The organism is Mesorhizobium sp. RSR380A, assembly GCF_054719385.1.
In genome coordinates, this window is the sequence record NZ_JBTTIB010000001.1 from 2,660,595 (window position 1) to 2,715,859 (window position 55,265).

Below are 55,265 nucleotides of genomic sequence, written 5' to 3' on the forward strand. Positions count from 1 at the left end.
AACGGCGCCGAAATGTTTTTCGGCGCCGTTCAGCCTGATGATGTCCAAATGGGCGGCGCCGATTTGTTTTTCGGCGCCGCCCAGTCTGATGATGTCCGTATTGGCCTCAGGCATGCTCAACGATATCCGGTCGGTCATGCCGCTGGCAATGAATGCAATGCATCACTTGATATTGGCTTTGATCGCCGCGATTGCGTCTTCCTGGCTGTATTCGTGGGTGGCGACGCCGCCCTCCTTGATTTTCGGCAGCTCGGTCTCGAAATTGTCTTGGGTAAAGGCGAGATACGGCACCAAAAGGTCATGCGGAATGTCCGTGCGGCCGTCGAGCACCTGCTGCGCCACCCAGAAGGCCAGCGACGACACGCCGGGCGCGATCGAGGCCGACCAGGTCTGGTAGCCATCCTTGTCCTTCTGCTCCTTCCACCATTTCAGCTCGTCCTGGCGGTTGCCCATGATGATGGTCGGACGCGGCTTGCCTGCGGCGGCAAAGGCTTGTGCCGCGCCATAACCGTCACCGCCCTGGTCGACGATGCCGACGATGTCGGGCAACGAAGGCAGGATCGTCGCGACCGCCTTCTGCGCCGTCGTCTGGTCCCAGTCGCCGGTCACCGAACCGACGATCTTGAACTCGGGATGGGCGGCGACGCCTTCGAGGATGCCGGCATGGATGGCATCGTCGATCGAGGTGCCGGCAAGGCCGCGGATTTCCAGCAAATTGCCGCCCTTGGGCTGGAACTTGGCCATCTGCTCGACTTCCTGCTTGCCCATGTCCTTGAAGTCGACGACGACGCGGTAGGCGCAAGGTTCGGTGACCGTCCCGTCGAAGGAGACGACGACGATGCCGGCATCGCAGGCCTGCTTGATGGCGCCGTTCAGCGCATCCGGCGATGCGGCATTGATGACGATGGCGTCATAACCCTGCAGGATCAGGTTCTGCACCTGGGCAGCCTGGGTCGGCACTTCCTTGTCGGCGGTGGTGAAGATGTCGGCGGCGCCGACGATCTTATCCTCCACCGCCTTCTTGGTGACGATGCCGTAGCTGTCGAGCATCGCCTGGCGCCACGAATTGCCGGCGTAATTGTTGGAGAAGGCGATCTTCTTGCCGCTGGTGTCGGCAAGCGCCGTGCCCGAGGCGAGCATCGCCGCCAGAGCGCTCAGGACGAGCAGTGTCTTCATGTCATAATCCTCCCATAGATTGTCGGCCCCGCCGACTGTTGCAGATGGTTTTGGCGTTGTCTGCCTGTTTTTTATCTATTGTCAGACAAATTCAGATACGCCCGCTTGTCAACTGCGATCGATCACGCTTGGACGATCAACTTCAGGTGCGGCGGTTGAAAAGCCTTCGCGTGCTGGTCTAGGGAAGGGTCCAGGAGACCATGCATGGCAGCGATGCCGCCGACCCTTCCCCCCAGTGCACCCAAAAGAATGGGCGCCCCCGGAATTCCGGCGCGCTGGACGTCAAGCGCCAAGAGCGGCGTAGGTGCCGCGCTTTCGCCGGCGAGCCGCGTCTGGTTCACGCTCAGCCATGGCATCGTCAATGAAGTCTACTATCCTGGTCTCGACAGCGCCTGCACGCGCGACATGGGACTGCTGGTCACCGGCCCCGGCGGCTGGTTCTCCGAGGAGAAGCGCGACGCCACGCATGCCATCGAGACATTCGAGGATGGCGTGCCCGCCTACCGGCTGGTCAACGCGACGGCGCGTTACCGGATCGAAAAGCGCATCCTGGCGGATGCGGCGCGCCCGGCCCTGCTGCAGGAAATCAGCTTCACGGCACTCGAGGGCGTGGCCACGGACTACCGCGTCTACGCCCTGCTGGCGCCGCATCTGGTCAATGCCGGTATGGGCAACACCGCCTGGATCGGCGAGCACAAGGGCAAGCCGATGCTGTTTGCGTCCGGGCGCGGCACCTGCCTGGCGCTTGCCTCCTCGCTGCCCTGGGGTGATTGCTCGGCCGGCTATGTCGGCTTTTCCGACGGCTGGCAGCAACTCAGCCGCGCCGGCCGGCTCGATCCGGCCTGCCAAAGGGCGGAGGACGGCAATGTCGCGCTGACCGGCGAGATCGGCTTTTCCTTGGCTAACAGCAAAGCCTTGCTTGCGCTTGGGTTTGGGGCAACGCCGGATGAAGCGGCGGAAAACGCCGCCGCCAGCCTGAAACGCGGTTTTGAGCCGGCGGCAAAGGCCTATGTCGCGAAATGGCGGAAATGGCAGGCAGGCCTGACGCCGCTCGACCACCATGATGCATCCGGCCTCAACACCTACCGCGTCAGCACAGCGGTGCTGGCGACGCACCTGTCGCTGGCGAGGCCCGGCGCGGCCGTTGCCAGCCTGTCGATCCCGTGGGGAGCGAGCAAGGGCGACGACGACCTTGGCGGCTATCATCTGGTCTGGCCGCGCGACCTCGTCGAAACCGCGGGCGGCTTCCTCGCCGCCGGCGATCCGGCGCAGGCGCTTGAGATCCTCGCCTATCTTCGTTCCATCCAGCAGCCGGACGGCCACTGGCCACAAAATGTGTGGCTCGACGGCTCGCTCTATTGGCCGGGCATCCAGATGGACGAATGCGCCTTCCCGCTGCTGCTTGCCGATGCGCTGCACCGCGCCGGCCACCTGCCGCGCGCCAAGCTCGCCGCCTTCATGCCGATGATCGAGAAGGCCGTGTCCTATGTCGTGCGCAATGGTCCCGTCACCGGGCAGGACCGCTGGGAAGAGGATGCCGGCTACAGCCCATTCACGCTCGCCGTCGAAATATCGGCACTGCTTGGCGCCGCCGATCTGTTCGACGTTGACGGCAAACCGGAGGCGGCTAACTATTTGCGCGAGGTCGCAGATTGCTGGAACGACCAGATCGAGCGCTGGACCTATGTCAGCGGCACACCGGAGTGCCACGAGGCTGGCGTCGACGGCTACTACATCCGCATCGCGCCGGCCGACGGTTCAGGCGCCGCATCGCCGAAGGACGGCTTCGTACCGATCAAGAACCGTCCGCCGGGCGATACCGACAAGCCGGCCGAAGCGATTGTCAGCCCGGACGCGCTGGCGCTGGTCCGCTTCGGCCTCAGGGCCGCGGACGATCCGCGCATCGTCGGCACGGTCAAGATCATAGACGCGCAACTGCGCTGCGACCTGCCGCAAGGGCCTCTATGGTACCGCTACACCAGCGACGGTTATGGCGAACACGCCGACGGCGCCCCCTTCGACGGCAACGGCCAGGGCCGGCCCTGGCCGTTGCTGGCCGGCGAACGCGCCCACTACGAGCTGGCCGCCGGTAACAAGGACAAGGCGGCAAGCCTGCTCAGGACATTCGAGGCTTCGGCTGGTGTGGGCGGTCTGCTGCCGGAACAGGTCTGGGACGGCGCCGACATACCGGAGCGCGAATTGTGGCTGGGCAGGCCGTCGGGCAGCGCCATGCCGCTGGTCTGGGCGCATTCGGAACACATCAAGCTGTTGCGCTCGCTCCGCGACGGCGCCGTCTTCGACATGCCGCCGCAAGGCGTCAAGCGCTATGTCAGGGACAAGACCGGCTCGCCGCTGAGGATATGGCGCTTCAACAACAGGCTGCGCACCCTGGAAGCCGGCAAGACGCTGCGGGTTGAACTGCTGCAGCCGGCGCTGATCCGCTGGAGCGGCGACCAGTGGCAGACCAGCCATGAAATCAACACGTCCGTGAATGTCTTTGGCGTCCATATGGCGGATCTGCCGGTGACCGATATTCCGCGAGGTAATACGATCGTCTTCACTTTTTTCTGGCCCGACGGCGACCGTTGGGAGAATGTCGACTTCACCGTCGGCATTGAGAACTAACTCGCCAGCAATTTCTTTCCTCAAGCGACTAGGACAAGACCATGCAGATCGGAATGATGGGACTGGGCAGGATGGGCGCCAACATGGTGCGCCGCCTGATGCGCGACGGCCATGAATGCGTCGTCTACGACATCAACCCGGCAAGCGTTGCCGCCCTGGTTGCCGATGGCGCCATCGGCGCCGCCTCCATGGAGGCGTTCGTCGGCAAGCTTTCCAAGCCGCGCAGCGCCTGGCTGATGCTGCCGGCGGCGATCACCGGCAAGATCGCCGACCAGGTGGCAGCATTGATGGAGCCCGGCGACATCATTATCGACGGCGGCAATTCCTATTATCACGACGCTGTCGACCAGGCGGCCGAGCTTGCGGCCAAGGGCCTGCACTATGTCGATGTCGGCACCAGCGGCGGCGTCTGGGGCTTGGAGCGCGGCTATTGCCTGATGATCGGCGGCCCCGATACGGCGGTCAAACACCTCGATCCGATCTTCGCCACGCTGGCGCCCGGCGCCGATGCCGGCGCCACGCCCGACAAGGCGGGCGGGACCGCACCCTTTGGCTACCTGCATTGCGGACCGAGCGGCGCCGGCCATTTCGTCAAGATGATCCACAACGGCATCGAATATGGCGTCATGGCCGCCTACGCCGAAGGCATGAACATCCTGAAATCGGCCAATGCCGGCAAAAGACAGCGCACGGCGGACGCCGAGACCAGCCCTTTGGAAAACCCGCAATACTATCAGTTCGACATCGACCTGCCGCAAGTGGCCGAGGTCTGGCGCCATGGCAGTGTGATCGGCTCCTGGCTGCTCGACCTCACCGCCGGCGCTCTGAAGAGCGACCCGGCATTGGCCCAGTTCGGCGGCCGCGTCTCCGATTCCGGTGAAGGCCGCTGGACGCTGAAGGCGGCGATCGACACCGGCGTGCCGGCGCCGGTTCTGTCCTCGGCTTTGTTCGACCGCTTCTCCTCGCAGGGCGAATCCGAATTCGCCGACAAGCTGCTGTCGGCCATGCGCTATGCCTTTGGCGGCCATGTCGAAAAGCCGAAGGCCGGCAAGTGAAGGCCGCAGGGGAGACGCGCAAGATGAGCCCGGAACGGTCCGACACGCTGGTGCTCTTCGGAGCAACCGGCGACCTTGCCCACAAGAAGATATTTCCGGCCCTCTACCAGATGGTAGCCAAGGGGACGCTGACCGAGCCGGTGATCGGCGTCGCCTTCGATGCCTGGGACATCAACCAATTGCAGGCGAGGGCACGCGACGGCATCGTCAACGCTCTCGGCAAGATCGACGAAAAGATCTTCGCCAAATTCGCCAGTCTGCTGCGCTATGTCAGCGGCGACTACCGCGACGGCGCGACCTTCGAGAAGCTGAAGACGGCGCTCGGCTCGGCGCAGCGGCCTCTGCACTATATGGCGGTGCCGCCGACCATGTTCGAGACCGTCGTCCAGGGGCTGGAGCAATCCGGTACCGCGCATGGCGCGCGGCTGATGGTGGAAAAGCCGTTCGGCCACGATCTCCAATCGGCGCGCTGGCTGAACCGCGTGCTGCATCTGGTGTTCGAAGAGCAGTCGATCTTCCGCATCGACCACTATCTCGGCAAGGAGGCGATCCAGAACCTGCTCTATTTCCGCTTTGCCAATTCCTTTCTCGAGCCGATCTGGAACCGCAACTTCGTCGAAAGCGTACAGATCACCATGGCCGAGGACTTCGGCGTCGAAGGCCGTGGCAAATTCTATGACGATGTCGGCGCTATCCGCGATGTGATCGAGAACCATCTGCTCAACATCCTTTTGCTGCTCGCCATGGAACCGCCGGTCGGCCGCTCGGCCGACGATCTGATCGACGAGAAGGTGCAGGTGCTGCGCGCCATCCGCACGCTGACCAAGGACGACGTCGTGCGCGGCCAGTTCACCGGCTACCTCGCTGAACCCGGCGTGAAGCCGAACTCGCCGGTCGAAACCTTTGCTGCCGTGCGCTTCATGGTCGACACCTGGCGCTGGCAGGACGTGCCGTTCTTCATCCGCACCGGCAAGAACATGCCGGTGCATGTGACCGAAGTGATCGTGCGGCTGAAGCGGCCGCCGCTCGACGTCTTCGATCCGATCAAGCCCAGCGACGCAAATTACGTGCGCTTCCGCATCGACCCGCAGGTGGCGATCTCGATCGGCGCGCAACGCAAGGCGCCCGGCGACGATATGGTCGGCGAGCAGGTCGAGCTCACCGCGCTCGACGATTCGAAGGGCGACATGCCGCCCTATGAGCGGCTGATCGGCGATGCCATGAACGGCAATGGCCAATTGTTCACCCGCCAGGATGCCAGCGAGCTTGCCTGGCGCATTGTCGGCCCGGTGCTGGGCGACACCACGCCGCCGCATATGTATGAGCCGAAGACCTGGGGGCCTGCCGACGCCATGGCCAGCTTCGGGCCGCCCAACGGCTGGATCAATCCGACTTGAGCAATTCCAGGAAAGTGCGAGCGGTTTTTCCGTCCGGAATTGCGTAAAAACAAAGAGTTGGAGCATTCCCCCGTTTCCCTGAAACGGGGAACGCGCCAAGTGAGCGGAGGAAACGACATGGCCAAGGCAGCCAGGCCCGCGAAGGCCAAGGCGGAACCGATCGTGCTGACGATCGATGTCGGCGGCTCGCACGTAAAAATCCTCACCAGCGCAGGCGGCGAGATGCGCCGGGCCGATTCCGGACCGGATCTGACGCCGCAGCAGATGGTCGCCACGGTGAAGACGCTGGCCGAAGGGCTGCCCTATGACGTGATCTCGATGGGCTATCCCGGCCCGGTCAGGCACAACAGGCCTTCGCTCGATCCCGCCAATCTCGGCAAGGGCTGGGACGGCTACGATTTTGCCGCCGCCTTCGGCAAGCCGGTCAAGGTCGTCAACGACGCGCTGCTGCAGGCGATCGGCAGCTACGATGGCGGGCGCATGCTGTTCCTCGGCCTCGGCACCGGCCTGGGCGCGGCGATGATCCTCAACAATGTCGGCCAGCCGATGGAACTGGCGCATCTGCCGTACCGCAAGGGCGGCAGTTTCGAAGATTATGTCGGCGAGCGCGGCCTGGAGAAATACGGCAAGAAGAAATGGCGCAAATACGTTTTCGACGTCGTCGGGCGGCTGCGTGCGGCGCTGCAGCCGGATTATGTCGTGATCGGCGGCGGCAATGTCGACAGACTGGATGAATTGCCCGCCACATCCAGGCGCGGCGACAATACGCGCGCTTTCGAGGGCGGTTTTCGACTATGGCGCGACAGGGCGCTCATCGTCTGATAGTATTAAAATTCAGTATAGTTGTTCAAAATGACGTGTGGCGCGATACGAAGTCATTGCGTTACGCAGATTTGGCGATTAGATCGGTGGCACCGGATGGAATCATCTGGCGCAACCGCACATATGCGGCAAGACAAATGACTAGAGCGGATTTCCGGCTCCGCTGGGACCACTCTGGGAGTTTCCGCCACCCCCCTAGCGACGGAGAGATAAATTGGCCGACGACAGCAACGACTCTGACAAGGACATCGACCTGCTCGAGCTTACCGCCCATATCGTGTCCGCTTACGTCGAGAAGAACCGCTTGCCCGTTGCCGGCCTGAGCGATCTCATCGCCAGCGTTGCGGCGTCGATCGGCGGGCTCAGCCAGCCGCCGGCCCCAGTGGCGGCGCCGCAGATCCCGGCCGTCAATCCCAAGCGGTCGGTGACGCCGGACTACATCATCTGCCTCGAGGACGGCAAAAAATTCAAATCGCTGAAGCGCCATCTCGGCGTCCATTTCAACCTGACGCCGGAAGCCTATCGTACCAAATGGGGCCTGCCGGCCGACTATCCGATGGTCGCCCCCAACTACGCGGCGTCGCGCTCCGAGCTGGCCAAGTCGATCGGCCTCGGCCGCAAGGCTGCAGTGGCCGCGCCGGCGAAAGCCAAGGGTCGGAAGGCCAAAGTTCCGGCCTGAGTGGGATCAGCGCCTCGGCCCTGAGCCAATCGTTTGGACGACTGGAACAGAAGCCTGCCGGCGAATGAGCCTTGGCAGGCTTCGTGCTTTTGTGGCTTGGATACACCACAGAGATTGCTTTGGGGGAGCAGCGATGAACTACGCCAGAATGGTGATCGAGAAAGAGGCGCCGGAGGAATACGGCTACGATCGCATTCGGTTCAATCTCTCCGAAAGCTCGATCGCCGATCAGAAACTCTCCGACGTCGGCCTGTCGCTGCCGGATCTCACGCTGTTCTACGGCGAGCATCGCGGCGACAAGGAGTTGCGGGCGCTGATCGCGGCGCAAGACAAAGGCATCTCCGCTGACGATGTTCTGGTGACCGCCGGTGCGGCGGGCGCGCTCTTCATCATTTCGACCTCGCTTCTGTCGGAGCGCGACCATCTTGTCGTCGTCCGGCCGAACTACGCCACCAACATCGAGACCCCCAAGGCGATCGGCTGCGCCATCTCCTATGTCGATCTCGATTTCGACGCAGGCTTTGCCATCGATTTCGGCCGCGTCGCCGCCAGCATGCAACCGAACACCAAGCTGATCAGCGTCACCTGCCCGCACAACCCGACCGGCACGATGATGGGCCGGGCCGATCTCGACGCGCTGATTGCGCTGGCCGAAGCGAGCGGCTGCCATCTGCTGGTCGACGAGACCTATCGCGACCTCTCCTATGGACAGCGCCTGCCGGCGGCGGCTTCTCTCAGCCCCAAAGCGATCAGCGTCTCGTCGCTGTCGAAAGCCTTCGGCATTCCCGGCATCCGCATTGGCTGGCTGATCACCAGCGATGCCGAACTGCAGGAGCGCTTCCTCGCCGCCAAGGAGCAGATCGGCATTTGCGGCAGCGTCATCGACGAAGGCATTGCGCGCGGCATGCTGGGGCGCCGCGACGCTTTCTTGGGCGCGCTGCTGCCCGAGATGGCGAAACGCCGCGACATCGTGCAAGACTGGATCGACCGCGAGCCGCTGGTCGACTGGGTGCGGCCACAAGGCGGCGTCGTCGGATTTCCAAGGCTCAATGTCAGTCCAGACTTCGACCTCGACCGTTTCTACGTCAATCTCTTGGAAAACCACGGCACCTATGTCGGTCCCGGCCACTGGTTCGATATGCCCAAGCGCTTCTTCCGCGTCGGTTTCGGCTGGCCGAAAGAGGCGGAATTACAGGGCGGCCTCGACGCCATCACCGCCGCGCTGAGGCAGTAACGTCCGCGTGCAATCGGGCGAGCGGCTGGAAAACCACTTGATCCAGGCCCGATTTTCACGCATACGCGCCCCGAACTTTGATAAGTTTCATTGGCCGGAACAGCGCCCATTTCCGGGAAGTGCCCCGCCGGCCAATGCAAGCAACGGGGCCTGTATCCATGACATCCCATTCCCATACACCGCCTGACCGGCGTTACGCCGCCTTCCGCCATCGCTCCTTCCTGAGCTATTGGGCGGCGCGTTTCCTGACCACCTTCGCCACTATGATCGTGTCCGTCGCCGTCGGCTGGCAGATCTATGATCTGACGCGCGATCCCTTCGATCTCGGCATTGTCGGCATCGTCCAGTTCCTGCCGTCGCTGCTGCTGGTGCTGGTCACCGGCGTTGTCGCCGACCGTTTCGGCCGCCGCCTGATCATGGCGCTGGCGACGGTAGTCGAGGCAGGTTGTGCGCTTGTCCTGTTGTACTTCACGCTGCGCGGTCTCGTCAGCCCGCTGCCGATCTTCATCGTGCTGGCTATGTTCGGCCTGGCGCGCGCTTTTTATGGGCCGGCCTCGTCGTCGCTGTTCGCCAACCTTGTTCCGCCGGAAGATTTCGGCAATGCGATCGCCTGGAACTCGTCCGCCTGGCAAACGGCGACCATTGTCGGCCCGGTCGCCGGCGGCCTGCTCTATGGCGTCTCGGCCGAAGCCGCTTACGCCGTTGCCTCCGTGCTGATGCTGGTGGCCGGTCTGCTGATCTTCACCATTCCGAAACCGGCCCAGCAGAGCGCCACCGACAAGCCGACGATGGAGACGCTGTTTGCCGGCTTCCGATACATCTGGAGCGAGAAGATCGTCCTGGGCGCCATCTCGCTCGACCTCTTCGCCGTGCTTCTGTCCGGTGCCTCGGCGCTGCTGCCGGTCTATGCCCGCGATATTCTGGAACTCGGCCCGTGGGGCCTCGGCCTGCTGCGCTCGGCGCCCGGCATCGGCGCCATCTGTGTCGCGGTCTGGCTTGCCGGGCATCCGCTGCGCGACAGTGCCGGCAAGATCATGCTCGGCTTCGTCGCCGGGTTCGGCGCCTTCACCGTGCTGTTCGGCGTCTCGACCATCACCTGGCTGTCGATCCTGGCCCTTGCCGGCCTCGGCGCCACCGACATGTTCAGCGTCTATATCCGGGAGACGCTGATCCAGCTGTGGACACCCGACGAGGTGCGCGGCCGCGTCAACGCCGTCAACCAGGTCTTCGTCGGCGCCTCCAACGAAGTCGGCGAGTTCCGCGCCGGGACCATGGCGGCGCTGATCGGCACCGTGCCGGCGGTGGTGATCGGCGGCGTCGGTGCGATTGCCGTCGCCGGACTGTGGGCGGTGCTGTTTCCGCAACTGCGAAGGGTGCGGCATCTCAACAGCCGCAACTGATCGAGTAAGCCGCAGGATCCGGCGCTCGGTCCAAATCAGCTTGCGCCGATGACGGCTGAGATGGGCCGGAAGCGGATGGGCCGGTTCTGGGCGAACTAGCCAGATGGCGGGGCAGCCACAGGGTGGACATTTTAGTCCATATGGAAAATGATTATGTTGCCATGCACAATACTGCAGTGCTCTGGTCTCGACGAGAAACCTTAATATAGAAGAGAACCACCCGACCTCCGGGTCCAGCTAGCGGGGACGCAAATGGACACTTCAGGGAATCGGCAATCGCATCGCGACGCAAGCGGGCGACCCAGCCGATCGGTCGGCTGGCTGGCCCGCTCCGCCGTCCCAGTGGCATTCCTGCTCGGTATGGCTTTCAGCAGCAACGCGTTTGCGCAGGACCAGCAGCTGCCGGTGGTGACGGCGGCCAAGCCGGTGGTGCGTGAAATCGTCGAAGACGACGAGTTCGTCGGGCGCTTCGAAGCCGTCGACGAGGTCGCCATCCGTTCGCGCGTCAGCGGCTATCTGGACAAGATCAGCTTCCAGGACGGCGCACTGGTCAACAGGGGCGACCTGCTCTTCACCATCGACCAGCGTCCGTACCAGGCGGCCTACGATGCCGCCAAGTCGCAAGTGGACGTCGCCAAGTCCCTGCTCGAATTCTCCAAGATGCAGCTGGATCGCGCCGATGAGCTCGCCAAGACCGGCAATATCTCGGCCGCGACGGTCGACGACCGCCGGCGGGAATACCTTTCGGCGCAGGCGCAGATGCAGGGCGCGACGGCGGCGCTGACGACGGCCAACCTGAACCTGGAGTTCACCGAGATCAAGGCGCCCTTGTCCGGCCGCATCGACCGCCGGCTGGTGTCGGTCGGCAACCTCGTGCAGCCGGATTCCACCTTGCTGACGACCATCGTCACGCGCGATCCGATCGACTTCTATTTCGACGTCGATGAGCGCCTGTATTTCAGCTACGCCCGCGACGCGAAGGAGCGCGGCGGCAGCATGCAGGAAGGCGCCGGCGGGCTCGAGGTGGTGGTTCGCGTCGCCGACCGCGCGGAGGCGGTATTCAGGGGCAAGCTCGATTTTGCCGAGAACCGGATCGACAACGCGACCGGCACCATGCGGGTGCGTGCAAGGTTTGCCAACGCCGACGGCGTTCTCCAGCCAGGCATGTTCGGGCGCATCAACGTGCCGGGGTCGCTGCCGCATAGCGGCGTCCTGGTGCCCGACGAGGCGGTCGGCGCCGATCAGGATCGCCGCATCGTGTACCTGGTGGATGAGGCTGGGATGGTGTCGGCGAAGCCCGTGCGCACCGGCCCGCTTCTCGACGGCTACCGGGTGATCCGCGCGGGCCTGACCGGCGACGAGACGATCATCGTCAATGGGCTGATGCACGCCAGGCCCGGCACCAAGGTGAAAGTCGAGATGGTGACGTTGCCGCCCAAGGTCGACACCGCCGGGTTGCAGCAATGAGGTTCGCCCATTTCTTCGTCGACCGTCCGATCTTCGCATCGGTCGTTTCGATCGTCCTGCTGATCCTCGGCGGGATTGCTTATACCCAGCTGCCGATCGCGCAATATCCCGAGATCGCGCCGCCGACCATCGTCGTTCGCGCCCAGTACCCGGGCGCCGACGCCGAGACGGTCGCAGCGACGGTGGCAACGCCGATCGAGCAGGAGATCAACGGCGTCGAGGGCATGCTTTACATGTCGTCCTATTCGTCCGGCGACGGGGCGATGGCGCTGACCATCACCTTCAAGCTAGGCACCGATCTCGACCAGGCGCAGGTGCTGGTACAGAACCGCGTGTCGGTCGCCGAGCCGCGCCTGCCCGAAGAAGTCCGCCGCCTCGGCATCACCACCATCAAGAGCTCGCCCGACCTGATGATGGTCGTGCACATGCTGTCGCCCGACAATACCTACGACCAGCTCTACGTCTCGAACTACGCCCGCTCGCGGGTGCGCGACATACTGCTCAGGTTGGACGGCGTCGGCGACCTCATCATCTTCGGCGAACGCGAATATTCGCTGCGCATCTGGCTCGATCCGGAAAAACTGTCCGCCCTGGGGATGACCTCGGGCGATGTGGTGCAGGCGCTGCGCGACCAGAATGTCCAGGTGTCGGGCGGCTCCATCGGCGCGCCGCCGACCAATACCGGCACGGCGTTCCAGTACACGGTCACCACGCAAGGCCGCTTCAACGACGCACGCGACTTCCGATACGTGATCGTCAAATCGGCCGAAGACGGCCGCCTGATCCAGCTGCAGGACGTGGCGCGCATCGAGCTCGGCGCCAAGGATTACGTCACCAACTCCTATCTCAACGGCAAACCGGCGGTGGCGCTCGCCATCTTCCAGCGGCCAGGCACCAATGCACTCGCCGCAGCCGCGGAGATCCAGGACAAGATGAAGGAGCTTTCCCAGGACTTCCCGAAGGGATTGAGCTACGACATCGTCTACAATCCGACCGAGTTCGTCGCCGAGTCGATCCAGGAGGTCTACAAGACGATCCTCGAGGCGATGGTGCTGGTCATCATCGTCATCATCGTCTTCCTGCAATCGTGGCGCATGGCGATCGTGCCGATCGTGGCCATCCCGGTGTCGCTGATCGGCACGCTGGCGGTGCTTTACGCCGCCGGCTTCTCCCTCAACATGCTGACGCTGTTCGGCCTCGTTCTGGCCATCGGCATCGTCGTCGACGATGCGATCGTCGTGGTCGAGAACGTCGAGCGAAATATCGCCAGGGGGTTGGCGCCCAATCCGGCGTCGCATCTGACCATGGACGAAGTCGGAACGGCGGTCATCGCGATCTCGCTGGTGCTGATAGCGGTGTTCGTGCCGACAGCCTTCATTCCCGGCATTTCCGGGCAGTTCTACCTGCAGTTTGCGATCACCATCGCGGTGTCGACGGCGATCTCGGCATTCAATTCGCTGACGCTCTCGCCGGCCTTGGCCGCGCTGCTGTTCAAGCCGCACCACACTGCTGCGGCGCCGCCGCGCTTTTTCCTGGCGCGGTTCGGACGGGCGCTCGCCGACGGCTTCAATGGCGGCTTCGACAAGGTCGCCCATTGGTATTCGAGCATCGTGCGCGTGCTGGTCGGCTCGCGGATAGCGATGGCCGCCACGCTGGCCGTTTTCGCGGCCCTCATCTACGCCACGGTCTATATGGTTCAGACGGTGCCGCGCGGTTTCATTCCGTCGCTCGACCAGGGGTATGCGATCGTCGTCGTCCAGTTGCCGGACGGCGCCTCGCTATCGCGGACCGATGCCGTCATCCAGCAGGCGTCGCAGATCATCCAGAAAACGCCGGGCGTCGACTACGCGGTCGCCTTCGCCGGCTTCTCCGGTGCCACCTTTACCAATGCCAGCAACGCGGGCGTGATCTTCGCCAGGTTCAAGCCGTTTGACGAGCGACTGGAAGCCGGCCAGTCCGCGACCCAGGTCATCGGCAATTTGTTCGGCAGCCTGCAAAGCATCAAGGAAGCCTTCATTATCGCACTGCCGCCGCCGCCGATCCGCGGCGTCGGCAATGCCGGCGGCTTCAAGCTGCAGATCCAGGAGCGCAACAGCGCCGACATGCGGCAGATCCTGGCGCTTGCCTATGAAATTGCCGGCAAGGCCAACAAGACGGCGGGGCTGACCGGCGTGTTCACCACCTTCTCCGCGTCCAGCCCGCAATTCTTCCTGGCGATCGATCGCGACAAGGCGCGCATCCTGAACGTGCCGATCCCCAACATCTTCGAGACGCTGTCGATCAATCTGGGCACCGCCTACGTCAACGACTTCAACGCTTTCGGGCGCGTCTACCAGGTGCGCGCGCAGGCCGACCAGGCGTTCCGCCTCGATCGCGCCGACATCTTGAAACTGAAGGTGCGCTCGGCGACCGGCGCGCTGGTTCCGCTGGGCACGTTGATCGAGATCCGCGACGTCACCGGCCCGGCGCTGGTCCAGCGCTACAACATGTACGTCTCCGTGCCGCTGCAGGGCAACGCCGCGCCCGGTGTTTCCACCGGCGATGCGCTTGCCAAGATGGAAGCGATCACGGCACAGACGTTGCCGGCCGGTACCTCCTACGAATGGACCGAACTCGCCTATCAGGAGCGCAACACCGGCAATGCCGCTGTCTATATCTTCGGACTGTCGGTGCTGTTCGTGTTCCTGGCGCTGGCGGCGCAATATGAAAGCTGGGTGCTGCCGTTCGCCATCGTGCTGGTGGTGCCGCTCGGCGTGCTCGCGGCGTTGCTCGGCGTGTCGTTCCGAGGGCTGGACAACAACATCCTCGTGCAAATCGGCCTCATCGTGCTGATCGGACTTGCCGCCAAGAACGCGATCCTCATCGTCGAATTCGCGCGGCAGGCGCAGGAACGCGGCCTGTCGGCCGCCGAGGCTGCCGTCGAAGCCTGCCGGCTCAGGCTGCGGCCGATCCTGATGACCGCCTTCTCGTTCATCCTCGGCGTCGTGCCGCTGATGATCGCGACAGGCCCGGGCGCGGAAATGCGCCAGTCGCTCGGCACCGCGGTGTTCTCCGGCATGCTCGGCGTCACCTTCGTCGGCCTGTTCCTGACGCCGGTGTTCTACGTCACGCTAAGGTCGCTGTTTTCACGGCGCAAGCCGCATGCCGAGGCCGAGCCTTCGGCACCGGCAGAGGTGCCGTCGGAGACGGCCGCCGAGTAGTGTTACACGGGCAGTTCGTGGCGCTGCCGACTATTTCGTTTTGGTGTTGAATTCACGGTTTGCGGCATAGTCGATAGTGAAGGTGCCCGCAGGAGCGCGAACGCCCTGCTTCACGTTGGATATGGTGACTGTCGAGGTAAGGCCCCTCTCGTCAGTCAGGGTCCATCTGCGTAGATCGAGCGATTCCCTGTCAAACACCATAGTGATATTCGAATTGCCGAAGGCCGACTTGTCGGCCAGCCTGATGATCACCTGGGCGCCATCGTCCTTGATACTTTTGAGGCGATTGCCGGAAAAGTTGACCTGATTGTCGAGGAGCAGCTTGAGCGGCGTCTTCGAGAGAGCATAAAGCCGCGATGTCTTGAGCTTCTTGTTATAGACCACCAAGGATTTTCCATCTGCAAATTACGCTGACCCCTGATTGGCCTGCATAGTTGAACCGGATCTTGCCCGGCCGCTGGAGGAAAAATTTCCCTTTGGTCCTTTCCGCTCTTGGGCCCGACTGGACAAAGTCCCCGGACATGGACTTTACCGATGAGAAGTGATCGGCAATCGTCTTCGCTTCTACAGGTGCGGCCAAGGCCGCGGTCGAAAGTTCGGCGTTTATCGCGACAGCGCTGACAACGGCGAACCAGAAAGCCCGCAGTCTTTTGCTGTTATATGCCATTCAGTTATCCTACCCCGAAAAGACGCGTGATCGAAAGAGATCACGCGTCTTTGAGATCAGTAGCCGTCCGGGCACTGAGCAACGTAAACTCGACCGTTCCGACCGCGATATCTGCACTGGCCGGCTTCGCTGGCGTGCCCGATGACCGCCCCGGCCAGCGCTCCGACCGCCCCGCCAACAACCGCCCCTTTTACCGGGTCGCCGGCCACTGCTGCGCCTACAGCTGCGCCACCCAAACCACCGACGGCAGCGCCTTGTTCGGTGCGGGAGCATGCCGCGAGCGGAATGAGTAGGCTCAAAATGAGCAGCGTCTTCTTCATTGGTTCTCTCCTGGGGCCGTTATTAGCCGAAGCTTAAATGCGCCACGGAGTTTTTCGATCCATCGGAGTGTTTGGGGCGCAATCCAAATCTGCGGGAACGGGCTAAGGTCCCGGATCCATCGTACACGCCTCCCAGAGGTAAGTCGTCTTTGGGCAAGCTCGGCCGTTCAGAGTAGTTGGATTTTGCTCTATCCCTCAGTAGGCTTGCCGAAGATCAGGCTCAAAAATTCGCTCAGCCAGCGCTTGAGGTGCATATCCCAGATCAGCCGGCCGCCGAGATGGTCGCGGCCGGGCTGCGCGCCGGGCAATTCGAAACGGTGCGCGCCGCGCACCACCCAGCGCTGCATCATCAACCGGGTCAGTTCGCCATGGAACTGGATGCCCCAGGCATTGTCGCCATAGCGAAAAGCCTGGTTGGGGTAGGTTTCCGCCGTCGCCAGCAGCGTCGCATCCCTGGGCAGCGAAAAGCCTTCGCGGTGAAACTGGTAGACCATGTCGGGCCAAGGCAGCAGCTTCTTGCCGGCTTCGGTCGGCTTCAGGGGATACCAGCCGATCTCGACCAGCCCCTCGCCATGCCCCTCGACCTTGCCGCCGAGATGATTGGCCAGCATCTGCGCGCCAAGGCAGATGCCGAGGAAGGGCCGGTTCTCCTTTAGCGGAACATTGAGCCAGTTGGTCTCGCGGCGGACGAACTCATCTTCGTCATTGGCGCTCATCGGCCCGCCGAACACCACGGCGCCGGCGTGTCCCTCCAGCGTCTCCGGCAGGCTGTCGCCGAGAGGCGGCCGGCGGATGTCGAGGTCGAAACCTTCCTCGAGCAGCATGTGGCCAACCCGGCCGGGGCTCGAAGTCTCCTGATGCAGCACGATCAGGACTTTTGGTTTCGAGCTCGGTCTGGGCGGCATGGAAAGGCGGAATCCTATTCGTCGCTCGACGTTCCGCTGGCGTCGGGCGCGGCGGCCGCCGCCTTGCGGCGCGCCTCGACGCGATCCTGGCGCTCGACGCCGATCAGTTCGGCAACGCGCCAGACGGTGTTGTCCTCCAGTTCATGCAGTTCGCCGTCGGCATAGACGATTTCCCACATCAGGCCGATGAAAGCCTTGCGCGCCTCGGCGTCGAGATGGCGCTTCAAGACGCTGGTGAAGGCATAGAGGTCGATCGCCTCATTGTCGGCGCGCTCGCCGGCGGCAGCCAGTGCATCGAGCTCGTCGCCGCTGATCGAATAGCTCTGCGCCAGCACCTGCTTGAACCGCTCCCACTCGACATCCTGGCGCACGCCGTCGGCATTCATCACATGATAGAGCAAAGCCGACGCCGCAACGCGCGGATCGTCCGCATTGGCGCGAGCCCCAGCCCCGGAGGGCAGGTCTTTCAGAAAGGCCAGGACGCGTTCGAACATGGTGCTCACTTCACATTATGGGAGCATGATCTTTTCCAAAAACCGGTATCCACTTTTTGGGATCATGCTTCAGGGATCAAAACAGGCGGAAGCGGCGCGGTGACTTCTCCGCTTCGTCATCGGGGTCGACGCCGGGGTCGTCGGGCAGCCGCGCCAGTTCCTCGGCAGGTTCGACGGGTTCGGCGTCGTTTGGTATTGCGGCGAAAGCGGCGGCGGTGACCGGCGTGACCTGGTCATCGCCCACAGCGGGCTTCGGCTCGGTCGGCGCCTCGCTGATCGTCTTGGCAACGGCGGGATGATCGATCACTTCGGCTTCCTTTGCCGGCTTGGCGGGTGCCGCAAGCACCGGCACATCGGCTTCGTCTTCATGGCTGTCGATGAGCTGGCCCAGCCGCTCCATCGGTGCGCGCCAGGCGAAAGCGTCGAGCTTGCCGCTGACCGGCGATACCGGCGCCCAGCGTTCGGAGACGACGCCGTCGGCGACCCAGGCCGGATCGCGCGGCGCCCTGACCGCCTTGGACAGCAATTGCCTGATCTTGCCCTGGTCGCCGGTCTCTGCCTCCTCGATATCGGCCAGCAGCAGGTAAGCGCCTTCCCGGCGATCCATGCGGATCGCGGCTTCCGCCTCGCGGCGGGCGGTGGAAAAATCCTGCGCATCGAGCGCGGCGCGCGCCACCGTCATCGACGATTCGGCATTGTTGCGCTTCAGCTCCTGCAGCTTCTTCGCCCGGTTGAGACGATCGACCACGGCATCTCCCGGCCTTGCATGGGTGTAGAGCTCGGCGATCTCGGGATGCGGCTCCGCCTTCCAGGCTGCCTCAAGGATCTTCGAGCCTTTGCGCACATCGTTCTGTTTGAACAGAAGATTGGCGGCTGCAACCGCGGCCGGCGCGAAATCGGGCGCGAGCTTGTTTGCCTCGAGTGCCGCTGCCTTGGCTGCATTGGGGTCGCTGTCGGTCAGCGCCTGCGCCTTGGCGGTCAACAGCACAGCGCGGCGGCGATTGGCGGCGTCGCGTTCGATCTGCCTGGTCGACTTCTGCGCCTCCACCAGCTTCAGCGCGCCGTCCCAGTCGCCGCGCCCGGTCAGATCCTCCAGCGTCGATTCGGCGGCCCAAGCCAGTTGCGGTGCGACGGAAGCGGCGCGCCCGGCATAGTGACGCGCGGCGTTGCGGTCGCCGAGCCGTTCGGCTTCGAGATAGAGCCCGCGCAGGCCAAGCAGCCGCATTTCGGGGTCGTCGAGCATGGCCTCGAATTTTTCGCGCGCGCCCTCATGGTCGCCTTCGAGCAGCGAGGCTTGCGCTTCGAGCAACTGGATCAGCGGCTCCTGGTCGGAGCGGATCAGCTTGGCGGCTTCCTTGGTCTTCTTGCGGGCTAGCGCGCCGTCGCCGGCGCCGGCTGCGATCATGCCGGTCGACAGCGCCTGGTAGCCGCGGTCGCGGCGGCGCACGCGGAAATAGCGCGAGATCGTGTATGGGCTGTTCCACAGCGACTTGATCAGCCACCAGACGATCATCACCGCTGCGACGACGGCAACGATCGCCACCGCAGCCACCATCAGGCTGACCTGGTATTGGTAACCGTTGAAGGTGACGACCATCTCGCCGGGACGATCGGCCAGCCAGGCAAAGCCAAGACCGAGGGCGAAGACGGCGCCGAGAAAGATGAGAATGCGGATCATCGTGTCGTCCTCATGCCTTCATCGCACCTGCAATCAGCGCGTCGACCTGCGTCTCGACGTCGATGCGCGCCTTCAGTTTGCCGGCAAAGTCGGCGCCGGCGGCCTTGACCGCATCCGGCAGCGTTGCGTATTCGCTGAGCGCCTTGGCGTAGTCGCCCTGATTGACCGCCACTTCGATGCGCGCCACGGTTTCCGGCGCGCCGGCGCCTTCGACGGCGCCGATCGGCCGAACCTTGACCAGCGATTCGGCGCTCGACAAAAGGTTCTGGAAGAAGCCGGCATTTTCATCGACCGGCGTCGCCGCCGCGACCATCGCATTGGCCGCGGCGTCGGCCTCGCCGGCAATCTCGGTGCGGGTCGGGACGCCCTTTTCAGCGTAGGGGCGCAGCGCCGCAATCTGCGGTGCATCGGGCGAGATCGCTGCGAAGGTCTCCAACTCGGCGGCGAACGGCGCGCCGCGGTCAAGCGCCGCCTTCAAGGCCGAAGCGGCGATGGCCATCGCGATCTTTGGCTGCGAGGCCTGCGCATCGACCTTGCCGGCGAGCTGCGTCACCGACTGCTCCAGCGCGGCGATCTTGCCTTCCTGCGTCTTGGCTGCCTCACCGGCCGATTTCACCAGTGCGTCGAGGCCCGCCAGTCTTTCATTGAGCGGCGCGAGATCGACGGGCGCTGCACCACCGGCCTGGCCAAGGGCGGCGACCGCGGTCTCGATCTGCTTGACCTTGTCGCCAAGCGAGGCAAGCCCGGCATTGTCGCCGGCGCCGCCCCTTTCGACCGCCGATTTCAGCGATGCGACATCGGCCTTGACCTGATCCAGCGCCGAAGACAGCCCGTCGACCTTGGCCGTTGCGGCGCCATTGCCGCTGGCTTCCCTGAGGTCGGCGATTTCGCGCTTCAGCGAAGCGATCTCGCCATTGACGCCGTCGAGCGAGACCGTGCCCGCCCCTGAGCCCGGAGCGCCAAGCACGCCGGCAAACTGCAGCCCCCCGGCGGCAGCCAGCGCGATGACACCGCCGATGATGCCGGCGGCAATGCCGTTCGTGCGCTTCGGTTGCGCGGCCATGGGCTGGTTCCCGGCTGTCCTTGGGGTTTCCTTGGGTGCACCCGGCTTGGGCGAGGCATCCTCGAAACTGTAGTCGGAGGTTCTGGCGCGCGGTGGCGCATCCGAAGCGGTGGGGTAAGGCTGCTCCGCCTGGGTGGACGCCTTCGCATCGGCGCTTTCGGGAGCGGCCTGCGCCGCGGCATCGGAGTGCTCCCACGGCTCGAGATCGGCCTGATCGGCATGAACGGGCTCGTCAGGCGTCTCCGGCTGCGCATTGGCCATGGCAGCGGCATCCTCGGCCGCAACCGACCCTGCCGGGGCCCCGGCGTCGTCCGAGTTGGCGACATCCGTCTTGGCGGCATCCGCATCGGCAATGCGCGAGACAGCGCCGGGTTCGAGTTCGATGGTCACCGGCTCGCGGTGGCTTTTCGAATGTCGCATCTTCGGCGTCTTGACCATGCCTGGGCTCCGCAATCCTGCTTCGTCTGGGCGCCCGACGGCGCGTGATGGTTTGAAAAATGGTCTAGCACATCATCATCAGGTGAAAAGGGGCGGCGTGATGACACGGCGCTCAGTCGCCGCGGTGCAACAGCTCAAGCAGCGCCTCCTCCTGCGGTTCCCGCGCAATGCGTATTTTTTTGCCGGCGGCATTGTCAAACGCCGCTGCCACGCGCTCGGAGAGCGCAAAAGCCTGCATGTTTTCAAAGAGATCGCGCAGTTCCGCCCGGCTGGCCAAGGCCTGCAACGCTGCCGCCGCCTTGGCTGAATAGAGCAGCACCGCGTCGACCGCCTGATCGGACAGGCGTGTACGGATTTCAGCATCGGAATAATCGAGCGAAATCGTGTCGTAGGTTTCGACGGTGCGGACCTCGACGCCGGCCTTTCGCAGCCGCGCCTCGAATGCCGGAAACCGCACGCGCCCTGTGAGATAGACGACCGCCTTGCCGGAAAGGCCGGCAGCAATCGCCTCGGCCAGCCGCTCGGCGTCGCCCGCCCCTTCGCTGACCGACAAGAACCCTGTCGAACGTGCCGCTTCAGCCGTCCTGCGTCCGACGGCATGGCAAGGCAAGGCGGCGAGCGCACGAATGAGTTCTTTCGGCGCATGCCGCACCGCATTTGCGCTGGTCACAGCGACGGCCACGGCATTGTCGCTCGCAGCATCGGCGCCAACCCGCGGTGTCACCGTTTCGGTCAGCGGCAGAAGGAGCGGCTCAAATCCCAATTCCTGCAGCCGCCGCATGGTTCGCGACGCCCCAGGTTGCGGCCGCGTCACCAGGACACGCATATCAGACCCAGCCGTCGAAGAAGGTTTCGCCCGCTTTGACCCGCACCATCCTGGCCGCGTCCGTGCCGATGTCAGCGGCATCCAGCGCCAAGCCTTCGGCCTTGACCTCATGCGATTGCGTGCCATCGGGCGAAATGATCAGCCCGGCGAAAACCAGCCTGCCGCCCGATATCGTCGCATAGCCGGCGATCGGCGTGCGGCAGGAGCCATCGAGCGCCGCCAGGAAGGCGCGCTCACAGGCCAGCGCCTGGCCTGTCGGCACATCATGGATGGCCACCAGCATCTTTTCGACCTCGCTGTCGCCGATGCGGGTTTCGATGCCGATTGCGCCTTGTCCCGGCGCCGGCGGAAAAGCATCGAGCGGCATCAGATCGGTGACGACATGGCCGAGCCCGAGCCGCTTCAGCCCGGCATAAGCGAGGATCGTGCCTTCGGCGACGCCTTCCTCCAGCTTGCGCAGCCTGGTCTGCACATTGCCGCGGAACATGACCACGTCTAGGTCCGGCCGCATGCGCCGGATCAGCGCCTGACGCCTGAGCGAAGACGACCCGACCTTGGCGCCTTGCGGCAAATCAACAATGCGCTCCACCGCCTTGCCGATGAAGGCGTCCCGCGCATCCTCGCGCGGCAGGAAGGCGGACAGCTCCAGCCCGACCGGCAGCACTGTCGGCATGTCCTTGGAGGAATGCACGGCGATATCGATCGTGCCGGCCAGCAGCGCCTCTTCGATTTCCTTGGTGAACAGCCCCTTGCCGCCGGCTTCCGACAGCGGCCGGTCCTGGATGCGGTCGCCGCTGGTCGAAATGACGACGACCTCGAAGGCTTCCGCCGGCATGCCATGCGCTTCCATCAGCCGCGCCTGCGTCTCATGCGCCTGGGCGAGCGCCAGCGGGCTGCCGCGTGTTCCTATTTTCAAAGTTTGCATGGCGCGCGGTCCGTGATAACCCCCGGCTGGCTTTGCGTTTCCGGCGCTCTCCCTAGCGAGGCCCGCCTCTACTAACTAGGAAAGTCCGGCGACACAATCTCTGGAGACAGCGACGAATTGATCCGCGTTCTGGGCATTGAGACGAGTTGCGACGAGACCGCCGCCAGCGTGGTGACGCTGGACGGCGATTCCGTGCCGGTGATTGCGTCCAACATCGTGCTCAGCCAGATCGAGGAGCACGCCGCCTTCGGCGGCGTCGTGCCGGAGATCGCCGCGCGTGCCCATGTCGAGGCGCTGGACGGCATTGTCGAGGCCGCTCTTGCGGATTCGGGCGTAGCCCTGGCCGACATCGACGCCATTGCCGCTACTGCCGGCCCCGGCCTGGTCGGCGGGCTGATCGTCGGCCTGATGACGGCCAAGGCGATTGCAGCGGCCGCCGGCAAGCCGCTGATCGCCATCAACCATCTGGAAGGCCACGCACTGACCGCAAGGCTGACCGACGGGCTCGACTTTCCCTATCTGCTGCTGCTGGTTTCCGGCGGCCACACCCAGATCGTCGCCGTGCGCGACGTCGGCGACTACCAACGCTGGGCGACGACCATCGACGACGCGCTCGGCGAAGCTTTCGACAAGACGGCCAAAATGCTCGGCCTGCCCTATCCCGGCGGCCCGAACGTCGAAAAGGCGGCAATGTCCGGCGATGCGACGCGCTTTGCCTTTCCGCGGCCGATGAGGGGCTCGGCGCAGCCCGATTTCTCCTTCTCCGGCCTCAAGACCGCCGTGCGCCAGGCGGCGACCGCCATCCAGCCGCTAAGCGAGCAGGATGTCGCCGACATCTGCGCCTCGTTCCAGGCGGCGGTAGCCGACGCACTTGGCGACCGCGTGGCCCGCGCGCTGGCCCGCTTCCGCGACGAATTCCCGGACAAGGCCGAGCCGGCGCTGGTCGTTGCCGGTGGCGTCGCCGCCAACAGAGCGATCAAGGCGACGCTGCAGAAGCAGTGCGCCGAGGCCGGCTTCGCCTTTGTCGCGCCGCCGCTGAAGCTTTGCACCGACAATGCGGCGATGATCGCCTGGGCCGGCATCGAGCGGTTGCGGGCAGGCCTGTCGCAAGAGAACGGCTTCGATTTCGTGCCGCGTTCGCGCTGGCCGCTGGACAGCATTTCGGCCCCGATGGTCGGCTCCGGCCGGCGCGGAGCAAAAGCATGAGCGCCGGCAACACAAGCGGCAGGGACAGAACCGGCTGGCGCGTCGCCGTGCTCGGCGGCGGCGCCTGGGGCACGGCGCTGGCGCTGGCGATGCTGCGCGCCGGTCACGATGTCCGGCTCTACGCCCGCGACGAAGAGACGGTTTCCGCGATCCGCCGCGGCGAGAACTCGCGTTATCTCCCCGGCATCGCCATTGAAACAGGCATTGCGGCGACGAGCGATATCGGCACGGCCCTGACCGATGCCGATTGCGCGCTGGCCGTGGCGCCGGCGCAGGCGCTGCGCGCCATGCTGACGACGGCAAAGCCCCATATGCCGAAAGGCATCCCGCTGGTTCTCTGCGCCAAAGGCATTGAGCGCGACACCGGCGCGCTGCTGTCGGCGATCGTTGATGAGATTCTGCCCGAAACTCCGGTTTCGGCCCTGTCCGGTCCCAGCTTTGCCGTCGACGTCGCCAGGGGTCTGCCGACCGCTGTCGTGGTTGCTGCACGCGACGACGCCTTGGCGGCCGAGCTTGCCGCGCGCTTTTCGGCGCAGAATCTGCGCTGTTATTCCAGCGACGATTTGATCGGCGTCGAGATCGGCGGCGCTTTGAAGAATGTCTTCGCCATTGCCGCTGGCGCCGTCACCGGCGCCGGGCTCGGCGCCAGCGCGCAGGCCGCCATGGTGACGCGCGGCTTCGTCGAACTGCGCCGCATCGGCGCGTCCTTCGGCGCCAAGCCGGAGACGCTGATGGGGCTTTCCGGCCTCGGCGACCTTTTGCTCACCTGCTCTTCCGCCCAGTCGCGCAATTTCGCCTATGGGCTGGCGCTGGGGCAAGGTAAGCCCTTGTCCGGACTGCCGCTCGCCGAAGGCGTGCCGACGGCGGCGATCGCCGCCCGCATCGCCACCGAGCGCGACATCGACGCGCCGATCATCGCTGCGGTGTCGGCGATACTGGACGGCACGATCACCATTCGGCAGGCTGTCACGGCATTGATGACCCGGCCGCTGAAGACCGAAACCGGTATTTAATTGTAAACTCCCGTGAACAGCTCGGTATTGTCCCCGCCAGGCACGATGCGGTTTTCATAGTGACCTTCCGGCAGCAGCAGTGCCTCGGCTGGACCGTTGCGCAGGACAACGTCGCTGGTACCTGCCTCCAAGGATAGGGGCGAAGAATGCGAGGTGCCGTTTATCTCGACCTCGCCGTCTGCAAGCTCCCCGCTGGTCGTGTACAGGCTGTATCGTCCGGCGACAGGCACCTTGAAAACGACCGGACGACCGGAATAGAGGCGACGACCAGCCATTCTGACGTTGGGAGCGATCTGAACGTAGCTGTCGCGGATGAGAGGCGCGATCACGGTATCGATTAAATCCATGCGATATGACCAGAGGACCATCTTGGGCGGGGAATCCGAGAGAACTTTGTAGGCTTCCGATTGCCTGCCTTCCTGCAATGTTTTCAAGACATAATGCTGGTCGAGCCAGAGTGTGGAGGGCTCCTGTCGATTGGGCAGCATGGCGATGCCGTCGAAATACTTCTCATCCGGTGCGAGCAAAGATTCCGCGCGCGAGACCAGTTCAAGCTGGGTCTGATTGTTGAGGCGTAGGTAAACGACATTGCTCGCGTAGCTCATGGCGATGGCTGTGATCAGCACCGCGAGGACAGGAACCCGGTAGCGCGCGTGGGTTGCGGTGCTGTCGAGAAGCTCCAACGACCAGAGCGCAACGAACGGCAACGCCATGATGAAGACATAAGGCCAGGGCTGGTCGTGCGTGAATACCAGCACCGTGATGACGAGTGAAAAGATCAGCGCAATTCGCCTTCGACCATCGAGTTTCATGATCCGCATCAGTGACAGGGCCATACCGGAGAAACAGATCCCGTAAAGAAGGGCGTTCCGCGCCAGTGTCTGTAACACGAACTGCCTCAGTCCCCCGTAGTCACCGCCTCCACGCGTCGCAATCTCGACCGGGCCAAGTATAAGGTTTTTGGCCGCGAGAACAGGGGCGCCTCCACCGAAGATCAAGCAATAGACCATTATCGGAACGGCCCATCCAAGCACGAGCCACCCTCCGCGAACCGCCCCTGTTGCGTAGCGTCTCATCAAGGCTGCGTCAGCAACAAGGCCGATGCCGAGCGCAACGTTGAAGTAGACCGATTTCTGAGTGATGACGAAGGCAAGGCCACTTAGCATGCCGGCGACAACAAGCTGCCTTGCCCTCAACCCAGGTGCGCGCAGGACAACCAGCAACGCCGCCACGGCGAAGAACACTGCCGGCGGTTCGGCGATGGTACGAAAGATGCGCTCCATGAAATTCGAAAAGCACAGGAGAACGAGGACGATCGTCAAAGCGCGCACGCGATCCTCGCCCAGAGCGCGAGCGCATGCGTAGACCAAAGAGATCGTCCCGCAGGCCAGCAACGCAGTCTGCATGCGGCCAGCAAGCAGAATCGACGTGGCATTCCAGCCGATCAGATGAGCAATCTCATAAAAAGCCGCATAGCCGACCGCCTTGGGATGCCAGATCGTATCGAACAGGCCGTTGGAGAAATATTTCGCCCATCCGAGTTGGACGAATTCATCCATGACGAAGCGGATGTTCCAAGCCAGAACGAACAGCAAGATGATCTTGAGTGCGATCAGGATATGCAGAAAAGTTGTTGTTGGGCGCTGCCCGAGAGCGAACAGCTTGTTTGGTCCCGGCTCCTGCGTATTCAAGACAACCCCCTCGATCGTGCCCAGGCAGACCAACGCCAGGCGTGCTGCCTCGCTGGGCGCAACGCCCTTCATCCTCAGACAACAACTTCGAGGCCGGCAGCTCCGCTTGGCGAAGCATGGTTCCACCGCGGTTAATTTTCCGAGACTGTGCGGAACTGAAGCCGTCGCGCTTCGGATTCTTGCAGCGCTCCGCTCCAGCCTGTCTATACGCAGGGGACTTTAGCCGCTGTTAGCCTTTTGCTTGTTAAGAAGGGTTATGTTCAAACACGGCAGCCAGCCTTCTGCGACAATGCGGAGGCTTGAAAGGACATCGCGTGCTACAACCCAAGATGGCATCGGGCCTCGTCTGCCCAGTCTGCTATTCCAGGCTTGGCACAAGCCCGGTTGCCCTGACCTGCGAATCTTGCCCTGCCCCCTATCCCGTGCACAAAGGCATTCCGTTCTTTGTCGAGTCGCCGGTGAGGGAGGGCTTCGACGCGAGCTTCCATGAAGAGGCGTATGCCGGTACCAGTACGCGCGCCCGTCTCTACAATTCGCTGAAGCAGGTCATCACCAGCGAATATTCACCGCACGACACGCTGAATTCGTTTCTTGCCTCGATACCTCAGGACTCAATGATCGTTGAGTTCGGCTCCGGCGCACGGCGCGTCCGCCCCGATGTTCTCAACATTGACCTGTTCCCCACCCCGAACGTCGATCTGGTCGCGAATATCGAGCACACGCCGCTTGCGAGCGATTCCGTCGACGTCGTCATTCTGGACAGCGTGATCGAGCATGTTCCCAATCCGGTAGCGGTCGTCGATGAAGTGTTCCGTGTCCTGAAGCCGGGTGGGAAGCTGCTCTGCATCAACCCTTTCCTGTTCCCCTATCACGGCTATCCCGCCCACTACTGCAACTTCACAAAGGACGGGATCGAGCAGCTTCTGCAGCGGTTCGCAAGGGTAGAGGTCCAGACGCATCAAGGGCCGACAAGCGCGATCGTCAACATCCTGTCCGAATACATCGGCGTCGTTGTCGGTCGAGAGAACCGAACCCGCTACATGGTAGCGAAAGCCGCGATCCTGACGCTGACATTCCCGTTGAAGTTTATCGACAAATTTCTGGTCGATCGCCCGGAGAGTCACCGGATCGCCAGCATGCTCGGCACCATCGCGACCAAATAGCGTGTCGTTGACCAGCGCTTATCGCCAAGAGCAATTCCAGGAAAGTGTGATCGGTTTTCCCAGGAAAAGCGCGTAGCGCTTTCCCTTGGGAATTGCGCAAAAACAAAGAGATAGAGCGGTTCGCCGTTTCCGTGAAACGGTGAAACGTTCTAGCGACCCGCCAGGATCTACCCATCTGCTACCAGCTGAGCAGTTCACAATAATTCGGCCGGTCCGGTGACGCCGAAGCTCTCTTTGCCGTCGGGAAATGCCGCCTTGCCATGGCCGCGAAGTCCGAACGCGAAAACAAGACGGCATGCTTGTCGCCGGTAATGTGCCGGTCCGCAAGAAGCGACAAGGTGGCGCGTATTCCACCAGGCTCGATGTCCTTCAAGATGATCTTCCGGCAGGCCCAGCGTTCGCAACCGGCGGCCAGCGATTTGAAGAACGCGTCGCGCCGATCGACCGGTACATGATGAATGACGTCGGAAATCGTGACGACATCGTAAGACCCTTGCACGCTGGAAAGGTCCGTCGCGGGCAGAAGTTCGACCTTTGCCCGATTTGCGTTGCTTAGAAACGCACCGATCGAAGGGGCGAGATCGCACATCGTAACCGTCAGGTCGGGGCGCCGATCGAGCAGCCGGTCGACAAGCGCTCCATCACCGCCGCCGATATCCAAAACCTTCGCGCCGTTCGGCAATTCGCGATCGAGAAAATCCGCGATTACATTGAGATTGACGAAAACACGACGGTAGACGTCTCCGACCGGCTTGAAATGGCGGCCAAGAGCCCTGCGTATGATCTGACCTGGCGGTAACATTCTTATTCCTCGTTTCCCGCAAATTGCTGTGTGGCTGGGCGAGACGATGCCGTCGGCGCGGTGGCGGGCCGCAGATTGAACCGTGACAAGATCGCCAGGTGCGCAACGACAACGTTCCAGATGAGCAATGCGACGGTGGCGATCGGAGACGCAATCGCAACACCAAGGCCAAGCCAGGAACAGAGAAGCACCATCATGGCTACCGAGATCGGGTAGGCCGCAGCCACGCCTGCCGCAAAACGCGCAAATGCCTTGAAGCGCAGCGGTTTGCCGAAGGTGAACCAGCTGTGCAGAGCGTAGCCGGTCGGCGTCACCGCCAGGAATGAAATCATGATGCCCAGCAGGTAGTGCCTGCCCAGCTGATCGACCGTAATCATGATGACATTGTGCGCAATTGCGCATATCGCTCCCACCACAATGTACCGCCATCCCCGTTCCAGAAGCGGTCTTTCGCTCTGGTCCACTGGGATGTCGGCGATCCTGACAGAGCTGGACATTGCCTCAGAAAGCTCCTGTCAGTTTCGCGCGAAGCCGGCACATGACACGCTCACGCAGCCGCGAATCGCGCAAATAGCGCCTCAATCCCGTCGGCCCGAGCGACAGCATAATACAAGCGGCTCGAAGCAAGGCCTTCAAGTCGCCGGCTGACGCAGCCGCCAGCGACACATTAACGCTGATCGATGCCCGAGCAGCAGATTCGATCCGGCGCCGGCTGCGCGCCGAAAGCCGGTCCAAATGGCGCTCCAGGACAGTCTGCATTTGCGAACGGAATTCGTTCGCATCGCGCGATCCGGTTACGGTCAGCGAATCGCCATGAACCCGGAAGGCCGTGGTTATCTCCTGGTGATAAATGACGGGTCCGGCAACGGCGAGCTTCGCCCATATATCCCAATCAGCCGTATACCAGAGCCTCTCATCCATACCCCCGCATGCCAGCCACGCATTCCGACGAAATATCGGAGCAGGCACGGACACGAAATTCTGTACGAGAAGCCGTTCCAGCAAGAAGTCGGATTCGAGCACCTTGTCGCTCGGCAAGGGACAGTTCCAGCATCCCATTCGCCGGCCGTGGCGGTCGACGATCGCAGTCGGGGCCAAGTGAAGCGCTGCTTCGGGCAGGTCCTCGAGCCAGCGTCGCGTGGCCTCGATGCGCCCGGGCAACCAAAGGTCGTCTTGGTGGAGTATGCAGACATAGTCGGCGGCGGCCAGCTCAACGCCCAGATTGGTCTTCGACTGCCAGGGCGCAAGATCCTTTCGCCGCACCAGCCGGAAGGCCGGCCGGTGGAGAAATCGCTCGACAATGGCGGAAGTGGCGTTTGTCGGGCTGCTGTCGATAATGATTATCTCCAGGCCATCGCTCGGCTCTGCAGCAAGCGAGTCAAGTGTCGCTCCAATCCATGCCGCCCCGTCATGGACCGGCATGACAACCGACAGAAAAGGCTTTGCGGCCGCGCGGCTTGCCGCTTGAATTTCCGCTCGCAAGGCTGCTGGAGGGCTAGAGCTCACGTCTGCTACTCAACGTATCAAGCAGCAATTTGAGCACGAAGCCGGACAGCACCATCGACATGCCGGCCACGCAGATGGTGGTGACTACAAAGGTCAGGTGCACCGATTGCTCCATGGGGCCGCCAACAAGAATCCAATGTAGCGCGAGTGACACATCGGCCGCGAAGCCGGTTGCCGCGAGTACGCCACCGGAAAAAACCAGCCATTCCAAAGGCCGGCCGCGCGTCAGCCATGGCACAATTCGACCGCTGTAGACCGGGTGGTAGATGGCGATTGCCACCTTTGCCAGCATACCGAACAGGATCGCTGAAAGGCCAATCAACGTCGCCATGGCCGAAAGCGCGACGAAGTGAATTCCAAAGTACCATCCGCCGATGCGAACAGGCCCAGCCGCGAGAACGGCAAGGCCGGCAATGCCAGCGATCAACAAGGTCAGCCCAGGCACGAGATACATGGTATCGGGCGCATGGGCTATGATCAGCCGCAGATGTCGCCAACCGTCCCGGAAGGAACGCAGATGCGGCGCGCGGTTGCGCTTGTCGGGGTAGAGCTTGATCGGCACTTCACGAATGGCGAGCCCGGCGCGATGCGCATTGATGATCATTTCCGAAGCGAATTCCATCCCTGGCGAGCGCGCGCCGATTTTTAGAAATGCCTCGCGCGTGAAACCGCGCATGCCGCAATGGAAGTCGCGGACCGGAGAGTTGTGCAAACAGCGAGCGATGGTGGAAAGGACAGGATTGCCGAGGTAGCGATGCAACGATGGCATGGCGCCCGGCTGGATCCCGCCGGCGAACCGGTCGCCCATCACAAGTTCCGCACCCTGTTCCAACGCATCGACGAAATCGCCGAGCTGGCTCCAATCGTAGGAATCATCGGCATCCGCCATGATGAGATATTTGCCTTCGGCCGCTTCGACCGCGGCACTGATTGCCGCGCCATAGCCCTTTACCGGCTGATGAACGACCCGCGCTCCCAGCTTTTGCGCAATCTCCACCGACTTGTCCGCGGATCCATTGTCGCCAACGACGACTTCCCCCTTGATGCCGCGCATCGAGAAGGCATTGAAGGCTTTGCGAATGCAGATGCCGAGCGTCAGTTCCTCGTTCAGGCAAGGAATGATTGCAGAGACGAGAACACGCTCGGTCCCCATGCCGGCCGTGAAAGCAAGCGCGACGTCGTCGATCCGAACCGTCGTGTTGCGCGCGATGCTCTCCATTGCGTCCTCTATTCAGGCGTTCTGAGCAGACCAGCCCATTTCACAATTGACTTGCTGGAGTGTTGCGTATCGAAAATTGATTATTTTTGAATTTACGAAATACTCGGTAGCGTTTTTATAGGCGGCGGCAAGCAAAGCTGGTGCGCTGTTGTGGTGCGCGACGCAGCCTGTCGCGTTCGTCCACTCTTTCGGCGAAGCGGGTTGCGTTTGTGATTTTCATCAACCCAGGACTGTCAACTATTTCAACGCCTTGGCTTGAGCCATAGCGGAGATTCAATGCGTCGAGAGATCGTCATTTGGCATTGACCCGAAGCCGGCATAAAAGCAAAACCGCGATTTCGGCAGTTCAAGCGAGCTGTTGTCGCAATCCCAAAACGGAGTTTTAAAAATGCTGTTTGCGTTGATTTGCAAGGACAAGCCAGGCAGCCTGCAGGTGCGGGTCGACACGCGGCCGGTCCACGTCGCCTTTCTCGAAGGCCTGAATGCCGACAACAAACTGGCCTTTGCCGGCCCGTTCCTCGACGCCGAGGGCAAGCCCAATGGCAGCCTCGTCGTCGTCGAAGCGCCCGATCTCGCCGGTGCGCAGGCGCTGTCGGCTGCCGACCCCTATGCCAAGGCCGGGCTGTTCGAAAGTGTCGAAATCCGCCAGTGGAACTGGACCTTCAACAAGCCGGCGGCTAGTTAGTTCCGACGGCGCCTAGAGCGATCCCAGGAAAAGTGTGGAACGGTTTTCCGTCCGGAATTGCGCAAAAAATAGTAGTTGGAGCAAAGACATGAACTACTGGCTGTTCAAATCCGAACCTTCGGTCTTCTCCTTCGAGGCGCTGAAGGCCAAGGGCAAGGCCGGCACGCAGTGGGACGGCGTGCGCAACTATGCAGCGCGCAACAACATGAAGGCGATGCAGATCGGCGATCTCGGCTTCTTCTATCACTCCAATGAAGGGCTGAACGTCGTCGGCATTGCCGAAGTCTGCGGGCTTGCCCATCCCGACAGCACCACCGACGATCCGCGCTGGGAATGCGTCGACATCCGCGCCTTCAAGGACGTGCCGGACCCGCCGACGCTGGAGCAGGTCAAGGCCAATCCGAAGCTTGCCGAGATGGCGCTGGTGCGGCTTGGACGGCTTTCCGTACAGCCGGTGACGCCGGCCGAATGGAAGGAAGTCTGCCGCATGGGCGGCCTGACGCCGGCTCCGTGACGGTCCTCACGCCGAACAGCGCGAAAAAGTTCATTCTCGACAACACGGCGCTTATGTCGCCGCCGCATGTGCCGGAGATTGTCCTCAATCTTGCCGACGAAGCGCATGACCTCTGGCAGCGCACGGAGAACGAGCTGATTGAAATCGGCCTGCCGCCGCCGTTCTGGGCCTTTGCCTGGGCCGGCGGTCAGGGCCTTGCCCGTTACGTGCTGGACAATCCGTCGGATGTGCGGGGCAAACGCGTGCTCGACTTCGCCTCCGGCTCCGGCCTTGTCGCCATCGCCGCCGCCAAGGCGGGTGCGGCGCACGTGATCGCCGCCGACATCGACCCGTTCTGCGAAACGGCGATCCGCCTCAACGCAGAGGCCAATGGCGTTGCCATCGACTTTTGCGGCACGGACTGCATCGGCACCGACGCCGGCTGGGACGTGGTGCTGGCCGGCGACGTCTTCTACGACAAATCCTTCGCCGACACGCTGATGCCGTGGTTTTCGACACTGAAGGCGCGCGGCGCTGACATCCTCGTCGGCGATCCGGGCCGCTCCTACATGCCGAAGGCGGGACTGGAGCCGCTCGCCGTCTACGAAGTGGCGGTGACGCGGGCGCTGGAGGACACCCTGGTCAAGCGCACCACGGTGTGGCGCTTCGCTTGACGGCATTGCCGAACAGGCGTTCCATCGCGCATTGATTTGAAGAATACGCATGTCGTTATCCCAGAACCGTCAGGCTTTGGGCTGCATGCTTGAGGGGAGGACTTTATGGATTTTTCAGTGGTGAACTGGCTGGCGGTGGCTGTCGCGGCCGTCGCGGCGTGGCTGTTTGGCGCCGTCTGGTACACGGCCCTCAGCAAGCCTTGGATGAGGGCGGCCAGGATCGATCCGTCAACGTCAAAGAAATCAATATTGCCCTTCATCATCTCCTTCATCGCCGAGCTGATCATGGCGCTGGTCTTGGCCTTGGTCGTCGGCGCGATGACGGGCGGCGAGCCGGTCCTTGTCGTAGGGCTGGTCTTCGGCTTCGTCCTCTGGCTGGGTTTCGTTGCCACGACGCTGACGGCCAACCATCGCTATGAGAATTTCGGCTGGGACCTGACCCTGATCGACGGCGGCCACTGGCTCGGCGTGCTGTTGATCATCGGCGCGGTGATCGGCTGGTTCGGGACGCCGGTCGCCGGCTGAGGCCTGCAGAAGTCGTCAGGTCTGCGTCCTGGCGACTTCGTCGAGGATCCATTCACGGAAAGCGATGATGCGCGGATCGTTGGCAGTGCTCTCGGGATAGACCAGGAAGTAGCCGAACTCCGGCCCCACGCGCAGACCGAGTTCAAAGGGCTGCACCAGCCTTCCCTGGGAAAGGTCGTTTGCCACCATGGCGAACTCGGCGAGCGCCACGGCATTGCCGTCGAGCGCCGCCTGCACGGCATCGGTAGAGGTTCCAAACACGATAGTCCGACTGTCGTCGAAATCGTTGATGCCGGCCGCCGCCATCCACATGCGCCAGTTCGGCCATGTCACGCCTTGGCGCGACCATTCGATATGGGCAAGCGTGTGGTTGAAGAGGTCGCGCGGTTCGCGCAGCGGCGGGCCGGAGGTCAGCAGGCTCGGGCTGCACACCGGAATGAGGATGTTGTCGAACAGGCGATGGGCGCGAAGCCCCGGATACTTGCCGACCCCGAACCGGATGCCGACATCGACGTCGTCGAGTTCGAAATCGCGCACTTCGTAGCCGATGTCGAACCTCAGTTCGATACTGGGCTGAAGTTTGCGAAAATCATCGACGCGCCGCATCAGCCATTTTGACGCGAACTGCGCGTCGAGCGTTACCTTCAGCAATGCCGTGCCGCGCGTCAGCTTGCGCGCCCGCGACACCGCCCGGTTGAGCAGGTCGAGCGCATCGATCGAGGCCTCGAACAGCACCGTACCTGCCTCGGTCAACCGGATGGTACGACTGGTTCGCGTGAACAGCACCAGCCCGAGCTGATCCTCGATTTCCTTGATCTGGTGGCTGACCGCCGCCGGCGTCAGCCCGAGCTCGTCGGCAGCGCGGGTGAAATTGAGGTGGCGGGCGGCGGCTTCCAGAGTCCTCAGCGCGCGCGTTCCGGGCAACAGACGGGACATCACCGTATCCTCAAATAAAACTTGACGATCCGAAAAGAACTACTCGTTTCTCTTATGGATTTCAATGCGGCATGATGCATCCATCGAAACACCATCAAGCCGGATTTGATATCCGGCGGAACACGGAGCGCATCATGTCCATCTTCGTTTTGAACTCGCCAGCAGCTCGCTCGAACTGGTTCCATGCCGTAACGGACTGGCTTCGCCAGGCGAAAGTCGCCGTCAACCTGCCGCGCCAGGACGTGGAGGATCTGTCGGATCGCCAGCTGCGCGATGTCGGCGCGCAGCGCAAGGACGTGACGCGGGCCGTGGACCGGGAACTCGGCCGGCTTGGATTGCTGGACACTGGGTGGCAGAAGCCGAGAAGGCGTTAGGCAATGGTGAGTAGTGAGTAGTGAGTAGTGAGTAGTGAAGGATTGAAACGGCGCCGACACCAGCCTACTCCCTACTCCCTACTCCCTACTCCCTACTCCCTACTCCCTACTCCCTACTCCCTACTCCCTACCTCACCACCCTCACCACCGTCCGGTCCGACACCAGCGGCAACAGCCGCGCCATTGTCCGCGCCGTCACCGCCACGCAGCCTTGCGTCGGTGTGAAGCCTGGGCGCGCCAGATGGAAGAAGATGGCGCTGCCGCGGCCGCGCCGGCGCGGCGCCATGTTCCAGTCGAGCACCAGGCAGGCGTCATAGAGGCGGTCGTCGCGCCGCATTCGCTCATGGCTGGCGCCATAAGGGATTTTCACCGGCCGGTTGTAGTTGCGGTCGTCCGGCACCTCGCACCAGCCGAGATCGGCGCCGATCGGCGCCATCGCCAGCCGGGTTTTGCGGCCGGCCGCGAAATGATCGCCCCGAAAATATCCTGACAAAATCCGCATCTCGCCAAGCGGCGTCGCACCGTCGCCTTCGCGCTTATTGGCCGAGATGCCGCCGCGTCCGAGCGCACAGGCAAACACCTTGCTGCCGGCCTGCAATATCCCCTGGCTGGGGTTGCCCGGCCTCGCCCGAACCACCAGCACACGCAGCCCTTTCGGCAAAATTGCGCCGGCTGCATTGCGATCGCGTTTTTTCTTGTATGATCGTGTCACGGAACAAATCACTGTGATCGGACTGTTGCGCCGGTCAGCTTCCGCATAAATGGGGGGCGGTCAACTGAAAATTCTTTTCAAAACAATGGATTGATCCATGACATCACGTACCATTCTGATCGTTGACGACGATGACGACCTGCGCGGAACCCTCGTCGAGCAACTGGCCCTTTACGAAGAATTCGACGTCTTGCAGGAAGCGACCGCCGCCAAAGGCGTCGCCGCGGCGCGCGGCGGGCTCATCGACCTGCTCATCATGGATGTCGGGCTGCCCGACATGGATGGCCGCGAGGCGGTGAAGATCCTGCGCAAGGGCGGCTACAAGGCGCCGATCATCATGCTGACCGGCCACGATACCGATTCCGACACAATTCTGGGCCTCGAGGCCGGCGCCAACGACTATGTCACCAAGCCGTTCCGCTTCGCCGTGCTGCTCGCCCGCATACGCGCACAACTGCGCCAGCACGAGCAGAGCGAGGACGCCACCTTTTCGGTCGGGCCCTACACGTTCAAGCCCAGCCAGAAGCTTCTGATCGACCAGCGCGGCGGCAAGGTGCGGCTGACCGAGAAGGAAGCCTCGATCATCAAATATCTCTATCGAGCCGACCAGAAGGTGGTGACGCGCGACGTCCTGCTTGAGGAAGTGTGGGGCTACAATTCCGGCGTCACCACGCACACGCTGGAAACGCACGTCTACCGGCTGCGCCAGAAGATCGAGCGCGATCCTTCCAATGCTGAAATTCTTGTGACAGAAAGCGGCGGCTACAAGCTGGTTCCTTAAACTTTTCATTGTTCAATAGGCGGTCGGGGCGGGACTGTTTCGGGGAGGATCCGGCTGGGGGAGCCTGGATCGGCCCGCTGCGCAGATTGAAGTGTTAGAGCGTCCTTTGCGCGTCCAATTGGACGCGCGGCGCTCTAAGGGAGGGATTGGACTGACCGTTCGGGGACGCAGCTAGAGATGGCGCTGGATGACGACATCCGCATCCTGTCCGCCGTGAAGCTCTTTGAGGGTTTCACGCAGGAACAGCTGCGCCTGCTCGCCTTCGGCGCCGAAGCCACCCATCTGCAGGCCGACCGCAAGCTGTACCGCGAGGATGACGAAGCCGACTCAGCCTATATCGTGGTCAGTGGCCGCATCGTGCTCTACCGCGAGCATGACGGCGACCGCATCCCGATCGGCACCGCCGGCCCCGGCACGATCCTCAGCGAACTGGCGCTGATCGCCGACTCAAGACGGCTGACCAGCGCCTCGGCCGAGACCGATTCGGAAGTGATAAGGTTGAGCCGCAAGATGTTTCGCCGCATCCTGGAGGAATATCCCGAAGTGGCGGTGAAACTGCACCAGCGAATCCTCGATGATTTTCAGGCCATGATCGCCCGCATCGAGAAGTTGGCCCCAAGGTTTGGCGGGTAGGTCCCCGCGACCGCGCTCACGCTTGGGTGTGTCGAGATTCAGGTCAGGCCGAGTCGAAAATGGCTGATACCGAGAACCGGAGCGGAGCGTACTCAAAGTACGCACCGGAAGCGCAGGTATCGGCCATTTGCAGGCCGGCCTCACCTGAATATCGGCACGCCTAATCCAGGTCGAACCGCGCAATCACCGGCACATGGTCCGAGGGCCGCTCCCAGCCACGCGCCTCTCGCAGGATCTCATAGCCGGCAAAGCTCGGCACCAGGTTCGGTGACGACCAGACATGGTCGAGCCGGCGGCCGCGGTTCGAGGCTTCCCAGTCCCGCGCGCGATAGCTCCACCAGGTGTAGAGCTTCTGCTCTGGCGGCACGTCGAGCCGCATCAGGTCGACCCAGTCACCGGCGATCCGCATCGCGTCGAAATTTTGCGTCTCGACCGGCGTGTGGCTGACGACGTTGAGCAATTGCTTGTGCGACCAGACATCGTGCTCCTGCGGAGCGATGTTGAGGTCGCCGACCAGGATCGAGGCCGACACCTCGTCATGCGCGGCGCGGATGGCGTTCATCTCGGCAACGAAATCAAGCTTGTGGCGGAACTTGCGGTTGATCTCCGGATCGGGCTCGTCGCCGCCGGCCGGCACGTAGAAATTGTGGACCAGGATCGCCTTGCCGCCGGCCTGCACCTTGACCGACAGATGCCGGCTGTCATCGATCTCGCAGAAGCGCCGTTTCTCGACAATCTCGATCGGCCGCCGCGCCACCGTCGCAACGCCGTGATAGCCCTTCTGGCCATGGAATGCGATGTGCTCGTAGCCGGCCTTGCGGAACGCCTTTTCCGGAAACAGCTCGTCGGGAACCTTCGTCTCCTGCAGGCAAAGCACATCGGGCGCCTGCTCCGTCAGCAGCCGCTCGACGATCGGCATGCGCAGGCGCACGGAGTTGATGTTCCAGGTGGCGATGGAGAAGGGCATGCGGCGGTCCGAACAAGGTCGCCGATCTACTGCCAGCCGAGCGCCACAAACACAAGCCAGCCTTTGCGGGCGGCGGCCCTGATTCAGGTCAGGCCGAGTCGAAAATGGTGGTCTCCGAGAACCGGAGCGGAGCGTACTTAAATCACGTGAGCACCGGAAGCGCAGGAGATCGCCATTGGCAGGCCGGCCTCACCGCATCTAGCGCTGGTTGGTGTTCAGCTCGCGGTTCGCCGCATAGTCGATGGCAAAGGTGTCCGCAGGGAAGCTGACGCCTTCCTTGGTGTTGTAGATCATCACCGTGGTGTCCTTGCCCTGCGCGTCGGTGATGGTCCACTGGCGCAGATCATAGGATTTCGGATCGAACATCATGGTGATCTTCGAATTGCCGAACACCGACTTGTCGGCAAGCTGGATGGTGGTGAGGTCGCTCTCTTCCTTGATCGATTTCACGCGGCCCCCCGAGAGGTCGATCTTGGTGTCGAGCAACAGCTTCAGCGGCGTCTTCGACAACGGATAGAGATCGGACGTTTTCAGCCGCTTGTTGAGGATGACCACCGACTTGCCGTCGGAAATCACCCGGAAATTCGACTTGCCGTCATAGTTGAAGCGAATCTTGCCTGGCCGCTCAAGGAAGAACTTGCCGCCGGTCTGCTGGTTGTTGGGGCCGAACTGGACGAACTCGCCGCTCATCGATTTGACCGAGGAGAAATGGTCGGCGATCTTTTGCGCCGTCGGCGGCACTGCCGCCTGCGCCGAGGCCAAGAGCTGGAACCCCGGCACGACGTTGATGGCCGCGGCGCCGGCAAGCATCAGGCCAAGGCCGAGCAACTGGCGACGGTTTGGAGCGAAATCGCTGATCGCGGAAAGATCGTTTTTCATGCCGGTCACTCTCGTGTGGTGTGTGTCTCGTTGCAGTCCGTGGACCCCCAGTTAGACTTAAGTTTGGCGGACCGGACAGCGCTCAGTCGCTGTAACGCGCCAAAAGGTTCAAGGTTGCCGCCGGGCCGTATCGGCTGATCAGAACTTGTCGTCCTCGGTCGGCACCAGGATTTCGCGTTTGCCGGCATGGTTGGCCGGGCCGACAATGCCTTCCTTCTCCATCTTCTCGATGATCGAGGCGGCGCGGTTGTAGCCGATGCCGAGCCGGCGCTGGATATAGCTGGTCGACGCCTTGCCGTCGCGCAGCACGACCGAGACCGCCTGGTCGTAGGGATCGTCGGAATCCTCGAAATTGCTGTTGCCGCCACCGCCAGCGCCGCCCTTGCCCGACGGCTCGTCATCGTCCTCGCCGTCATCCTCGGTGATGGCGTCGAGATATTCGGGCACGCCCTGCAGCTTCAGATAGGCGACGATCTTCTCGACCTCGTCGTCGGCGACGAACGGGCCGTGCACGCGCTGGATGCGGCCGCCGCCGGCCATGTACAGCATGTCGCCCATGCCGAGCAGCTGCTCGGCGCCCTGCTCGCCCAGAATGGTGCGGCTGTCGATCTTCGACGTCACCTGAAAGGAGATACGGGTCGGGAAATTGGCCTTGATGGTGCCGGTGATGACGTCGACCGACGGACGCTGCGTCGCCATGATGACATGGATGCCGGCCGCGCGCGCCATCTGTGCCAGGCGCTGCACCGCGCCTTCGATGTCCTTGCCGGCGACCATCATCAAATCGGCCATCTCGTCGATGATGACGACGATGTAGGGCATCGGCTCGAGATCGAGGTTCTCGGTCTCGTAGATCGCCTCGCCGGTCTGGCGGTCGAAGCCGGTCTGCACGGTGCGCGAGATTTTTTCGCCCTTCTTTTCAGCCAACTGCACGCGCGCGTTGAAGCCGTCGATGTTGCGCACGCCGACCTTGGACATCTTGCGGTACCGGTCCTCCATCTCGCGCACCGTCCATTTCAACGCCACCACGGCCTTCTTCGGGTCGGTGACCACCGGCGTCAGAAGGTGCGGGATGCCGTCATAGACGGAAAGTTCGAGCATCTTCGGGTCGATCATGATCAGCCGGCAGTCCTGCGGCGTCAGCTTGTAGAGCAGCGACAGGATCATGGTGTTGATGGCGACGGACTTGCCGGAGCCGGTGGTGCCTGCGACCAGCACATGCGGCATCTTGGCGATGTCGACGATCACCGCCTCGCCATTGATGGTCTTGCCCAGCGCCAGCGCCAGCTTGGACTTGGTCGTCTCGAAATCGCGGCTGGCCAGGATCTCCCGGAGATAGACGGTCTCGCGCTTGGCATTCGGCAATTCGATGCCGATGGCGTTGCGGCCGGGCACCACGGCGACGCGGCAGGCAATGGCGCTCATCGAGCGGGCGATGTCGTCGGACAGGCCGATGACGCGCGACGATTTGATGCCGGGCGCCGGCTCCAACTCATAGAGCGTGACCACCGGGCCGGGCCGTACCGCGATAATCTCGCCCTTGACGCCGAAATCCTCCAGAACGCCTTCGAGCAGGCGCGCATTCTGCTCCAGCGCGTCCTTGGACAGGCTGGCGTCGCGCACCACGTTCTTCGGCTCCGACAGGAAATGCAGCGACGGCATTTCGAATGTTTCCGAGCCGATCAGCGAGGTCTGCGCCTCGCGCTGAACGCGCGCGCCGGGAGCGGGACGCGGCGCAGGTGCGGCGACGCGGGTCGCCGCATCTGACCGGAAGTTTTGCACCTTGGCGTTCGGCGCGGCACGGCGCGGGACCGGCTCGTCGTCGAGTTCGACCTCCTCGTCGCCATTGTCGAAACCGGCATCGAGGACGTCGTCATCGTCCGGATCGACGGAAACGCTGCGGTCATTGACCATGGCGGCGAAGAATTCCGGCTCGACGCGGGCGCGGCCATCCGGGCTCATCCGCGCTTCGGCGAATTCCGCTGATTCGACCCGTTCGGCGGCGCGGCGCCATGCGGTGGAGCGCTGCTCTATCTCCGGCTCGAACTCGTCGCGCTCCTGCTGGCGGCGCACAGCCCGGCGATGCATCCAGGCGCGGAAAGACAGCCACCAATGGGTAATGGCGCCGAGCGCCAGTATCCCTTCGTCGCCCTCGTCGTCGTCTTCGTCGAAGAGCAGGTCGTCCTCTCGGGGATCGGGCTCCGCGGTGCGCTCCATGACGGCAAAGCCGTTCTTGCGCGCAATCAGCGCCGAGCCATAGGCAAACAGCCACAGCGCCGGCGCAATGAGCACCATGGCAATGACGCTGGCAACGATGCCGGTCGGGTAGCCGCCAATGACCAGGCCCGGAATATTGAGCACCATGTCGCCGAACACGCCGCCGAGGCCGGTCGGCAACGGCCAGGTCTTGGGCGGCACCACGCAGCCGGCCATCGCCGCCGCGAGCAGCGCGAAGCCGAACCAGGCAAGGCCGCGCTTCGGCAGCCTGTCGACGCCGCGCGCCGAAAACAGGAGAAAGCCCCAGATCACCGCCGGCACCAGGGCGGCGACCGCGGCAAGGCCGAAGAACTGCATGGCGAGGTCGGAGAATACCGCGCCCGCATAGCCCATGGCGTTGGTGACGATGTTGTCGGTGGCGTGCGAGAAGCTGGGATCGGCGACGTTCCAGGTCGCCAGCGCCGCGACGCCAAAGGCGACCAGCGCAAACAGGCCGGCGCCGACCAGCCGCCCGACCTGGCGCCGCGCGAATGCCTGGATGCCGTGCCCCGTATCGGTCAGCGCGAGCGGTGCTGAAGCCCCTGAACGCATGCTTCGTTCCCCGTCTGTCATGGACTGGCCGGGCGCATGACGCACTCCGGCAGATTCGGATGTCAGACTATCGGGGGGAAGGTTAAGGCCGCATTAACTATACGCACCCAGAGCCACGATCTTGCTCACTCCACTGTAGGCAGTCTCAACAGTTCGGAACCAATCCGGTCGACGTCTCCCCGCCAGCGGCCATCATAGAACGTGATTGCGCAGGGACCGAGGCCTGCCAGCACGGTTGCCAAAAAGAGAGGCCCGGAATGACCCGGGCCTCAAAGCGTGAACTCCTTTCGGGAGCGTCACGACGGGATGGGAGAATGCGGGCGGCCGAGGCCGCCCCGCAAGGCTTACGAGTGGTAGGCCGCTTCGCCATGCGAAGTCAGGTCGAGGCCTTCGCGCTCGGCGTCGGCTGTCGGACGCAGACCGATGATCAAGTCGACGACCTTGTAGAGGATTGCGCTGCCGATGCCCGACCACAGCAGGGTTACCAGGACGCCTTTGCCCTGCGCCAGGAGCTGCGTGGCCGTGCCGGCATAGCCGGCGGCGAAGTCGGCCGTCGAATAGTCGACGATGCCGGCGCCGCCGAGGGCGGGATTGACCAGAATGCCAGTGCCTAGCGCACCGATGATGCCACCGACGCAGTGGACGCCGAAGACATCGAGGCTGTCATCATAGTCGAACGTGTTCTTCACCACCGAGACGAAGAAGTAGCAGACGAAGGTGGCGACGATGCCAAGCACGATAGCGCCCATCGGGCCGGCAAAACCTGCAGCCGGCGTAATCGCGACGAGGCCGGTGACCGCGCCCGAAACAGCGCCGAGCATGGAGGCTTTGCCGCGCAGCAGCGATTCAAGCACGATCCAGGCCACTGCCGCCGCCGCCGTGGCGACGAAGGTGTTGATCATCGCCAGCACCGCATAGGCGTTTGCTTCGAGGTTCGAACCGGCGTTGAAGCCGAACCAGCCGACCCACAGCAATGAAGCGCCGACCATGGTCAGCGTCATCGAGTGCGGCGCCATGATGTCCTTCTTGTAGCCGATGCGCTTGCCGATCATCAGCGCGCCGACGAGACCGGCAATGCCCGCATTGATGTGAACGACCGTGCCGCCGGCGAAGTCGATGGCGCCGAAGCTGAAGATCAGGCCGGACGGGTCGGCATAGGCGCTCGGGCCGCCCCAGAACCAGACCATGTGCGCGATCGGGAAGTAGATTAACGTCACCCATAGGATAACGAAAAGGATCAAGGCGGAGAATTTGACGCGTTCGGCGAATGCGCCGACGATCAGGGCGGGCGTGATGCAGGCGAAGGTCATCTGGAAGACGACGAACACCAGTTCAGGAATGGCGACGCCCTTGCTGAAGGTTTCCGAAAGCGTCGATACGTTGACGCCGGAGAGAAACATCTTCGAAAGGCCGCCGACGAAGGCGTTGCCCGGGGTGAAGGCGAGGCTGTAGCCGTAGAAGACCCAGATGATCATGACCACGCTGGTGATGGTGAAGACCTGCATCAGCACCGACAGCATGTTCTTGGTACGAACCAGGCCGCCGTAGAAAAGCGCAAGGCCGGGAATGGTCATCAACAGCACCAGCACGGTGGAAATCATCATCCACGTGGTGTCGCCCTTGTCGACGGTAAAAGCCGGCGCTGCTGGCGCTGCCGCCGCGACGGCGGGAGCCGCCTCCTGCGCGAAGGCAGCAACCGTGCCCAATGCTCCGAGCGCTAAGGAGCCCAGCAGCGCGGAACGCGCCACTGACTTCAAGGTGGAAGGTATATTCATTGAACTCTCCATTGGAATACGTGTTCGCCGCTCAAAGTGCGTCGGTGTCTGTTTCGCCGGTACGGATGCGCACCGCCTGATCGATGCCGAAGACGAAGATCTTGCCGTCGCCGATCTGGCCGGTCTTGGCCGCCGCCGTGATGGCTTCGACGGCCTTGTCGACCAGGTCTGTGCTGACCGCGACTTCGATCTTGATTTTCGGCAGGAAACTGACCGCGTATTCCGCCCCGCGATAGATTTCCGTGTGTCCCTTCTGACGCCCGTAGCCTTTGACTTCGGTGACGGTCAGGCCCTGGATGCCGACGGCGGTGAGCGCTTCGCGCACCTCGTCGAGCTTGAACGGCTTGATGATTGCCATCACGATTTTCATAAGGTTTCACCCTTTGCTGTTGCGGTCCCCCGCGTTTGCACACCTTCACCGATCCCAAAAAGCCCGGAGAGTGCCCAACAGGATTCAAGCTCCGTGCCAGTTGCCGAAGCAGGGTGTTAACTCATTGTAAACAAACGGATCGCTCGAGTCCCGGCGCCACGGTGCGCACGGTCAACGGACAGTCACTGATTAAAAAGTAGGCAATTTTTCGAAAATGCCTATTCCGCAGGCGGCCGCTTCAGCCGGATCAGGCCTTCCTGGGCAACCGAGGCGATCAGCGTGCCGTCGCGGGCAAACAGCGAGCCGCGGGTGAAGCCGCGCGACCCCTGCGTCGACGGGCTGTCCTGCGTGTACAGGATCCAGTCATCGAGCGGATGGCGGCGATGGAACCACATCGCATGGTCGAGGCTCGCCGCCTGGATGTCGCGGTCGAAAATGGCGCGGCCGTGTGCAAAGGTCGAGGTGTCGAGCAGCGTCATGTCGGAGAGGTAGGCAAGCACCGCCGCCTGGATGCCGCGGTCGGCCGGCACCGGGCCGGTGGTGCGGATCCAGATGTTCTGCTGCGGCTCCAGCTTTTCGCGGCTGGTGTAATGCTTCAGCATCACCGGCTTCATCTCGATCGGCCGGTCACGCTCCCAGTAGCGCTTGATGCCGTCCGGCACCGCCTCGCCGAACTTGCCCAGCAATTCGCGCTGCGACAACAGGCTGTCGGGCGGCGGCACGTCGCGCGGCATCGGCAGCTGATGCTCAAGGCCAACCTCGTCCTGCTGGAACGAGGCTTCCAGCGAAAAGATCGCCTGGCCGTGCTGGATCGCCACCACGCGCCGCGTGGCGAAGGAGCCGCCATCGCGGATGCGGTCGACCTCGTAGACGATCGGCACCTTGGTGTCGCCGGGCCGCATGAAATAGCCGTGCAGCGAATGCACGTGGCGCTCGGGCTCGACGGTGCGCTGCGCGGCGACCAGCGCCTGGGCGATGGTCTGGCCGCCGAAAACGCGCTGCCAGTCGAGCTTGGGGCTGCGACCACGGTACAGATTGTGTTCCAGCTGCTCGAGGTCGAGAATGCTGAGAAGCTCGTCCATGGCCGCCGTCATGCTTCGTGACCTCGCCGTAAGATGCTATGGCGGTTTCCGACAGGAATGGCGGGCAGTCAAGGCCGGAATGCCCCAGTGGGCGGGGATGGTCGAGACTTCGAAAGGAATTGACATGGCGAACCGCAACCCGGACGCAAAAACCCCGCTCGACGTGCTGGTCGCTGGCGCCGGCTATGTCGGCCTCGCCGCCGCCGTGTCGCTGAAACAGGCGCGGCCGGGCCTCGCCGTGGCGGTCGTTGATGCTGCCCCCGCCGGCGTCTGGCAAAAGGACCGCCGCGCCTCGGCGATCGCCGCCGCCGCCTGCCGCATGCTCGACCAGCTCGGCGTCTGGCAGGAAATCGTCGGGCAATCGCAGGCGATCACCGAGATGATCGTCACCGATTCGCGCACCGCCGATCCGGTGCGTCCGGTGTTTCTCACCTTCGATGGCGAGGTCGCGCCGGGCGAACCGTTCGCCCACATGGTCGCCAACAAGGACCTGAACAGCGCCTTGCGCCGCCGCGCGCAAAAGCTCGGCATCGACATCATCGAAGGTGTCGCGGTCGCATCGTTCGACGGCAATGGCGCCGGCATCACCGTGCATCTGGCCGACGGCGCGGCGATTGAGGCGCGGCTGCTGGTCGCCGCCGACGGCGTCAATTCCAAATTGCGCGACATGGCCGGCATCAAGACGGTGAAATGGGAATATGGCCAGTCCGGCATCGTCTGCACGGTGGCGCATGAGCGCCCGCACAATGGCCGCGCCGAAGAGCATTTTCTGCCGGCCGGCCCGTTTGCAACGCTGCCGCTCAAGCCGACCGAGGACGGCACCAACCGTTCGTCGCTGGTCTGGGTCGAACGTTCCGAGAATGCCGAAAAGCTGGTCTCGGGCGACGACCTCGTCTTCGAGCAGGAGCTTGAATTGCGCTTCGGCCTGAAGCTCGGCGAAATCCGCGTCACCGACAAGCCGCGCGCCTGGCCGCTCGGCCTGACCATCGCGCGCGCCTTTGTCGCCCCGCGCGTAGCACTTGCCGGCGACGCCGCGCACGGCATCCACCCGATCGCCGGCCAGGGCCTCAATCTCGGCTTCAAGGATGTGGCGGCCCTTGCTGAAGTGGTGGTCGAGGCCGATCGCTTGGGACAGGATATCGGCGCGCTCGACGTGCTCGAGCGCTACCAGCAATGGCGCCGCTTCGACACGGTGCAGATGGGCGTCACCACAGATGTGCTGAACCGGCTGTTTTCCAACGACATCGGCCCGCTGCGCCAGCTCCGCGACATCGGCCTCGGCCTTGTCGAACGGATGCCCAGGCTGAAGGAGTTCTTCATCCGCCAGGCGTCGGGGTTGTCCAACGGCACACCACGGCTGCTCAAGGGTGAGGCGATTTAGGCCGGGAATGAGTGCCGCTTTGTCATAGACGCGGCTCGGCTCCTGACATCAGCCGCGCAATGTTGGCGCGGTGGCGCACGATCACGTAGATGCCGCCGGCGATGACCAGCAACCGGTAGGGCAATGGTTGTTCCATGCCGCCGACGAGGGCGATCGCGGTGAGCGCCGCCAGCATCGAACTCAGGGACACAATTCGGGAAACTGCCAACACCACGGCAAATGCCGTCGCCGCGCCTAGACCCACAGGCCAGGACATCGCCAACAAAACACCCAACCCCGTCGCAGCCGATTTGCCGCCGGTGAAATTCAGCCAGATCGAACGGCTATGCCCAAGCAAAACAGCGAGTCCGGCCAGGCATACAACCCAAGGAGCCCAAACGGGCATATCAGATATTGCCGACGGCGGCGTTGCGGAAGACCAGAAACAAAACCAACGGGCAAAGATGACCGCTGCCGCCCCTTTCAGCACGTCCACCAGAAGCACCACCAATGCTGGCCATTTCCCGAGTGTGCGCAATACATTTGTCGCACCGGTGGACTTGGAGCCGTGCTCCCGGATATCGATGCCCTTAAGCAGTTTCCCCGCCAGATAGCCGGCAGGCGTAGAGCCGATAAGGTAAGCGGCAGCCGATCCTACCACGCTCCCTATCCAGAATGACATGCGGCCCGGGCTGTTTCTCAGTTGACCTCAAACCCCAGCTTCTGCCGCAGTCGCAGCATGCGTTGGTCGGCGACCTTGAAACTCTGCTCGCCGCTCTTGGCAACACGATCCAGCATCTGCAGCAGGTCTTCGCGCTCGTGGGGATCGAGGCGCTCGCGCAGGAAGGGCGCCAGCTTGTCGATGACGATCGTCGTGTCGTCGATCTGCGCCGCGGCCCATTTGGCGTAGACGACGGCTTCATCGGTCTTCTTCTGGTTGTCCGCAATCTGCGAGATCACCTCGCGGATGACCGTTTCGCGCTTCGGCAGGATCGGGCCGTGCTCCGCTGCCAGTGCGGTGATCAGCGTTGCCGCCGCCACCACCGGATCGTCGATCGCCGTCAGCGGCGACAGCGCCGCCTGCTTGCGCAGCTTCTTGCGCCTTATGTTGCCCTGGACGCGGCCGACGACGTCGGCGACCTCGCGCGCGGCTTCGTTCATGGCCTTCATGCGATACCACCAGAACGCCCCGGCTCCCAGCACGCCGAGAATAGCAATCAGGAAAGGCATGTCGAATTCCCCCGAAAATTGCGGCGACGATAGGAGAACTCCGGCGTTGCTTCAACACGCAAGAATTGTATCTGATGAGAAAACAGAGCTGGCCCCCTAATCATCCAGACGCCGAGATCGGACGTCCTGGGTTCAGGTCGCTCGTCACGGGCACTAATGATGCAACCGCTTAGCGATAACGCTGACTTCGCATCGAGCGCGGTGCCCATCATGACGATCCGTTCGGCCACTGCAACGCGGCTGTCGGCGCGGTGACGCCAACCTGGGACGATCCGATGTTCCACCCGTTTCTCTACGGGTCGGGACAAGGGGCGGAGTTCCGCGCCGGCTTCTACGGCCTCGCCGGCTGGCATAGGGAAGGCCATATGCTGCGCGCGCTGTTCGAGGGCGTGATGTTCGAGCACCGGCGCCACATCAATGTTCTGAAGGACGCCGGTGTCAGCTTCGACAAAGCGGTCCTGTCCGGCGGCGGTTCGCGCAGCGAGCACTGGCCGCAGATCTTCGCCGACGGGCTTGGCGTGCCGATCACCGTCCCTGAAGCACGCGAGACCGGCGCACTTGGTGCGGCGATCGGCGCCGGGGTCGCGGCCGGCCTGTTCGCCGACTATGAGGCCGGCGTCGACGCCATGACCCGGTCAAGCGCCGCCTACCGTCCGAACCCGGCCATGCAGGACCATTACAACAGGCGTTATCGCGCCTATTGCGGCCTTGCCGATACGCTGCGATCGTTCTGGGCCGAACAGGCGGCAGAACCGAGTAGAACACCGCCGAGTAAACCACCGCAATGACCCAACGGCTCGATGGCGACTACGACTACATCATCGTCGGCGCAGGCACGGCGGGCTGCGTGCTGGCCAATCGGCTGAGCGAAAACCCGGCGACGCGCGTGCTGCTGCTTGAGGCCGGCGGCAGCGACAATTATCACTGGGTGCATATCCCGGTCGGCTATCTCTATTGCATCGGCAATCCGCGCACCGACTGGATGATGAAGACTGCCCCCGAATCCGGCCTGAACGGCCGCTCGCTGGTCTATCCCCGCGGCAAGGTGCTGGGCGGCTGCACCTCGGTCAACGGCATGATCTACATGCGCGGCCAGGCGGCGGACTACGATGGCTGGCGGCAGATGGGCAATGTCGGCTGGGGCTGGGACGATGTGCTGCCCTACTTCCTCAAATCCGAGGACCATCATGGCGGCAAGACCAAGCTGCATGGCTCCGGCGGCGAATGGAAAGTGGCGCGGCAACGCCTGTCCTGGCCGATCCTGAACACCGTGCAGGAGGCGGCCAAGGAATTCGGCATCATGCCGTGCGAGGATTTTAACGACGGCGACAATGAGGGGTCCGGCTTCTTCGAAGTCAACCAGAGCAAGGGCGTGCGCTGGAACACAGCCAAGGCATTCTTGCGCCCGGCGCTGCGGCGGCCGAACCTCAGGCTGGTCGTCAACGCGCATGTCGAGACGGTGTTGTTCGAGGGCAAGCGTGCTATCGGCGTTTGTTATCGCGTCGGCGGCCAAACCATCGAGGCAAAGGCCAGGAGCGAGGTGCTGCTGACCGCCGGCTCGATCAACACGCCGAAACTGCTGGAGCTTTCCGGGGTCGGCGAGCCGGATCGCCTCGCCGCGCTCGGCATCGATGTGGTTCACGCCAGCCCCGATGTCGGCGAGAACCTTCAGGACCATCTGCAGATCCGCACTGTCTACAAAGTGTCGTCGGCGCTGACGCTCAACACGCTAGCCAACAGCCTGAGCGGCAAGGCGAAGATCGCGCTGCAATATGCCTTTGGCCGCTCGGGACCGATGTCGATGGCGCCGAGCCAGTTCGGCATGTTCTCGAAATCCGATCCGTCGATGGCGACGCCGGACCTGGAGTACCACGTCCAGCCCTTGTCTACCGACCGGCTGGGCGACCCGCTGCACCCGTTCCCGGCAATCACCATGTCGGTCTGCAATCTGCGGCCCGAGAGCGTCGGCTCGGTGCACGCTACGACGCGCGAGCTGGCCGTGCAGCCGGAGATCCGGCTGAACTACCTCTCTACGGCGCGCGACCGCGAGATCGCGCTGCGTTCGGTGCGCCAGGCGCGCAGCATCATGACCGCCAAGGCTCTTGCCGGCTTCCATCCGGAAGAAATCCTGCCTGGTCTCGCCCACCAGTCGGACGAGGACCTGCTGCACCAGATCGGCTCGATCGCCACGACCATCTTCCACCCGGTCGGCACCTGCCGGATGGGCATCGATGACCGCGCCGTCGTCAGCCCGGACCTGCGCGTGACCGGTATCGAGGGGCTGCGGATCATCGACGCGTCGATCATGCCGCGCATCGTCTCCGGCAACACCGCCTCGCCAGTGGTGATGATCGCCGAGAAGGCGGCGGATATGATCCGCCGGCCTGCATGACGCCACCGCCGCCTATGACCCCGGCACGTCGTAGATCGCCCTGACTTCGACGGTGCCGATTTCAGCCAGCGGAATTTTGCCGGCGATCTCCAGCGCCTTGTCGAGAGTGTCGGCTTCGATCATGACGAAACCAAGCAACTGCTCCTTGGTTTCGGCAAACGGACCGTCAGTGATCAGCCGCTTGCCTTGGCGCCGCCGCACCGTCTTCGACGTCTTCACCGATTGCAGCGCCTGCGCGATGATCAGCTTGCCTTGCTGGTCCAATGACCGGTCATAGGCCATCGAATCGGCGTCGAGCTTGGCCAGACGCTCAGGCGTCATGGCATGGAGGTCCTTTTCCTCGCCGTAGACCAGACAGACATATTTCATTTCCAGCTCCCTTGCTGTGACGAACCATAGGTGATCACGGCGCCGGCGGCATCCTTGCCGGCAGCAGCGTGGTCGAGCACGCAGACCGCAATGCCGATCACGGCGACCGCAGCAAGCAGCCGGCCGAAGCCGGAAGGTCGCGAGCACTCGATCTCGTGTAGACGCGCGCTTTTGTCGGCGTCGTTCCAATGGGCAGAAAACAGATTGTTCATCTTGGATCTCCATCCGCCACGAGAATCCGTGGACGCTCGCAGGACGGCCGGCGCCGATGCAAGTCGACATTTTTGCACGCACATTTTTTCAGAAAAATTTGCAGGGCACGCCGGCGTCGCATCCGGCCGAAACAGCGCGGTGGTCTTCCCCTGCCGCCGCGCTATAGTTGGAGGGAACGCCGCGTGGCCGGCGCTGTCGCTGTAATCAAGGAGAATTCTATGGACCGTACCGCAAACGCCGTCTGGAAAGGCAATCTGAAGGAGGGCACGGGCACGCTCGACAGCCAGAGCGGCACTTTGAAAGGCACGCCCTATTCGTTCAAGGCTCGCTTCGAGGACGAGAGCGGCAAATCCGGCACCAATCCCGAAGAGTTAATCGCCGCGGCACACGCCGGATGCTACGCCATGCAGCTGTCGCATTTCCTGGCCGAGAACGGCACGCCCGCCACCGAGCTCGACGCCAAGGCGGTGGTGACGCTGGTCCCCGGCACCGGCATCACCGGCAGCGCCATCACCCTGGTCGGCAAGGTGCCAGGAATCGATGCGGCGAAGTTCAAGGAACTGGCCGAGAAGGCCAAGGCGGAGTGCCCGGTTTCGAAGGCGCTGGGGGCCATCGCAGTGTCGCTCGACGCGAAGCTGGGGTGATCCGCCGATTTTGCCCGGGGTAGCGATTCTTCGCGCCCCCCTCTGCCCTGCCGGGCATCTCCCGGGGAGATTGGAAGCTCGGTAGCTGGCACTCTTCTTTCGACGTTCGTAATTGGCGAAGGCTGGCGTGACATCTGATCTCCCCACTTGAGGGGAGATGGCCGGCAGGCCAGAGGGGGGTGCTGTCCCGCCGACGTCTCGGATAACTATTAGGCGCCCAGCGCATCAAGCCGGGCGCGAAGGGCTGCGACTTCCTGCTCCAGAGCCTCCAATCTTGCTTCCAGGTCGGAAGCAGGCAAGGCCGGCACACTCCGCTGCATCGATAACGCCGCGACGTCCACCGGTCCTGCGAGCAGATGCATAAAACGGTCCTCGCGCTGCCCCGGCCCGCGCGGTATTTCCTGGACGAGCGGTGGGCGGCGGCCGATCAGCATGTCGAGTTCAGCGCGCAGGTCTTCGATCGACGAAACCCGCGCCATGCGCTCAGCTCGCGCCAGCAGCTCATGCACCGTCTGCGGACCGCGCAGCAAAAGCAGGCCGATCACCGCGGTCTGCGGCCTCGTCAGCGAGAAGCGCTGCGCCATCTGATGCTCATAGCGCTCGACGCGCGAGCCGAACATCTGCCGCACCAGCCCCTTCTGCTCGAGCAACTTCAGCGTCCGATGCACCTCTGTCGGCTCGAGCGCCATGACAGGCTCGCGCGCCGTCTTCTGGTTGGCGGCTGCAAGTGCTGCATTCAGCGTCAGCGGATAGACATCCGGCGTCAGCTCCTTCTTCTCGATCAGGCAGCCGAGCACACGGGCTTCGACGGGATTGAGGATTGGAAGCTCTTCGCTCATTGGGTTGAGTATCCTTTCTAGCGCCGGCGAGACAGCGCCCACCTCTCTGTCCTACCGGATATCTCCCCACGCGGGGGGAGATCGGCAGCTTCGCCGACAGCGCGCCATCCTTCAACCTTGGAGATTGGCGAAAGCCGCGATGACGGCCAGTCTCCCCACCCGTGGGGGAGATGTCCGGCAGGACAGAGGGGCGCGCGAAGGATCGCCGCGTTCGAGATTGCCGCGAGCGAACTCGCCTCAACTAAACCCGCCGCTCCACCATCATCTTCTTGATCTCGGCAATCGCCTTGGCCGGGTTGAGCCCCTTCGGGCAGGTCTGGGCGCAGTTCATGATGGTGTGGCAGCGGTAGAGCCGGAACGGGTCTTCGAGATCGTCGAGCCGTTCGCCCGTGGCTTCGTCGCGGCTGTCGATCAGCCAGCGATAGGCCTGCAGCAACGTCGCCGGGCCGAGATAGCGGTCGCCGTTCCACCAATAGCTCGGGCACGAGGTCGAGCAGCAGGCGCACAGGATGCACTCGTAGAGCCCGTCGAGCTTTTCGCGATCCTCATGGCTCTGCAGCCATTCCTTGGCCGGCTCTGGCGACACTGTCTTCAGCCATGGCTGGATCGAGGCGTGCTGGGCGTAGAAATTGGTGAGGTCGGGCACCAGATCCTTGACCACCTGCATATGCGGCAGCGGGTAGACCTTGACGGCGCCGGAAATGTCGTCGCAGCCCTTGGTGCAGGCCAGCGTGTTGGAGCCATCGATGTTCATGGCGCAGGAGCCGCAAATGCCTTCGCGGCATGAGCGGCGCAAGGCAAGCGTCGGATCGATCTTGTTCTTGATCCAGAGCAGCGCATCGAGCACCATCGGCCCGCAATCGTCCATGTCGACGAAATAGGTGTCGATGCGCGGGGTCTCGTCATCGTCGGGCGACCAGCGGTAGATGCGGTATTCCCTGAGGTTGGTGGCGCCCTCCGGCTTCGGCCAGGTCTTGCCCGGCTGCACCTTGGAGTTCTTGGGAAGCGTTAGTTCGACCATTACCTCAGGTCCTTTCGGATGACGAGCTTCGGCACCATGGTCAGTACACCCTGGCCTTGGGCGCGATCTTGGCGAGGCTGATGCCGCCGTCCTTTTCCGCCACCAACGGTTCGGTGTGCACCGGACGATAGCTGAGGCTCACCTGGCCGTCCTCGCTTAGCCGGGCCAGCGTATGCTTACGCCAGACAGTGTCGTCGCGGGCCGAGAAATCTTCGCGCGCATGCGCGCCGCGGCTCTCCTTGCGCGCCTCGGCGCCGTAGACCGTGGTGATGGCGTTGGCCATCAGATTTTCCAGCTCCAGCGTCTCGACCAGGTCGGAATTCCAGATCATCGAGCGGTCGGAGACTTTCAGGTCCTTGAGCTCGGTCCATATCTGCGAAATGCGCTTGCAGCCGTTTTCGAGCGACTCCTGTGTGCGGAACACGGCGGCGTCTTCCTGCATCGCCTTCTGCATTTTCTCACGCAGAACAGCGGTTGGCGTCGACCCATTGGCGTGGCGCAGCCGGTCGAAGCGATCCATGATCTTTTCGACCGAGGCTTCGTTGGGCGAAGGGATCGCCGAATTGCGGTCGATGACCTGGCCGGCGCGGATTGCCGCGGCGCGGCCGAACACCACCAGATCGATCAGCGAATTCGAGCCCAGCCGATTGGCGCCGTGCACCGAGGCACAGCCGGCCTCGCCGACCGCCATCAGCCCGGGTGACACCCGGTCAGGATTCTCGACAGTCGGGTTCAGCACCTCGCCCCAGTAATTGGTCGGCACGCCGCCCATATTGTAGTGCACCGTCGGCAGCACGGGGATCGGCTCCTTGGTCAGGTCGACGCCGGCGAAAATCCTGGCCGATTCCGAAATGCCCGGCAGCCGCTCATGCAGCACGGCCGGATCGAGATGGTCGAGATGCAGGAAGATATGGTCCTTGTTCTTGCCGACCCCGCGGCCTTCGCGGATCTCCAGCGTCATGCAACGCGAGACGACGTCGCGCGAGGCCAGGTCCTTGGCCGACGGCGCGTAGCGCTCCATGAAGCGCTCGCCCTCGGAATTGACGAGATAGCCGCCCTCGCCGCGCGCGCCTTCGGTGATCAGGCAGCCGGCGCCGTAGATGCCGGTCGGATGAAACTGCACGAACTCCATATCCTGCAACGGGAAGCCGGCCCGTGCCGCCATGCCGCCGCCGTCGCCTGTACAGGTGTGCGCCGACGTCGCCGAGAAATAGGCGCGGCCATATCCGCCGGTCGCCAGCACCACCATTTTGGCGGAGAAGCGATGGATAGTGCCGTCGTCGAGGTTCCAGGCGACGACGCCGGTGCAGGTGCCGTCCGGTTCCATGATCAGGTCGAGCGCAAAATACTCGATGAAGAACTGTGCATTGTTCTTCAGCGACTGGCCGTAGAGCGTGTGCAGGATGGCGTGACCGGTGCGGTCGGCGGCAGCACAGGTGCGCTGCACCGGCGGGCCGTCGCCATAATTCATCATGTGTCCGCCGAACGGCCGCTGGTAGATCTTGCCCTCTTCGGTGCGCGAGAACGGCACGCCGTAATGCTCGAGCTCGTAGACCGCCGCCGGTGCCTCGCGCACCAGATATTCCATGGCGTCGACGTCGCCCAGCCAGTCCGAACCCTTGACGGTGTCGTACATGTGCCACTGCCAGGAGTCCGGACCCATGTTGGACAGCGACGCCGCAATGCCGCCTTGTGCCGCCACCGTGTGCGAGCGGGTCGGGAACACTTTGGTGATGCAGGCCGTGCGCAGGCCCTGCTCGGCCATGCCGAGCGTGGCGCGCAGGCCAGCGCCGCCGGCGCCGACGACCACCACGTCGAACTTGTGGTCGACAAAGGTATAGCCGGTGGCCGATTTCGCGTCCTTGGCCAAATCAGCCTCCGAATGCCAGTTTGAGCAGGGCGAAGATCGAGGCGACGCCGACCGCTATGGTGAAAAACGTGCTGAGTGCGATCAGCGCCAGCTTCATGCCTTCGGCATGCACGTAATCCTCGATAATGACCTGCATGCCGACACGCATATGGGTGAGACCGGAAACGAGCACCAGCGCCAACACCAGCGCCACGAACGGACTGGCGAGCGCCGCCCGCACCTCGGCGAAGCCGGCGCCATTGAGCGCGATCAGGAACCCGACGAAGAACAGTATCAGCGGGATGTTGGCAAAGGCCGTCAGCCGCTGTCGCCAGAAATGCCCGGTGCCTTCGCGGGCCGAGCCCAGACCGCGGACCTTGGCCAGCGGCGTGCGCATATCGTTGTTGTTCGTGCCGCTCATCACAAGGTTCCCCGCGCCATGTAGCCGGCGACCCAGATCAGCAGCGTGAGCAGGATGGAACCGGCGAGGGTCGCCCAGGCGATCTTCGATGCCGTGTGTTTCTCCAGCCCGGCGCCGGTGTCCCAGACGAGGTGGCGCACGCCGCCCAGCATGTGGTGCATCAGCGCCCAGGTGTAGCCGAACAGGATGAGCCGGCCGAGCCAGGTGCCGAAGGCCCAGTTGATCCAATCGAAAGCGCCTTGCGAACTCGCCGCCGCCATCA

Annotated in this window: 53 protein-coding genes and 2 pseudogenes (2 of these 55 cut by a window edge); 23 read left to right on the plus strand and 32 right to left on the minus strand. The window is 63.3% G+C overall.

Features of this window, described 5'->3' with window-relative positions:
• Together ACYG9Z_RS12845 and ACYG9Z_RS12850 are read right to left on the minus strand one after the other, a co-directional pair.
• On the minus strand, window positions 1–114 hold the beginning of the coding sequence (locus ACYG9Z_RS12845; RefSeq protein WP_023709692.1) for a sugar ABC transporter ATP-binding protein. Its footprint begins 1,404 nt before the window's first position; only the first 114 of its 1,518 coding nucleotides appear in the window; its start codon is at window positions 112–114; the stop codon falls past the left edge of the window.
• A 48-nt stretch (window positions 115–162) separates the two neighbouring features.
• Entirely contained in the window at window positions 163–1,176 is a 1,014-nt protein-coding gene (locus tag ACYG9Z_RS12850) for an ABC transporter substrate-binding protein (protein ID WP_023670464.1), read from the minus strand.
• 204 nt (window positions 1,177–1,380) lie between these two features.
• Here ACYG9Z_RS12850 and ACYG9Z_RS12855 point away from each other — a divergent pair, with 204 nt between their 5' ends.
• The 9 genes from ACYG9Z_RS12855 (at window position 1,381) to ACYG9Z_RS12895 (ending at window position 15,055) form a co-directional block, all read left to right on the plus strand.
• Window positions 1,381–3,801: a glucan 1,4-alpha-glucosidase gene (locus tag ACYG9Z_RS12855; RefSeq protein WP_031244194.1), complete on the plus strand. Its 2,421-nt coding sequence runs from the start codon at window positions 1,381–1,383 to the stop codon at window positions 3,799–3,801.
• Between the two features lie 41 nt (window positions 3,802–3,842).
• Window positions 3,843–4,856, plus strand: a complete 1,014-nt coding sequence (gnd, locus tag ACYG9Z_RS12860; RefSeq protein ID WP_023704997.1) for a phosphogluconate dehydrogenase (NAD(+)-dependent, decarboxylating) — start codon at window positions 3,843–3,845, stop codon at window positions 4,854–4,856.
• A gap of 23 nt (window positions 4,857–4,879) precedes the next feature.
• Window positions 4,880–6,253: a glucose-6-phosphate dehydrogenase gene (gene zwf, locus ACYG9Z_RS12865; RefSeq protein ID WP_023736803.1), complete on the plus strand. Its 1,374-nt coding sequence runs from the start codon at window positions 4,880–4,882 to the stop codon at window positions 6,251–6,253.
• A 117-nt stretch (window positions 6,254–6,370) separates the two neighbouring features.
• Window positions 6,371–7,075, plus strand: coding sequence for an ROK family protein (locus ACYG9Z_RS12870; RefSeq protein WP_023737961.1), 705 nt, complete (start codon window positions 6,371–6,373; stop codon window positions 7,073–7,075).
• A 214-nt stretch (window positions 7,076–7,289) separates the two neighbouring features.
• Complete coding sequence (locus tag ACYG9Z_RS12875) at window positions 7,290–7,754, plus strand: Ros/MucR family transcriptional regulator (protein ID WP_023687743.1); 465 nt, start codon at window positions 7,290–7,292, stop codon at window positions 7,752–7,754.
• 133 nt (window positions 7,755–7,887) lie between these two features.
• Complete coding sequence (locus ACYG9Z_RS12880) at window positions 7,888–8,988, plus strand: aminotransferase class I/II-fold pyridoxal phosphate-dependent enzyme (protein WP_023736801.1); 1,101 nt, start codon at window positions 7,888–7,890, stop codon at window positions 8,986–8,988.
• A 158-nt stretch (window positions 8,989–9,146) separates the two neighbouring features.
• Window positions 9,147–10,388 (plus strand): MFS transporter, encoded by a 1,242-nt coding sequence (locus tag ACYG9Z_RS12885; protein WP_023670472.1) that lies wholly within the window; start codon window positions 9,147–9,149, stop codon window positions 10,386–10,388.
• Between the two features lie 360 nt (window positions 10,389–10,748).
• Entirely contained in the window at window positions 10,749–11,855 is a 1,107-nt protein-coding gene (locus tag ACYG9Z_RS12890; RefSeq protein WP_023752681.1) for an efflux RND transporter periplasmic adaptor subunit, read from the plus strand.
• On the plus strand, window positions 11,852–15,055 hold the full coding sequence (locus ACYG9Z_RS12895) for an efflux RND transporter permease subunit (protein ID WP_023752682.1): 3,204 nt from the start codon (window positions 11,852–11,854) through the stop codon (window positions 15,053–15,055). Before ACYG9Z_RS12890 ends, ACYG9Z_RS12895 begins: the two co-directional genes overlap by 4 nt.
• 30 nt (window positions 15,056–15,085) lie before the next feature.
• Here ACYG9Z_RS12895 and ACYG9Z_RS12900 read toward each other — a convergent pair.
• From ACYG9Z_RS12900 to hemC, 8 genes and pseudogenes are all read right to left on the minus strand, one after another.
• Window positions 15,086–15,722: pseudogene (locus ACYG9Z_RS12900) on the minus strand (LolA family protein).
• Window positions 15,723–15,778: 56 nt separating this feature from the next.
• Window positions 15,779–16,042, minus strand: a complete 264-nt coding sequence (locus ACYG9Z_RS12905; RefSeq protein ID WP_023670477.1) for a YMGG-like glycine zipper-containing protein — start codon at window positions 16,040–16,042, stop codon at window positions 15,779–15,781.
• Between the two features lie 188 nt (window positions 16,043–16,230).
• Window positions 16,231–16,947 (minus strand): glutamine amidotransferase, encoded by a 717-nt coding sequence (locus ACYG9Z_RS12910; RefSeq protein ID WP_023752685.1) that lies wholly within the window; start codon window positions 16,945–16,947, stop codon window positions 16,231–16,233.
• 14 nt (window positions 16,948–16,961) lie between these two features.
• Complete coding sequence (locus ACYG9Z_RS12915) at window positions 16,962–17,441, minus strand: tellurite resistance TerB family protein (protein WP_023687738.1); 480 nt, start codon at window positions 17,439–17,441, stop codon at window positions 16,962–16,964.
• A 76-nt stretch (window positions 17,442–17,517) separates the two neighbouring features.
• Window positions 17,518–19,119, minus strand: coding sequence for a heme biosynthesis HemY N-terminal domain-containing protein (locus ACYG9Z_RS12920; protein ID WP_460222824.1), 1,602 nt, complete (start codon window positions 19,117–19,119; stop codon window positions 17,518–17,520).
• Between the two features lie 10 nt (window positions 19,120–19,129).
• Window positions 19,130–20,620, minus strand: coding sequence for a COG4223 family protein (locus ACYG9Z_RS12925; RefSeq protein ID WP_023730221.1), 1,491 nt, complete (start codon window positions 20,618–20,620; stop codon window positions 19,130–19,132).
• A 112-nt stretch (window positions 20,621–20,732) separates the two neighbouring features.
• On the minus strand, window positions 20,733–21,446 hold the full coding sequence (locus tag ACYG9Z_RS12930; RefSeq protein WP_031244197.1) for a uroporphyrinogen-III synthase: 714 nt from the start codon (window positions 21,444–21,446) through the stop codon (window positions 20,733–20,735).
• 1 nt (window position 21,447) lies between these two features.
• The gene (gene hemC, locus ACYG9Z_RS12935; protein WP_023683914.1) at window positions 21,448–22,371 is read right to left on the minus strand and encodes a hydroxymethylbilane synthase; all 924 of its coding nucleotides are present in this window, start codon (window positions 22,369–22,371) and stop codon (window positions 21,448–21,450) included.
• Between the two features lie 120 nt (window positions 22,372–22,491).
• Between hemC and tsaD the strand changes: the two genes are divergently transcribed.
• Both tsaD and ACYG9Z_RS12945 read left to right on the plus strand, forming a co-directional pair.
• Window positions 22,492–23,577 carry a tRNA (adenosine(37)-N6)-threonylcarbamoyltransferase complex transferase subunit TsaD gene (gene tsaD, locus ACYG9Z_RS12940; protein ID WP_198020732.1) on the plus strand — a complete coding sequence of 362 codons (1,086 nt, stop codon included), beginning with the start codon at window positions 22,492–22,494 and terminating at the stop codon, window positions 23,575–23,577.
• A complete protein-coding gene (locus ACYG9Z_RS12945; protein WP_023683912.1) occupies window positions 23,574–24,590 on the plus strand; it encodes an NAD(P)H-dependent glycerol-3-phosphate dehydrogenase in 1,017 nt (338 codons plus the stop codon). Before tsaD ends, ACYG9Z_RS12945 begins: the two co-directional genes overlap by 4 nt.
• On the opposite strand, the gene ACYG9Z_RS12950 is transcribed toward ACYG9Z_RS12945, so the two are convergent.
• Window positions 24,587–26,353, minus strand: coding sequence for a DUF7056 domain-containing protein (locus ACYG9Z_RS12950; RefSeq protein WP_023752689.1), 1,767 nt, complete (start codon window positions 26,351–26,353; stop codon window positions 24,587–24,589). The two genes, ACYG9Z_RS12945 and ACYG9Z_RS12950, sit on opposite strands and share 4 nt — an antisense overlap.
• A 242-nt stretch (window positions 26,354–26,595) precedes the next feature.
• On the opposite strand from ACYG9Z_RS12950, the gene ACYG9Z_RS12955 reads away from it, so the two are divergent.
• The gene (locus ACYG9Z_RS12955; protein WP_156931600.1) at window positions 26,596–27,444 is read left to right on the plus strand and encodes a class I SAM-dependent methyltransferase; all 849 of its coding nucleotides are present in this window, start codon (window positions 26,596–26,598) and stop codon (window positions 27,442–27,444) included.
• 178 nt (window positions 27,445–27,622) lie between these two features.
• On the opposite strand, the gene ACYG9Z_RS12960 is transcribed toward ACYG9Z_RS12955, so the two are convergent.
• The 4 genes from ACYG9Z_RS12960 to ACYG9Z_RS12975 are packed head-to-tail and all read right to left on the minus strand — an operon-like array spanning window position 27,623 to window position 30,971.
• Window positions 27,623–28,246 carry a class I SAM-dependent methyltransferase gene (locus ACYG9Z_RS12960; protein ID WP_023683909.1) on the minus strand — a complete coding sequence of 208 codons (624 nt, stop codon included), beginning with the start codon at window positions 28,244–28,246 and terminating at the stop codon, window positions 27,623–27,625.
• Window positions 28,247–28,248: 2 nt separating this feature from the next.
• Window positions 28,249–28,743 (minus strand): GtrA family protein, encoded by a 495-nt coding sequence (locus ACYG9Z_RS12965; RefSeq protein WP_081726168.1) that lies wholly within the window; start codon window positions 28,741–28,743, stop codon window positions 28,249–28,251.
• 4 nt (window positions 28,744–28,747) lie between these two features.
• Window positions 28,748–29,752 (minus strand): glycosyltransferase, encoded by a 1,005-nt coding sequence (locus ACYG9Z_RS12970; RefSeq protein ID WP_245259955.1) that lies wholly within the window; start codon window positions 29,750–29,752, stop codon window positions 28,748–28,750.
• Entirely contained in the window at window positions 29,742–30,971 is a 1,230-nt protein-coding gene (locus ACYG9Z_RS12975; RefSeq protein ID WP_023683906.1) for a glycosyltransferase family 2 protein, read from the minus strand. Before ACYG9Z_RS12975 ends, ACYG9Z_RS12970 begins: the two co-directional genes overlap by 11 nt.
• A gap of 388 nt (window positions 30,972–31,359) precedes the next feature.
• On the opposite strand from ACYG9Z_RS12975, the gene ACYG9Z_RS12980 reads away from it, so the two are divergent.
• The 4 genes from ACYG9Z_RS12980 (at window position 31,360) to ACYG9Z_RS12995 (ending at window position 33,348) form a co-directional block, all read left to right on the plus strand.
• Complete coding sequence (locus ACYG9Z_RS12980; RefSeq protein WP_023670486.1) at window positions 31,360–31,656, plus strand: YciI-like protein; 297 nt, start codon at window positions 31,360–31,362, stop codon at window positions 31,654–31,656.
• Window positions 31,657–31,744: 88 nt separating this feature from the next.
• The gene (locus ACYG9Z_RS12985; protein WP_023752691.1) at window positions 31,745–32,170 is read left to right on the plus strand and encodes an EVE domain-containing protein; all 426 of its coding nucleotides are present in this window, start codon (window positions 31,745–31,747) and stop codon (window positions 32,168–32,170) included.
• Complete coding sequence (locus ACYG9Z_RS12990; protein WP_023752692.1) at window positions 32,125–32,823, plus strand: class I SAM-dependent methyltransferase; 699 nt, start codon at window positions 32,125–32,127, stop codon at window positions 32,821–32,823. The genes ACYG9Z_RS12985 and ACYG9Z_RS12990 overlap by 46 nt, the downstream gene beginning before the upstream one ends.
• Window positions 32,824–32,928: 105 nt before the next feature.
• Complete coding sequence (locus ACYG9Z_RS12995) at window positions 32,929–33,348, plus strand: DUF1761 domain-containing protein (protein WP_023736794.1); 420 nt, start codon at window positions 32,929–32,931, stop codon at window positions 33,346–33,348.
• Between the two features lie 15 nt (window positions 33,349–33,363).
• Here ACYG9Z_RS12995 and gcvA read toward each other — a convergent pair whose 3' ends face one another.
• Complete coding sequence (gene gcvA / locus ACYG9Z_RS13000) at window positions 33,364–34,284, minus strand: transcriptional regulator GcvA (protein WP_023683901.1); 921 nt, start codon at window positions 34,282–34,284, stop codon at window positions 33,364–33,366.
• Between the two features lie 134 nt (window positions 34,285–34,418).
• Between gcvA and ACYG9Z_RS13005 the strand changes: the two genes are divergently transcribed.
• The gene (locus tag ACYG9Z_RS13005) at window positions 34,419–34,658 is read left to right on the plus strand and encodes a hypothetical protein (protein ID WP_023824350.1); all 240 of its coding nucleotides are present in this window, start codon (window positions 34,419–34,421) and stop codon (window positions 34,656–34,658) included.
• Window positions 34,659–34,785: 127 nt separating this feature from the next.
• Here ACYG9Z_RS13005 and ACYG9Z_RS13010 read toward each other — a convergent pair whose 3' ends face one another.
• Window positions 34,786–35,322, minus strand: coding sequence for a L,D-transpeptidase family protein (locus tag ACYG9Z_RS13010; protein WP_196813612.1), 537 nt, complete (start codon window positions 35,320–35,322; stop codon window positions 34,786–34,788).
• A 145-nt stretch (window positions 35,323–35,467) separates the two neighbouring features.
• On the opposite strand from ACYG9Z_RS13010, the gene ACYG9Z_RS13015 reads away from it, so the two are divergent.
• Both ACYG9Z_RS13015 and ACYG9Z_RS13020 read left to right on the plus strand, forming a co-directional pair.
• On the plus strand, window positions 35,468–36,151 hold the full coding sequence (locus ACYG9Z_RS13015) for a response regulator transcription factor (RefSeq protein WP_023670493.1): 684 nt from the start codon (window positions 35,468–35,470) through the stop codon (window positions 36,149–36,151).
• A gap of 177 nt (window positions 36,152–36,328) precedes the next feature.
• Window positions 36,329–36,784 (plus strand): cyclic nucleotide-binding domain-containing protein, encoded by a 456-nt coding sequence (locus ACYG9Z_RS13020; RefSeq protein ID WP_023670494.1) that lies wholly within the window; start codon window positions 36,329–36,331, stop codon window positions 36,782–36,784.
• 160 nt (window positions 36,785–36,944) lie between these two features.
• Here ACYG9Z_RS13020 and xth read toward each other — a convergent pair whose 3' ends face one another.
• The 6 genes from xth to tesB all read right to left on the minus strand — a co-directional run bounded on the left by xth (window position 36,945) and on the right by tesB (window position 44,677).
• A complete protein-coding gene (gene xth, locus ACYG9Z_RS13025) occupies window positions 36,945–37,751 on the minus strand; it encodes an exodeoxyribonuclease III (RefSeq protein WP_023670495.1) in 807 nt (268 codons plus the stop codon).
• 198 nt (window positions 37,752–37,949) lie between these two features.
• The gene (locus ACYG9Z_RS13030; protein WP_023670496.1) at window positions 37,950–38,630 is read right to left on the minus strand and encodes an outer-membrane lipoprotein carrier protein LolA; all 681 of its coding nucleotides are present in this window, start codon (window positions 38,628–38,630) and stop codon (window positions 37,950–37,952) included.
• 138 nt (window positions 38,631–38,768) lie between these two features.
• Entirely contained in the window at window positions 38,769–41,438 is a 2,670-nt protein-coding gene (locus ACYG9Z_RS13035; RefSeq protein WP_023752694.1) for a DNA translocase FtsK, read from the minus strand.
• 344 nt (window positions 41,439–41,782) lie between these two features.
• Window positions 41,783–43,213, minus strand: coding sequence for an ammonium transporter (locus ACYG9Z_RS13040; RefSeq protein ID WP_023670498.1), 1,431 nt, complete (start codon window positions 43,211–43,213; stop codon window positions 41,783–41,785).
• 31 nt (window positions 43,214–43,244) lie between these two features.
• On the minus strand, window positions 43,245–43,583 hold the full coding sequence (locus ACYG9Z_RS13045; RefSeq protein WP_023670499.1) for a P-II family nitrogen regulator: 339 nt from the start codon (window positions 43,581–43,583) through the stop codon (window positions 43,245–43,247).
• Between the two features lie 218 nt (window positions 43,584–43,801).
• Window positions 43,802–44,677, minus strand: coding sequence for an acyl-CoA thioesterase II (gene tesB / locus ACYG9Z_RS13050; protein WP_023752696.1), 876 nt, complete (start codon window positions 44,675–44,677; stop codon window positions 43,802–43,804).
• Between the two features lie 112 nt (window positions 44,678–44,789).
• Here tesB and ACYG9Z_RS13055 point away from each other — a divergent pair, with 112 nt between their 5' ends.
• A complete protein-coding gene (locus ACYG9Z_RS13055; protein ID WP_023715866.1) occupies window positions 44,790–46,046 on the plus strand; it encodes a ubiquinone biosynthesis hydroxylase in 1,257 nt (418 codons plus the stop codon).
• Between the two features lie 22 nt (window positions 46,047–46,068).
• Here ACYG9Z_RS13055 and plsY read toward each other — a convergent pair whose 3' ends face one another.
• Window positions 46,069–46,707, minus strand: a complete 639-nt coding sequence (gene plsY / locus ACYG9Z_RS13060; RefSeq protein WP_031198474.1) for a glycerol-3-phosphate 1-O-acyltransferase PlsY — start codon at window positions 46,705–46,707, stop codon at window positions 46,069–46,071.
• Between the two features lie 17 nt (window positions 46,708–46,724).
• A complete protein-coding gene (locus ACYG9Z_RS13065) occupies window positions 46,725–47,255 on the minus strand; it encodes a hypothetical protein (RefSeq protein ID WP_023670503.1) in 531 nt (176 codons plus the stop codon).
• A gap of 197 nt (window positions 47,256–47,452) precedes the next feature.
• Here ACYG9Z_RS13065 and ACYG9Z_RS13070 point away from each other — a divergent pair.
• Window positions 47,453–48,043, plus strand: a pseudogene (locus ACYG9Z_RS13070) (FGGY-family carbohydrate kinase); the annotation flags it as partial.
• Window positions 48,040–49,647, plus strand: coding sequence for a GMC family oxidoreductase (locus tag ACYG9Z_RS13075; protein ID WP_023752697.1), 1,608 nt, complete (start codon window positions 48,040–48,042; stop codon window positions 49,645–49,647). The pseudogene ACYG9Z_RS13070 and the gene ACYG9Z_RS13075, both read left to right, overlap by 4 nt.
• 12 nt (window positions 49,648–49,659) lie before the next feature.
• Here ACYG9Z_RS13075 and ACYG9Z_RS13080 read toward each other — a convergent pair whose 3' ends face one another.
• Together ACYG9Z_RS13080 and ACYG9Z_RS13085 are read right to left on the minus strand one after the other, a co-directional pair.
• Window positions 49,660–50,016, minus strand: coding sequence for a YciI family protein (locus ACYG9Z_RS13080; protein ID WP_023698373.1), 357 nt, complete (start codon window positions 50,014–50,016; stop codon window positions 49,660–49,662).
• A complete protein-coding gene (locus ACYG9Z_RS13085; RefSeq protein ID WP_023698372.1) occupies window positions 50,013–50,228 on the minus strand; it encodes a hypothetical protein in 216 nt (71 codons plus the stop codon). The genes ACYG9Z_RS13080 and ACYG9Z_RS13085 overlap by 4 nt, the downstream gene beginning before the upstream one ends.
• Window positions 50,229–50,447: 219 nt before the next feature.
• On the opposite strand from ACYG9Z_RS13085, the gene ACYG9Z_RS13090 reads away from it, so the two are divergent.
• The gene (locus ACYG9Z_RS13090; protein WP_023683888.1) at window positions 50,448–50,873 is read left to right on the plus strand and encodes an OsmC family protein; all 426 of its coding nucleotides are present in this window, start codon (window positions 50,448–50,450) and stop codon (window positions 50,871–50,873) included.
• A gap of 209 nt (window positions 50,874–51,082) precedes the next feature.
• On the opposite strand, the gene ACYG9Z_RS13095 is transcribed toward ACYG9Z_RS13090, so the two are convergent.
• From ACYG9Z_RS13095 to sdhC, 5 genes are all read right to left on the minus strand, one after another.
• Window positions 51,083–51,712: a YceH family protein gene (locus tag ACYG9Z_RS13095; protein WP_023752699.1), complete on the minus strand. Its 630-nt coding sequence runs from the start codon at window positions 51,710–51,712 to the stop codon at window positions 51,083–51,085.
• Between the two features lie 241 nt (window positions 51,713–51,953).
• Window positions 51,954–52,733, minus strand: a complete 780-nt coding sequence (locus tag ACYG9Z_RS13100) for a succinate dehydrogenase iron-sulfur subunit (protein ID WP_023752700.1) — start codon at window positions 52,731–52,733, stop codon at window positions 51,954–51,956.
• Window positions 52,734–52,773: 40 nt separating this feature from the next.
• Window positions 52,774–54,603, minus strand: coding sequence for a succinate dehydrogenase flavoprotein subunit (gene sdhA, locus ACYG9Z_RS13105; protein WP_023752701.1), 1,830 nt, complete (start codon window positions 54,601–54,603; stop codon window positions 52,774–52,776).
• A 1-nt stretch (window position 54,604) separates the two neighbouring features.
• On the minus strand, window positions 54,605–55,003 hold the full coding sequence (gene sdhD, locus ACYG9Z_RS13110) for a succinate dehydrogenase, hydrophobic membrane anchor protein (protein WP_023710213.1): 399 nt from the start codon (window positions 55,001–55,003) through the stop codon (window positions 54,605–54,607).
• Window positions 55,003–55,265: the 3' portion of a succinate dehydrogenase, cytochrome b556 subunit gene (gene sdhC / locus ACYG9Z_RS13115; RefSeq protein WP_023683884.1), read on the minus strand. Its footprint extends 157 nt past the window's final position; only the last 263 of its 420 coding nucleotides appear in the window; its start codon lies beyond the right edge, outside the window; the stop codon is at window positions 55,003–55,005. Before sdhC ends, sdhD begins: the two co-directional genes overlap by 1 nt.

What these genes read in the sequence shown, in the direction of transcription:
- xth (WP_023670495.1), bottom strand. Translation starts at nt 37,751, where the DNA reads ATGCCCTTCTCCATCGCCACCTGGAACATCAACTCCGTGCGCCTGCGC.
- ACYG9Z_RS12925 (WP_023730221.1), bottom strand. Translation starts at nt 20,620, where the DNA reads ATGGTCAAGACGCCGAAGATGCGACATTCGAAAAGCCACCGCGAGCCG.
- ACYG9Z_RS13080 (WP_023698373.1), bottom strand. Translation starts at nt 50,016, where the DNA reads ATGAAATATGTCTGTCTGGTCTACGGCGAGGAAAAGGACCTCCATGCC.
- ACYG9Z_RS12965 (WP_081726168.1), bottom strand. Translation starts at nt 28,743, where the DNA reads ATGTCCAGCTCTGTCAGGATCGCCGACATCCCAGTGGACCAGAGCGAA.
- ACYG9Z_RS12945 (WP_023683912.1), top strand. Translation starts at nt 23,574, where the DNA reads ATGAGCGCCGGCAACACAAGCGGCAGGGACAGAACCGGCTGGCGCGTC.
- ACYG9Z_RS13020 (WP_023670494.1), top strand. Translation starts at nt 36,329, where the DNA reads ATGGCGCTGGATGACGACATCCGCATCCTGTCCGCCGTGAAGCTCTTT.
- ACYG9Z_RS13100 (WP_023752700.1), bottom strand. Translation starts at nt 52,733, where the DNA reads ATGGTCGAACTAACGCTTCCCAAGAACTCCAAGGTGCAGCCGGGCAAG.
- ACYG9Z_RS12915 (WP_023687738.1), bottom strand. Translation starts at nt 17,441, where the DNA reads ATGTTCGAACGCGTCCTGGCCTTTCTGAAAGACCTGCCCTCCGGGGCT.
- ACYG9Z_RS13065 (WP_023670503.1), bottom strand. Translation starts at nt 47,255, where the DNA reads ATGCCTTTCCTGATTGCTATTCTCGGCGTGCTGGGAGCCGGGGCGTTC.
- ACYG9Z_RS12980 (WP_023670486.1), top strand. Translation starts at nt 31,360, where the DNA reads ATGCTGTTTGCGTTGATTTGCAAGGACAAGCCAGGCAGCCTGCAGGTG.
- ACYG9Z_RS12930 (WP_031244197.1), bottom strand. Translation starts at nt 21,446, where the DNA reads ATGCGTGTCCTGGTGACGCGGCCGCAACCTGGGGCGTCGCGAACCATG.
- ACYG9Z_RS12975 (WP_023683906.1), bottom strand. Translation starts at nt 30,971, where the DNA reads ATGGAGAGCATCGCGCGCAACACGACGGTTCGGATCGACGACGTCGCG.
- ACYG9Z_RS12855 (WP_031244194.1), top strand. Translation starts at nt 1,381, where the DNA reads ATGGCAGCGATGCCGCCGACCCTTCCCCCCAGTGCACCCAAAAGAATG.
- ACYG9Z_RS13055 (WP_023715866.1), top strand. Translation starts at nt 44,790, where the DNA reads ATGGCGAACCGCAACCCGGACGCAAAAACCCCGCTCGACGTGCTGGTC.
- ACYG9Z_RS13095 (WP_023752699.1), bottom strand. Translation starts at nt 51,712, where the DNA reads ATGAGCGAAGAGCTTCCAATCCTCAATCCCGTCGAAGCCCGTGTGCTC.
- ACYG9Z_RS12920 (WP_460222824.1), bottom strand. Translation starts at nt 19,119, where the DNA reads ATGATCCGCATTCTCATCTTTCTCGGCGCCGTCTTCGCCCTCGGTCTT.
- ACYG9Z_RS12985 (WP_023752691.1), top strand. Translation starts at nt 31,745, where the DNA reads ATGAACTACTGGCTGTTCAAATCCGAACCTTCGGTCTTCTCCTTCGAG.
- ACYG9Z_RS12870 (WP_023737961.1), top strand. Translation starts at nt 6,371, where the DNA reads ATGGCCAAGGCAGCCAGGCCCGCGAAGGCCAAGGCGGAACCGATCGTG.
- ACYG9Z_RS12910 (WP_023752685.1), bottom strand. Translation starts at nt 16,947, where the DNA reads ATGCCGCCCAGACCGAGCTCGAAACCAAAAGTCCTGATCGTGCTGCAT.
- ACYG9Z_RS12890 (WP_023752681.1), top strand. Translation starts at nt 10,749, where the DNA reads ATGGCTTTCAGCAGCAACGCGTTTGCGCAGGACCAGCAGCTGCCGGTG.
- ACYG9Z_RS13045 (WP_023670499.1), bottom strand. Translation starts at nt 43,583, where the DNA reads ATGAAAATCGTGATGGCAATCATCAAGCCGTTCAAGCTCGACGAGGTG.
- plsY (WP_031198474.1), bottom strand. Translation starts at nt 46,707, where the DNA reads ATGTCATTCTGGATAGGGAGCGTGGTAGGATCGGCTGCCGCTTACCTT.
- ACYG9Z_RS12850 (WP_023670464.1), bottom strand. Translation starts at nt 1,176, where the DNA reads ATGAAGACACTGCTCGTCCTGAGCGCTCTGGCGGCGATGCTCGCCTCG.
- sdhD (WP_023710213.1), bottom strand. Translation starts at nt 55,003, where the DNA reads ATGAGCGGCACGAACAACAACGATATGCGCACGCCGCTGGCCAAGGTC.
- ACYG9Z_RS13075 (WP_023752697.1), top strand. Translation starts at nt 48,040, where the DNA reads ATGACCCAACGGCTCGATGGCGACTACGACTACATCATCGTCGGCGCA.
- gcvA (WP_023683901.1), bottom strand. Translation starts at nt 34,284, where the DNA reads ATGTCCCGTCTGTTGCCCGGAACGCGCGCGCTGAGGACTCTGGAAGCC.
- ACYG9Z_RS12895 (WP_023752682.1), top strand. Translation starts at nt 11,852, where the DNA reads ATGAGGTTCGCCCATTTCTTCGTCGACCGTCCGATCTTCGCATCGGTC.
- ACYG9Z_RS12995 (WP_023736794.1), top strand. Translation starts at nt 32,929, where the DNA reads ATGGATTTTTCAGTGGTGAACTGGCTGGCGGTGGCTGTCGCGGCCGTC.
- gnd (WP_023704997.1), top strand. Translation starts at nt 3,843, where the DNA reads ATGCAGATCGGAATGATGGGACTGGGCAGGATGGGCGCCAACATGGTG.
- tesB (WP_023752696.1), bottom strand. Translation starts at nt 44,677, where the DNA reads ATGACGGCGGCCATGGACGAGCTTCTCAGCATTCTCGACCTCGAGCAG.
- ACYG9Z_RS13035 (WP_023752694.1), bottom strand. Translation starts at nt 41,438, where the DNA reads ATGCGTTCAGGGGCTTCAGCACCGCTCGCGCTGACCGATACGGGGCAC.
- zwf (WP_023736803.1), top strand. Translation starts at nt 4,880, where the DNA reads ATGAGCCCGGAACGGTCCGACACGCTGGTGCTCTTCGGAGCAACCGGC.
- ACYG9Z_RS12960 (WP_023683909.1), bottom strand. Translation starts at nt 28,246, where the DNA reads ATGTTACCGCCAGGTCAGATCATACGCAGGGCTCTTGGCCGCCATTTC.
- ACYG9Z_RS12885 (WP_023670472.1), top strand. Translation starts at nt 9,147, where the DNA reads ATGACATCCCATTCCCATACACCGCCTGACCGGCGTTACGCCGCCTTC.
- ACYG9Z_RS12905 (WP_023670477.1), bottom strand. Translation starts at nt 16,042, where the DNA reads ATGAAGAAGACGCTGCTCATTTTGAGCCTACTCATTCCGCTCGCGGCA.
- ACYG9Z_RS13030 (WP_023670496.1), bottom strand. Translation starts at nt 38,630, where the DNA reads ATGAAAAACGATCTTTCCGCGATCAGCGATTTCGCTCCAAACCGTCGC.
- ACYG9Z_RS12880 (WP_023736801.1), top strand. Translation starts at nt 7,888, where the DNA reads ATGAACTACGCCAGAATGGTGATCGAGAAAGAGGCGCCGGAGGAATAC.
- ACYG9Z_RS12950 (WP_023752689.1), bottom strand. Translation starts at nt 26,353, where the DNA reads ATGAAGGGCGTTGCGCCCAGCGAGGCAGCACGCCTGGCGTTGGTCTGC.
- ACYG9Z_RS13090 (WP_023683888.1), top strand. Translation starts at nt 50,448, where the DNA reads ATGGACCGTACCGCAAACGCCGTCTGGAAAGGCAATCTGAAGGAGGGC.
- ACYG9Z_RS13085 (WP_023698372.1), bottom strand. Translation starts at nt 50,228, where the DNA reads ATGAACAATCTGTTTTCTGCCCATTGGAACGACGCCGACAAAAGCGCG.
- ACYG9Z_RS13015 (WP_023670493.1), top strand. Translation starts at nt 35,468, where the DNA reads ATGACATCACGTACCATTCTGATCGTTGACGACGATGACGACCTGCGC.
- ACYG9Z_RS12990 (WP_023752692.1), top strand. Translation starts at nt 32,125, where the DNA reads ATGGAAGGAAGTCTGCCGCATGGGCGGCCTGACGCCGGCTCCGTGACG.
- ACYG9Z_RS13040 (WP_023670498.1), bottom strand. Translation starts at nt 43,213, where the DNA reads ATGAATATACCTTCCACCTTGAAGTCAGTGGCGCGTTCCGCGCTGCTG.
- ACYG9Z_RS13005 (WP_023824350.1), top strand. Translation starts at nt 34,419, where the DNA reads ATGTCCATCTTCGTTTTGAACTCGCCAGCAGCTCGCTCGAACTGGTTC.
- hemC (WP_023683914.1), bottom strand. Translation starts at nt 22,371, where the DNA reads ATGCAAACTTTGAAAATAGGAACACGCGGCAGCCCGCTGGCGCTCGCC.